Below are 57,671 nucleotides of genomic sequence, written 5' to 3' on the forward strand. Positions count from 1 at the left end.
TCACCATAAAATGTATTGTTGTGGGGAATATTCGCTATTTAATGTAACAAAGAGCCATGAATCTGACCATTCGGCAGTTGCGCTATGTCTGCGAAGTCGCCCGCCTTGGCAGCGTGCTGGCGGCCTCCAGATCGCTCTACATCTCGCAATCCTCCATCCTCGCGGCGATCACTCTGGCCGAGGCCGGGATGGGGGCGCGCATTTTCGACAGGCGGCCGGCGCGCGGCGTCTCCATCACGCCGGCCGGCCAACGCTTCGTCGCCGCCGCCCGCATCATGCTGGCGGCGGAAACGGAGTTCAACCGGTCGATCGGAGACCTCAACGGGCGCGTGCCGAAGGTCCTGCGCATCGGCTGCTTCGAGCCGTTCGGCGCGCTGTTCATGCCGGAGATGCTGCGCAGCTACCTCGACAACGTCGGCGATGTCGAGATCGACCTTGTCGAGGCCGACCAGGTCCAGTTGCAGGAACGGCTTGTCGCCGGCCAGATCGATCTGGCCATTCTCTACGACATCGGTCCAATCGGTATCGACAGCGTCACCCGCATCTGCAAGGTACCGGCGCATGCCGTGCTCAATGCGGACGATCCCCTTGCCGCGCGCGACGGCATCTGGCTGGCGGAACTGGCGGCACGGCCGCTGGTGCTGCTCGACCTGCCGCACACGGCGACCTATCTCCTGACCCTGTTCGACGTACTGGCGAAACGACCGGAGGTGCGCTTTCGCACGCGCTCTTATGAAACGGTGCGCTCGGCCGTCGCATCCGGCTTCGGCATGGCCGTCCTCAACATGCGGCCGATCGGTCGCGCCACCGCCGATGGCGAGGAGATCGTTCGAAGACCAATCCTCGATGAACTGCCGCCACCCACGCTAATCGTCGCCGACATGTACGGGTCGGCAAAGCCACTCTTCGTGCGTGTCTTCATCGACATGTTCCATCGCTTTTTCAGCGCGGTGGGCCCTTCGGGCTTTTCGGTGACGACGCCGGAGCGCGAACCTTTTCTACTGGTCGCCAGGGACGATGGCTGAGCCGCCCCCCTGGCGTTGCGGACATTTACAGGACCGGCGTTGCAACCGCGCCGGAGGCGCGGGTTCCTGATCGAGATGTTCGAGATCGACGGGCGGCTCGGCGACAACTCTTCGGTGCGCGCCCACGTTTCACCAACACCAATGCTCGGTCGCCTGCTCGCAGGTTGGAGCGGAGACGGTACTTTTCGAGACGGCTTGGGCACGCCGTCGAACGCCGCAAAGTGCAAGAAATCGCTCGATTGGTCCCGATAGTTGGTGAACCTTAAAATAGGTGGCTGCCTGCTGAGACGTACAAAGGATCGCCGGTATCGAAGCCTACCGGCGCGACAAATGACGAAACCGGCGCACAGATTGCATGAGCACTGGCCATTGCCGTTAAACTGAAGTTTTGGCGCAACCACTCGGTTGCGGGCGCGTTTGTGAGCAAGGGCATCGATTGGAGGGATAGATTCGTCAACAGTTCCAAGCACAAGCGCCCGGATTACGAAACTCGCTGCGGTGCGCTGGCTCGCGCTGTGGTTATGCTTGGGAACCTGTTCCAGCTGCTCGGGAGCCCAGTCGGCGCTTGATCCGGCCGGAGAGGAAGCGCGCCAGATCGCTGACCTTTTCTGGCTCATGGCCATTGCTGGCGGTCTTATCTGGCTGACGGTCATCGGTCTTCTGGTCCACGCGATACGTCATGAGCGCACTCCCATAGACGAGCATATTGCAAGTCGGCTGATTTTCTGGGGCGGGGCAGCCATTCCTTCGCTACTCCTCTTTCTCTTGCTAGGCTATGCGCTTTGGTTGATGCCTGGACTGAGACCTTTCGCAGGAGCCGTCGAAGCCGATGGTCTCAGGATCGAAGTGACCGGTGAGCAATTCTGGTGGCGGGTCGCCTACCACCCGGCTGACGGCGGAGTTCCTATTCTTTCCGCCAACGAGATCAGGCTGCCGGTTGGCGAGCGCGTCGAGTTCTTGCTGAAAAGCACCGACGTCATCCATTCCTTCTGGATTCCCGCGCTCGGTGGCAAGATGGACATGATCCCGGGTCGCGTGAATCGGCTCTCGTTGCTGGCGACCAAACCTGGCACCTACCGCGGCCCTTGCGCGGAATATTGCGGGACCTCGCACGCGCTGATGACCTTCACGGCCGTCGCCATGCAGCCCGCTGCCTTCCGGGAATGGCTGGCTGTGCGGGCGAACCCTTCGCCCGGCGCATCCTTGCCCGGACGCGACATATTCCTTCGCAACGGCTGCGGCGCGTGCCACCGCGTTGCGGGCACACAAGCTGAGGGTGGTGTCGGCCCGGATCTCTCGCATATGGGTTCGCGGGGAACGATTGGTGCCGGCGTTTTGCCCACCGACGATGAGGCCGTTCGTAGCTTCATCGCCCATTCGCATTTGATCAAGCCGGGTTCGAAGATGCCCGACTTCAACATGCTGCCCCAACAGGACATCGCCGAAATCGCCGCCTGGCTGAAGGGGCTCGAATGACAACCCTCAAAGCCCGCATCAAGCGAAACGCCTTGCCCTCCGCAGAGAAGATCGAGGAAGAACAGCTGCGCCTCGTCTGGAAGACGCCGATCGGCTGGCGTTACTGGACTTCGGTCAACAATACGCAGGTTGGCCTCTGGTACGGGGGTGCGGCCTTTGCCTTCATGCTGTTTGGCGGCGTTCTGGCGCTTCTTGTGCGCACGCAACTCGCGGTTCCGGGAAACAATTTCCTCTCTGCCGACTTCTATAACCAGGCCTTTACGCTGCATGGCACCGTGATGATGTTCCTGTTTGCCGTGCCTATCTTCGAGGCCGTCGCGATCTTTCTGCTGCCGCCGATGCTAGGTGCGCGTGAACTGCCATTTCCCCGTCTCGGCGCCTTCGGCTTCTGGAGCTTTCTGATCGGCGGTGTCTTCGTTTGCGGTTCGATCTTCTTCGACGCCGCTCCCTCTTCAGGCTGGTTCATGTATCCGCCTCTTGCCACTGACAAGGCATATTCCGGCATTGGTGCCGACATCTGGCTGCTGGGCCTCTCCTTTATCGAAGTCGCCTCCATTGCTGCGGCGGTCGAACTGATCGTCGGCATCATGAAGTGCCGTGCGCCGGGCATGCGCATCAACCTAATGCCACTGTTCGCCTGGTACCTGCTGATCGTCGCGGGCATGATCCTATTCGCTTTTCCGCCGCTGATCGCCGGCGACATCCTGTTTGAGATGCAGCGCATGTTCGACTGGCCGTTCTTCGACCCGACGCGGGGCGGCGACCCACTGCTGTGGCAACACCTGTTCTGGATCTTCGGGCACCCCGAGGTCTACATCATCTTCTTGCCCGCCATCGCGCTGATGGCGATGATCGTGCCAACCTTTTCGCAACGTCCGATCGTCGGCTATTCCTGGATCGTGCTTGCCGCTGTCGGCACCGGCTTCCTATCGTTCGGCCTCTGGATCCACCACATGTTCGCGACCGGCCTGCCGCAGATCTCGCTGGCATTCTTCTCGGCCGCCTCGGAAGCGGTCGCGATTCCAACCGGCGTGCAGATCTTCGTCTTCATCGCCACCATGCTGGCCGGACGTGTCATCTTCTCGGTGCCGATGCTGTTCGGCGCCGGCGGGCTCGCTATCTTCGTCATCGGCGGGCTGACCGGCGTGATGGTCGCGCTCGTGCCGTTCGACTGGCAGGCGCACGATACCTATTTTATCGTCGCACATCTGCATTACGTGCTGATCGGTGGAATGCTGTTCCCGCTGGTCGCCGGCGTTTACTATTATTACCCGCTGATCAATGCGCGGATGCTCTCGCCCCGTCTCGGGCGCACCGCCTTCTGGCTGATGTTTGCCGGCTTCAACGTCGCGTTCTTTCCGATGCATCTCAGCGGCCTGCGCGGGATGCCGCGCCGCGTCTTCACCTACCCCGAGGGGATCGGTTGGGACTGGCTGAATCTCATCTCCACGATCGGCGCCTATGTTTTCGCGGCAGGGGTGCTGGTGGTTGTCTTCGATGTTGTACGGCCGAAGCATCGCGAACCCCGCAGCGAGCAGAATCCGTGGAAGGCGGGCACGCTCGAATGGCTGAACGAGCCCGAGGAGAACTGGGGCGTTCGATCCATTCCGATCATCGAGAGCCGGTATCCGCTTTGGGACCAGGCGGATCTGATGCAAAAGGTCAATGAGGGCGCCTATTATCTTCGCAGTGCCAAGGAGAATCGCCGCGAGACGCTCATCACCTCGGTGCTCGACGCCCATCCGCTACAGTGCCAGCGCGTGGCGACATCAACCACGATCACAATAATCTCGGCCGCATTGCTCGGCGGCGTCTTCGTCGCGCTCACCTTCGAACTCTGGATCCTCGCCCTATTGTCGGGCATCGGCACACTCTCTGCCGTTCTGTGGTGGCTCTGGACCGGCACCGGCGAAACCCCGGAAAAGAAGACCAAGGATGTCGGCCTTGGATTGCGCTTGCCGCTCTATGCCTCCGGTCCGGATTCTGTTGGCTGGTGGGCGATGTTCATTACAATGGTTGGCGACGGAACTGCCTTCGCCAGCCTCATCTTCGGCTATTTTTTCTACTGGACCATCCATCCCGACTTCACTCTGGGGCAGCCGGGTCCCGGTATGCGGTGGCCGATGATCGCGCTGTCTCTCTTCGTCGCCGCATGGGCCGCGATGCTTGGTGCGCGCCGACTGAACGCAAGCGGGTGGATCGACGGCGCACGCGTTGCGCTTGTTGCTGCGTTTCTGCTGACGCTTGCTGCCTCTGCAGCCGGTTTTGCCGGACCCTGGCAGCATGACATGCAGCCGACCGCGCATGTCTATCCGGCGATCGTCTGGATTCTCGTCATCTGGGCGCTTGCTCATGCCGCGGTCGGATCCGTCATGCAGCTCTATTGCCTTGCGCGCAGCCTCGCCGGCCGCCTGACGCGGGAGCACGACATGGAACTGCACAACGTCGCGCTCTACTGGCATTTTATGGCGATCACCGCTGTCATCACCTTCGCCGTCATCGGTCTTTTCCCGGAAGCGATGTGAGACGGTGATGCGCATCATTCCCAAAGAGGTCGAAACGCTCTGGACGCTCTTCACCGCGCCCGTGATCTGGGCCGGACATTTCCTCGCCTGTTATGCACTGGCCGCAATCTGGTGTGCCAAGCGCGGTGACCTCGGTTTCGCTGTCGTCCAGGCTGGCATAGTGGCTATGACGCTGGGGGCACTCGCGATGATCGTCTTGTCCGGGTGGCTCGCCTGGAGGCAGTGGGGCTTCGGCACGAACGACCCGCCGCACGACGATCCCACAGCGACGGACCGCAACCTCTTCCAGGGGTTTGCCACGCTACTGCTTTGCGGCCTGAGCTTCGTCGCTGTGCTTTACGTGGCGCTGCCGCTGCTCTTCATCGACGGATGCTCCTCATGAGGACGGCAAGCCTGTTGCTGGGCTTCGTCACCCTCGCGCTGGTCTGGGCGGGACCGCTGCTCGATGCGTGGCGTGGCTCGTTCGCGGCTCACATGCTTGCCCACATGGGCGTCGTCGCGATCGCGGCGCCGCTGATAGCAATCGGTATTGCCAGGACGATACGCTCCGTGGCCACCGCCGCTCCCCTTATCGCCTCTCTCGTCGAACTGATTGTCGTCTGGGGCTGGCATGCGCCGGCTGCGCGCCAGTGGGCCGAGACATCGACCATCGCCACCATGATCGAGCAGGTGTCCTTCCTTGGTGCCGGGCTGTTCCTGTGGCTGACGTGCATGGCGCCGCGCAATGCCGATGCGCCGGCCAGGGACGCTGCCGGCGCCTTCGCGTTGCTCCTGACCTCCATCCACATGACGTTGCTTGGCGCGCTGCTCTCGCTCGCCTCGCGACCGCTCTATGGCCTCGGCGAAGTGACGTGCTTTGGCCTCGTGCTCGGGGCGGGACAGGACCAGGCGCTCGGCGGCATCATCATGTTGATGATCGGCGCTGCCGTTTACCTCGCCGGAGGCGTCTTCCTGCTTGCCAGGCTCCTGAGCGGCAAAACCGAGAGGCTGGCCGGCTGATGCACGTCAACTGGAAACACTTGGCGATAGGCTTGGCGATCTTGCCGGCCGCGGTGCTTTTCGCGACCTGGATCGGCTTCTTCAACGTTGGTGCCTCGACCGGCCACTGGAAGGTGACCGAATGGTTCCTGCACTTCGCGATGCGCTCGGCCGTGCGGACATACGCACTCACGGTCAAGGTGCCGGACGAGCTGCCGCGCTACGCTATTCAGCCGGCTGCCGGCCATTTCGCGCGCGGCTGCGCCATCTGCCACGGTGCGCCCGGCGAACCGCGGTCGCCCGCCGTCCTTGCGATGCTGCCGCAGCCGCCGGACCTTGCCGGCAAGGTCGGCGAATGGACGGACGCCGAACTCTTCCGCATCGTCCAGCACGGCGTGCGCTTCACCGGCATGCCGGCCTGGCCGACGCAGCAGCGCGACGATGAAGTCTGGGCGATGGTCGCCTTCCTGCGCGAACTGCCGACGATGGACGAGGCGCGGTGGCGCGACCTTGCTTATGGCAGTAGCGAACCGTCGACTGGCCAAACACAAGGCCTCGAACGCGCACTCGCCGACTGTACCCGCTGCCACGGCACGGACGGGCTCGGCCGGAGCCCCGCAACGCCCGTCTTGGCCTCTCAGCGCAAAACCTATCTTCTTGAAAGTTTGAGAGCCTACGCTGCCGGCCACCGCCAGAGCGGTGTCATGGGAATTTCTGTCACCGCTGTCGACCCTGCGCTCCTCGCCGATCTCGCGCGGCATTTTTCCGCGCTGCCTGCGCCTGCAACGTCGACGCAACCGGACCGTGCCCGGATCGCGCGTGCCGATGAGATCGCGCGACGCGGCATCCCGGAGCGCGACGTTCCGGCATGCCTGGGTTGCCACGGTCGTCCGGACCGCAACCCCATCTATCCGGAACTGTCCGGACAGCCCGCCAAATACATTGCGACCCAGCTCGAGCTTTTCCGCGAGGAAAAGCGCGGCGGCACGCGCTTCGCCCATCTGATGCGCAACGCTGCTAAAAACCTCTCGGACGAAGATATTGCCGCACTGGCCGCCTATTTCGCGCAAATGTCGCGTGCCGCCGCAACCGGAACGCCCTGATGGCGTTACGTCACTGTCCCAATCCTCGGGAATATCCAATGCGAAAAATTCTGGGCGTCTTACTCGTCATTGTCGCCTTCGTCGTAATCGCGGGGGCAGGCTTGTTCTTCTTCTCGCGCGAACAGGCCACCGTTCCGATCGAGCAGACCTACGGTCCAAACCCGACGCTTGCCGAACCCAATCCGACCTGGATACCCACGGTCCACGTTGCCGAGGCGACCCCTTGGCCCCAAGGCAAGATGCCGGTCGCCGCCAAAGGCTTCGCCGTCAACGAATTCGCTGGCGGCCTCGACCATCCGCGCTGGCTGCACGTGCTGCCCAATGGCGACGTGCTGGTCGCCGAAAGCAATGCGCCGCCAAAACCTGACGAAGGTTTTTCCATACGTGGCTGGTTCATGAAACTGTTCCAGAGCCGGGCTGGCGCCGAGGTGCGGAGCGCCAACCGTATCTCGTTGTTACGCGACGAGAACGGCGATGGCGTGGCTGAGACCAGGACAGTCCTCCTCAGCAGCCTCTTCTCGCCCTTCGGCATGACGCTGCTCGACGGCAAGCTCTATGTCGCCAATGCCGACGCGGTCGTCGCTTTCCCCTATCGCGATGGCGACGCCGAGATCACTGCTCCGTCCGAGAAGATCGTCGACCTTCCGGCCGGCCGCAATCACCATTGGACCAAGGACGTCATTGCCAGTCCGGACGGAACGAAGCTCTATGCCACCGTGGGCTCCAACTCCAATGTCGGCGAAAACGGCATGGAGGAGGAAGAAGGCCGCGCCGCCGTGCATGAAATCGACCTCGCTACGCGGCAGACGCGGCTCTTTGCGTCGGGTCTGCGCAACCCGAACGGCCTCTCCTGGAACCCTGAAAGCGGGGAACTCTGGGCGGTCGTCAACGAGCGGGACGAGATCGGCAGCGACCTCGTTCCCGACTACATGACATCGGTCAGGGATGGCGCCTTCTACGGCTGGCCCTACAGCTATTTCGGCCGACACATCGATGTCAGGGCGGAGCCACCGCGTCCGGACCTCGTCGGCAAGGCGATCGTGCCCGACTACGCACTCGGGGCGCACACCGGGTCGCTTGGGCTCACCTTCAACACCGCCGACCTGTTCGGCCCGCACATGAAGAATGGCGCCTTTGTCGGCCAGCATGGTTCATGGAATCGCATGCCGCGAAGCGGCTACAAGGTGATCTTCGTGCCGTTTGCCGACGGCAAGCCGTCGGGGCCGCCGCAGGACGTGCTTACCGGATTTCTGAGCAACGATGACAAGGCATTCGGCCGTCCGGTTGGCGTTGCCATCGACCGAACTGGCGCATTGCTGATCGCGGATGATGTGGGCAACAAGATTTGGCGGGTTATCCCGGCGGCCGACTAGGCCGGCGCATCGCTTCGGCGCGTGGAAGGGTTGGGCTCATGCCAAAACGACCGAGGAGCCGAGCGGATCGGCGCCATTTTTGGCGGAACAGGGTTTCTCGGCCGCGGGCTCGCGCAAAGTTGCCTGGCGAAGAAGTTTCGGGTGCGCGCTGTGTCCCGCCATCCTCATCGCGCGAAACCAAACACGGCGACGACCGTGCCCAAGGTGCACGAGCCGGTCGAGGCCGATGCATGGTTCCAATTTGGCTTGCGGTTTGCGCGCCCAAGGCTGGTTTGATCAACTGCACACCAGGACCGTGACGATAACTGAAACCGTCGCGAGCTCCGGCCCTTGGGCCAAGCGGCCACATAAGTTTATTCGTTTTTGACCAATACGCGCCGGCGGATTCCTGTAATCTTCAGAAAAACACCGGGCTAACCGGGGCCAACCAGAAAGGTCGGGGAATGAAATACGTCGTCGATACGATCGGCGGTCCCACAGGCGGTGATGCCTGGCAAGCCGCTGTTACCGAAGCCTATTTTCCGCTCGACACCGAGTATCGGAACCGTCGTGAATTTTCGGGCACGCTGGAAACCTTCTCGCTTGGGCTCGTCAGCGTGTCTAAAATGCGCTGCGATGCCGTAAGCTATCGCCGCCATCGCCGCCACTTCCTCAACGAACGTGACGCCAGCCTGCTCATCACCATCCCGGAGATGTCGGAGGTGAATTTCTCGCAAGGGTCGAGGACCGTCAATTGCGGTCCGGGGGGCTTCCTCGTTGAGAGGGGAGACGCGCCTTACGAATTCTGGCACGGCAAGCCAAACGCGCTGTGGGTCCTGAAGGTGCCATCGTCGAGCGTTCGGGCGCGGATCGGGTCTGCCGAACGGCTCAGTGCGCTCAGTTTCGACGCGACCCAGGGCGTCGCCGCGCTCTTCCTCGACACGGTGCGAACCACGATCGGCCATGTCGATGAGATCACTGAAGTCGCTCGTGAGATGATGGGCAGGCACATCCTGGAAATGCTGTGCCTGTCGATCGTGAGCGACGATCGCGTGCTGGACAGCAGCATCTCGTCGATCCGGGCCGGCCATTTGCATCGTGCCGAGCAGTATATTCGCGACAATCTGAAGAATTCCGGCCTCGGCCCGCAGGCGGTGGCCGATGCCTGCGGGATTTCCCTGCGTTACCTGCAGGTTCTTTTTCAGGACAGCAACCAGTCGATCAACGGCTTCATCCGCGACGCCCGGCTTGAACTTTGCGCCGAGGAACTGATGTCGGTGACCAACATCAGCAGCGTTGCCGAGATTGCTTACCGCTGGGGCTTTGCCGACCAGTCTCAATTCTGCAAGCATTACCGGACGCGGTTCGGTTGCGCACCGACCGATACCCGTCGCGAAGCAGCGAACCGGGCAGGCCGCGCTTCGACCTCAAGAGAGCGGCACTAGACCCGGCGAAATCCGGGCCAATTCCATAATCTATTGCGACGCCGCCCCGGCAAGGGCGGCGAAAGCCGGGCCTTGCCCGCAAATATCCCGCGAAGGAACTGTCATGAGCAGAATAAGAGTTGCCGTCGATGTCGGAGGGACTTTCACCGACATCTGCATCATGGACGAAGACAGCGGCGCGATCCGCATCGAGAAGACCGCCTCCACGCCTGACGATCCCATGCAGGCGATCATGAATGGCGTGGAGCAGGGCCGCATCGATCTTTCGGAGGTGACGCTGTTCTCTCATGGTACGACGGTCGCCACCAATGCGCTGATCACCCGCCGCCTGCCACGCACCGCAATGGTCTGCACCGAGGGTTTCCGTGATGTTGTCGAGATCCGCCGCGCCAACAAGGAAGACCTCTGGGACACCTACAAGGATGTCGCCAAGCCGTATATCCCGCGCCGCGACCGGCTGACAGTCCGGGAACGGGTCAGTGCCGAGGGCACGATCCTGGAAGCACTGGACGAAGAGGCCGCTCATCGCGTCGCGGAAATTCTCGTCAAACGGCAGGTCAAGTCCATCGCCGTCTGCTTCATGAACTCCTATGTCAACGGCGCCAATGAGCGCCGCATGCGTGAGATTCTGAAGGAGGCCATGCCGGATCTGCCGGTCTCGATCTCCTCGGAGGTGATGCCGGAAATCTTCGAGCACGAACGTTTTTCCACCACCATGGCCAACGCCGTCTGCGCCCCGGTCGTCGTCGATTACGTGTCGCGTCTCGGAGAAAAGCTCGCGGCCGCCGGATACAAACGAGATCTCCTGTTGCTGCACAGCGGTGGCGGGGTCATGACGCCCGCGAGCGTCAGGGATTTCTCGGCCCGGCTCGCGGGATCCGGCATCGCTGCCGGCGCGATCGCAAGCCGCTTCATCGGAAATCTCTGTGGCTTCCCGAACTCGATCGGCTTCGACATGGGCGGCACCAGCACCGACGTCTCGCTCGCATGGAACGGGGAGTCGCGCATCACAAAAGACTGGTACATCGAATTCGGATACCCCATCCGCTTCCCCTCCATCGAGGTGCTGACCATCGGCGCGGGCGGCGGGTCGTTGGCATGGCAGGACGAGGGCGGCAGCTTGCGCAACGGACCGCAGTCCGCCGGCGCCTTTCCGGGCCCGGCCTGCTACAAGAATGGCAACCGCACCGCCACCAACACCGATGCCAATGTCGTGCTCGGCCGTCTCGGCACCAGCCTTGCGGGCGGCAAGATCACGCTCGACCCCGCCCTGGCCGCCCAGGCGGTGCAGGAGACTGTGGCGACACCCTTCAGCATGGAACTCCACCAGGCGGCCGAGGCGATCATCGCCGTCGCCAACGCCAACATGGGCAATGCCGTGCGGCTTCTCTCCATCAGCCGGGGCTATGACCCACGCGACTTTGCGCTCGTCGCATTCGGCGGTGCAGGCGCTTTGCACGGAGCGGCCGTGGCGAAGGAGCTTTCGATTCCAACCGTGATCGTGCCACCCAATCCCGGCGTCACCTCCGCGCTCGGTTGCCTTCTCGTCGACGTGCAGCATGATTTCTCCGAAAGCTTCATGGCCGATGCTTCGACGGTCTCGCCCGCCGAGATGCAGGCGGCCTTTGTTCTGATGGAAGAACAGGCCGTTGAGCGCCTGACCCATGAGGGCGTGGCGCGCGAAGACATGGCGCTGCAGCGTACGGTCGAGATGATGTACCAGGGCCAGTGGCGCTCGCTCGCGGTGTCAGCCCCGGCACGGATCGAGAGCATCTGCTCGCTGATAGAGGCATTCCACAACGAGCACGAACGCGAGTTCAACTACCGCCGCGAAGAGGCGCCGGTGTCGATCTTCCGCATCGCGGTCAAGGCGATCGGCATCGTACCGAAAGCCGAGATGCCGCGGCATGAAGTCTTGCCTCATGTGCCCGAGCCGCTCGGCCGCCGCGGCGTCTGGTTCGACGGCGTATCTCATGATGCGGCTGTCTATGAACGCGACCAACTCAGGGCCGGCGCTGCCTTTGCGGGACCCGCCATCGTCGAACAGTTCGATTCCACCACCGTGGTTCCGCCGGGAATGAGCGCGACCGTCGACGGCTTCCTGAACATTCTCATCGTGACGAAAGGCTGAGACATGACAAAGCTGATTGAAACGAGCCCTGGCCTCGATCCGGTAACGTTCGAGGTGCTGAAGAACTCCTTCATCACCACCGTCGACCAGATGGCCGAACAGATGCTTCGCACCTGCTATTCCTTCGTCATCTACAACCGAGACTTTTCGAATGCCCTGCACGACGCCGATGGCAACTCCGTCGCCCAGGGCAACTACGACATCGCGGTCCATGTCGGCACACTGCACAACACGTGCAAGGAGGTGATCCGGGTCTTCGAAGGCGATATGGCACCCGGTGACGTCTACGCAATCAACGATCCCTATGCCGGCGGTACGCATTTCAGCGATGTTAGGCTCGTCCGGCCGATCTTCGATGAAGACAAACTGATCGGCTTCTCCCAGTCGAACGGCCACTGGTCGGATCTCGGCGGCTCGGTGCCGGGTTCCTTCGACGTCACCGCCCGCGACATGTTCCGCGAAGGCCTGCGGATCACGCCGTTGCGCCTTTTCCAGCGCGGCCGCTTCTGCTCCGACGTCGCCAACATGATCGCGGCCAACACGCGCGATCCCGCATCGATCATTGGCGACATACATTCCCAGGCGCAGGCGACGCAGGCCGCCGAGCGCGAACTGTTGCGGCTGGTCAAGAAGTACGGACGCGGCCAGGTCATGCGCGGGATGGAGGAGGTTCAGGACTACGTCGAACGTGCGGTGCGAAAGCGTCTCGCGGAGCTGCCCGACGGCACTTGGGAGACGGTCGACTACATCGACCGGGATCTCGGTGCCGGCGAAGGCATGATCCCGATCCGCATCAAGATGACGATCAAGGGCGACACGATCCACTACGATTTTACGGGAAGCCATTCGACCATTGCCTCGATGTACAATTCCGCCCCGGGCGCGACCTTCTCTGCCGTGGTCGCCGGCATGAAGACCTTCTTTCCGGACCTTCCACTCAACAGCGGGTTTTACCGGATGATCGAGGTGACCGCGCCAAAGAACAGCATCGTCAGCGCGGAATGGCCGGTGGCGGTGACCGGGTTCCTGATGCCGTTCGAAAAGATCATGAACGCGATCTTCGAGATGTGGTCGAAGATCATGCCCGAACGCGCTATCGCCTGCGCCTTCAACCTCGAATATCTGCTGGCCGGGGGACGGGACGCGCGCAAACCCGAAAAGCCGATCTTCATGTTCTACGAATGGCTGCCCGGCGGTTGGGGCGGGCGCAACGGCAAGGATGGTGCCGATGTCACCACCGCCTGCTTCGGAACCGGGCTGATGTCGCAGCCGAACGAAGGCAACGAGCGGGTGAATCCCACTCGGACACTCGAGTTCCAGATCAAGCAGGATTCAGCCGGGCCCGGCAAATGGCGGGGCGGCGTCGGCGTGCAGAAGACTTCGTTGCTGCTTGAGGCTGAAAATGCCGTCATGTCCTATATTTGCGACCGTGAGCGCGCTGTCGTCTGGGGTGTCGAAGGAGGCCTGCCGTCGATGCCCCACGGCTTGACCATGAAGCGCGCCGGAGAAGAGACCGAGATTTGGCTCGGCTCCGTATTCTCCGATTACTCCGTCCACACAGGCGACCAGTTCGCTCGTCCGACGGCCGGCGGCGGCGGTTTCGGCGATCCATTGGAGCGCGAGCCCCGCAAGGTGATGGAGGACGTGATCGACGACTACGTTTCCCTGGAGCGCGCCAGGACTGACTACGGCGTGGTGATCCGCGAAATCGACCGCGACCTGTGCCAGTACGAAATCGACGGGACGGCAACCGAAGCCTGCCGTGCCGACATCCGGGCGAAACGGAAGGACTGGGCACGCATGGATCCCGAGGAGGTCGCGCGCAAATACCGCTCCGGCGAGATCGATACGCTCGATGCGGTTCGGCACTATGCCGTGATCCTCGACTGGGAGACTGGCGAACTGCTCCCCAAAACCACCGCCCAGTTCCGGGAAAGTTTTGAGAAACGGACCGTCGCCCACTGGGTCTGAGCACTAACGAGCGCGCCGCAATCTTGCGGGCGCTCGCGGGATGCCCGAGTTATCTGTTTTTTCGATACGATATTCAAAGAATTACTATTTCACAGGAGCCTAAAGCTGGAGCAACAATGCTGCAGCGCCGCGAAAGTTGGCTGCTTCCGAGGGGTATGACAGATGGCACCAAGCGTGGAACGATCGTTCACCGCAGCCAGCACGATTGAAGAGGCAATGGCCGCACGCCGGCAAGGCGCGGCGGTGCTTGCCGGCGGCACCTGGATGATGCGTGATCCACGGCGCGGGGTCGATCTTCCCGAGGCGGTGGTCGCACTCCACCGAATACCCGCCTTGTCCAAGGTCGAAATCGAACCGGACCATGTCGTGATCGGCGCAGCCGTTACCCATGCAGTCCTTGGCCGTGCGTTGCACGGGGCAGTGGGCTTCGAAGGTCTGGTTGCCGCGGCGGAGAATGCGGCCAATCCTGGCATCCGAAAGGTCGCCACCGTGGGCGGCAACCTTTGTGCCCTCGACTTTGCCGCCGCCGATCTCGCTCCCGCGCTTCTCGCCTGTGAGGCGACGGTGGAGTTGGAGACGTTCGAAGGCCCAAAACTCATCGGTATTTCGGATTTCCTCAAAGACAGGCATGCGCTGCTGGCCGAAGCGATTGTGACGAGAATTCATCTGCGCCGCGACCTTGTCGCCAGCGCTCATATCCGCCTGCCGCTTCGAAAAGCCGGCGACTATCCGGTCGCCATCGTCTCGCTTGCGGTAGACAAGGACAAACGATGTCGCATCGCCGTCGGGTCGGTGGAGCCGGTAGCGCGGCGCTGGACGGCGCTCGAACAGGCCATGGCGGCGGACTCGGCCTCTGCGTTCGATCCGGAACGCGCCGCCGGGCTTGCGCTGGAGCACAATGATTTTCAGGGCCGCGACGGCAAGGAAGCGGAGGGTTGGTACCGGCGCCAGGTTCTTGCGCCACTGGTCAAGCGCGGTGTTGCCGCACTTCTCAAGACCGGGGGCCTGGCATGACCGTGATATTCCAGCTGAATGGCGAGGACTGCCGCTTTGATGGCGATCCGATGACGCCGCTCGTCGACATCCTGCGGCAGGAACGATTCCTGACGGGGACCAAAGCCGTGTGCCGCGAAGGCTTCTGCGGCGCGTGCACCGTGCATGTCGACGATGAAGCGGTGCCGTCCTGCCTGAAGCCGATTGGCCTCGTCCAGGGATGCGCGGTGACGACCATCGAGGGATTGAGTTCCGGAAACCAGGCGCTGCACCCGCTCCAGGCCAATTTCGAGGCGGCCGATGCCGTGCAATGCGGCATGTGTTTCCCGGGAATGGTCATGAGCCTTTCGGCGTTCGTGCGCGACAATCCGCATGCGAGCCGTCCCGAAATCAAGGCCGCGATGGTCGGCAACATCTGCCGCTGCACGGGATATGAGCGGATCGTCGACGCCGTGGCCGACTGGCTCGACCAAGCGCGGATGGCTGGCCAGGTGGTAAGAGGCATCCATGTCTGAGCTGTCCGCCACGGTGATGAACCTTCCCCGCCGCGATGCGCAGGACAAGCTGCGCGGGCGCACGAAATACACCAACGACCGGGTTCGCCCCGACATGTTGCATGCCGTGCTGCTGCGCTCGACCGTTGCCGCTGGGCGGATCCGCAAGCTCGACGTTTCGGCAGCACTTCGCTTTCCTGGTGTGCGCGCGGTGGCGACCGGCGCCGATGCGCCAGGGCTGTACGGCATCGGCATTGCCGACCATCCGCTCCTGGCCATCGACACGATCCGCTATCACGGCGAACCAATCGCCGTCATCGCCGCCGAAACGGAGAAGCAGGCGCGGGCGGCGCTTGCAGTCGTCGTGCTTGAGGTCGAACCGCTGGCACCGGTGTCCACCATGGCCGAAGCGCTCCAGCCCGCCGCCCGTCTCGTTCACGAGGGCTGGCGCGGCTATGAGGTGATCACCGAGGGCGGTGCACGTGCCGGCAACATCGCCTGGGAGGCAAAATCCAGTCGCGGCGACGTCGATGCGGCCTTCTCCCGTCCCGACATTCGCATTGTCGAGAGCAGCTTCACCGTCGGCCGGCAGAACCATGTGCCCTTCGAACCGCGCGTTGCCATCGGCTCCTGGGAGGACGGCCGTGCTCACATCCAGACCTCGACGCAGGTGCCTTGGACCGTGCGCAACGTCACCGGAAGGGTCATGCAGCTTCCGCCCGGGCGTGTGCGGGTCACTGTACCCCCTGTCGGCGGCGGGTTCGGCCTGAAATTCGATGCATCCATCGAGCCTATCACGGCACTTCTGGCGCGAATGACCGGGCGCACGGTGGTCCTGGAAAATACCCGGCAGGAAGAGATGGCAACCTGCCTCTGCCGCGAGAATGCGGAAATCCGCATCCGGTCCGCTGTCACTGCCGAAGGATACATTGCCGGGCGCGAGGCGGTCGTGCTGATGGACTGCGGCGCGTATGGAGGCGAACAGGTTTTTCTGACGACGATGACGGCGCACACGCTGGGCGGCAATTACAGGGTTGGCGCAACGCGGCTCGTCAGCCGCGCCGTATACACCAACACACCACCCAACGGTGCTTTCCGAGCTTGCAACGGCGTCTACAACACATTCGCTTTGGAGCGACATACCGACGAAATCTGCGATGCGCTAGGCTTCGACCCTATGGAGTTCCGGAAGAAAAATGTCCTGGGAGATGGCGATCTCGGTGCCACGGGCCAGGTTTTCGAGGCCGATGTGCTGGGTCCGATGCTCGATCGCATGGAGGCGTTACGCGCCAGTACCGGTACATCAGAGGCCAAGGCCGACGGCAGGCTCTATGGAATTGCAACCACGGTCGGCACATGGTTTGTTTTCGTAGGGCCTTCGGCGGCGACGGTGAATTTGAACGCCGACGGTAGCGCAACGCTAGTCACCTCGGGTGTGGAGATCGGATCCGGCACGATGGTGCAATCCCTGCCGCAGATCGTGGCTGGGCAGCTCGGCCTCGCTCCCGACCAGGTGATCGTGCGCGAAGCCGATACGGATGCCGCCGGTCTCGATGTCGGCGTTGGCGGTGGGCGCACCACCGTCTCCATCGGTGCGGCAAGTGTGGCTGCCTGCGCGGAAGTGCGGGAGAAGCTGCTGCGGACCGCCGGTGAGATGCTCCAGACCCGACCGGAAGACTTGGTGGTGCGGGATGGTCGTGTCGAGATCACGGGACGTCCCGGTTCCGGCATGTCGATCCCCGCTGTCGTCGCCCATGCGCAGGCAACCACCGGCCCGGTCGCCGGAAGCGGAGCCTTTACCGCCAGGAACACTCCGGCAATGTCCGGCTGCGCGATGGGGCACTTCATCGATGCGCTCGACATCCCCGTCTTCGTCGTTCACGAGGCCGAGGTGGCGGTTGATCCGGACACCGGTCATGTCGAGGTGCTGGCCTATCGCGTGGTGCAGGATGTCGGCCGCGCACTCAACCCGCGCGCGGTCATGGGCCAGATACAGGGTGGTGTCGTGCAGGGTCTCGGCTACGCCCTGCATGAGGAGGTGACGATCACCGCTGACGGACGCATCGCGCAGGACGATTTCGAGACCTATCGCCTGCCGCTGGCGCAGGACGTGGTTCCGGTCGCCGCCGACCTCTACGAGGGCGCACCGTCGATGGGGCCTCTAGGCACCAAGGGCGCGGGCGAGGTCCCGATCCTGGCCGTGGGCGCCGCGATCGGCTGCGCTGTGGCACGCGCTATCGGCAAACCGGTGCGGCAGCTGCCACTGACGCCGCCGCGCGTGCTTCGACTGCTGCATGAGCGCGAACCACCGCCGGAATTCCCGCACATCGCCCCCGGCTGGGCGTCGAACACTCTGGGCTGAGGCAAGCAAACCATGGTCACCCTGAACTGCGACATGGGGGAAAGTTACGGCAACTGGCGTTTCGGCGACGATGCCGGCATCATGCCTCACATCGATTGCGCCAACATCGCATGCGGCTTCCACGCCTCCGATCCATGGACGATGCTGAAGACCGTGCGGCTCGCGCTTTCGCACGGAAAGAAGGTTGGCGCGCATCCGTCCCTTCCCGATCGCGAGGGATTCGGCCGGCGCGAGATGAAACTTCAACCGGAGGAACTGACAGCCGCCTTCCTCTACCAAATCGGTGCTCTGACGGGGATGCTGGCCGCCGAGGGCGGGCAGCTCAGCCATGTCAAGCCGCATGGCATCATCTACGGCATGGCCGCGCACGACATAGACACTGCCCGGGCAATTGCCGCGGCGGTCAAGCCGTTCGGCGTCCCGCTCTTCGGCCTGGCGGGAACCCGTCACGAGACGGCGGCAGCCGAGCTCGGCGTTGCCTTCGTGGGCGAGTTCTTTCCCGATCTTGCCTACGCTCCCGGCGGCAGCCTGATCATCCCGCGCGTCCAGTCGGCCATCGACCTGACACTTGCCGAGCATCGCATGGTGGGGGCGCTTACCCGACGCGAACTCGTCACGACAGACGGTACGATCCGCCCGGTCGACTTCGACACCGTCTGCATCCACTCCGATCCTCCGAATGCGCGCGACGTCGCCGCGCTGATGCGGCGGATCATCGACACCCATTCCAACAGCCTGCCATGATTCGTTTCCCGAATCGTGAAAGCTCCACGCATGGGATCGAGGACTATCTCGAACTCACCGCCCGAACCATTTCCCCAAGCCGCTGAGGACTTCCATGGATGCGCTTTCCAACTCTCTCGCCGCCGCCGACATCGCCACCACCATGCACCCCTACACAAACCTGCGTCAGCACGAACAAACCGGGCCGCTGATCATCAGCCGCGGCGACGGCATCCGTGTGTATGACGAACGCGGCAAGGAATACATCGAAGGGCTCGCCGGGCTGTGGTCGGTGGGCGTCGGCTTTTCGGAAAAGCGGTTGGCCGATGCTGCCTATCAGCAAATGCTGAAGCTGCCCTACTATCACACCTTCTCCTCCAAGGCGCATGAACCGTCCATCCGGCTCGCGGAGAAACTCGTGGAGATGACGCCGGAAAACCTGACGCGTGTCTTCTTCACGTCGTCGGGCTCGGAAGCCAACGACACCATCGTCAAGATGATGTGGTTCATGAACAACGCGCTGGGCCGGCCAAAAAAGAAGAAATTCCTGGCACGGACCAAGGGCTACCACGGCATCACCGTCGCCTCCGGCAGCCTGACAGGCCTGCCGGTCAACCATCGCGACTTCGATCTTCCGGCGATTCCCGTTCGCCACCTGACCTGCCCGCACTTCTATCGCTTCGGCATGGAAGGCGAAGACGAAGCCGCCTTCACGGCGCGTCTGCTCGCCGAGCTGGAAGCGGTGATCGCGGAAGAAGGGGCTGACACTATCGCGGCCTTCATAGGCGAGCCGCTCATGGCAGCCGGCGGCGTTCTGCCGCCGCCGGTCGGGTACTGGGAAGGCGTGGAGAAAATCTGCCGGGCAAATGATATCATCCTGGTAGCAGACGAGGTGATCTGTGGTTTCGGGCGGCTTGGTACGCCCTTCGGCGCTCAGAAATACGGCTTCACGCCTGATATCATGACGGTCTCCAAGCAAATCACGTCGTCTTATATGCCGCTTGCCGCCGTCATTTTCTCCGATGCGATCTATCAGGCGATCGCCGACAACACCGCCACGATCGGCAATTTCGGCCACGGCTTCACCGCGTCAGGACATCCGGTCGCCACGGCGGTGGGTCTCGAAAACCTCGCCATCTTCGAGGAGCGGGACTTGATCGGAAACGCGGCCCGCCTTGAGACGTCGTTCCAGGCCGGCATCCGCTCATTCGCCGATCACCCGCTTGTCGGCGAAGCGAGGGGCACCGGTCTTATCGGCGCCGTTGAACTGGTGGCAGACAAGGCGACGAAACGCCCCTTCGCCAAAGTTGGGCGTGTAGGGGCTATCGCAGCAGGAATCGGCCACGAGGAAGGCCTCATCTTCCGCGCCATCGGCGACCAGCTCGCGCTCTGTCCGCCGATGATCTCGACAGAAGACGATGTGAAGGAAATCATGACGCGCATGGGCCGGACGCTTGAGCGCCTGACCGGTGCGGTCGCCAAGGAGGGACTTGAATGACCCGCATGAAAGCCGAACCGGTCGTCCATATCGACGACGAACGCTTCCGGGTCACCGAATGGCGCTTTGCCACCGGGGCCGAGACCGGCTGGCACATCCATGGCCATGACTACGTCATCGTGCCGCTTACGGACGGCAAACTCGGTCTCGAAGGCCCGGACGGCGCGCAGTCGCAAGCCGCTCTCACCCAAGGGGTGCCCTATTCGCGGCGGACGGGTGTGGCTCACAACGTCATCAATGCCGGCGATGCACCGCTCGCCTTCCTGGAGGTCGAGGTCGTTGAAGCCGGCGATCTCGCAGCCAGGCGGCTGGCCGTGCTCGACCGGTTCCTCGCGGCCTGGAACGCCCGCGACGTGGGCGCGCTGATGGACTGCATGGCTGAGAATTGCGCTTTCCACGGCTCGGCTGGACCCGATGCCGAAGGGCGCAAGCATATGGGGCGTGACGCCGTGCGCGCCGCCTATGCAGCGCTGTTCGATGCCTTCCCGAAAGCCGAGTGGACCAGGGGACGGCACGTCGTGACGGGCGACACCGGGCTTTCATCATGGCGCTTCGTCGGCACCACGGCAGCGGGGCAGAAAATCGAAGTCGACGGCTGCGATATCTTCGCTTTCTCGGGGGAGCTCATAGCGCTCAAGGATTCCTACCGCAAAGCGCGAGGGTAGCGAAAATCTGAATTCATCGGGCGACAAGGGCGGCCCAAGCGGGCCGCCCTCGTTTTTTGTCCAAAAGCAAGATCCTCAAAGGACGAAAGGGCCGGGCTTACCCGGCCCATCTTCTCCTACTTGAGCAAGGCTTCCATCGGTACCGGCTCGGAAATCGTCCAGTTGCCTACAACACCCGGCTTGCCGGCCTTGGTCTCGACGATCAGGTACCGTGTCTGGTTCTGGTGATGTAGTTCCGGCGAGAAGGTACGAGGCCCGAACAGCGTCGGCTCATTCTTCATCTTTTCCAGCTCCGCGACGACCGCGTCGGCATCGGCCGTGCCTGCACGCTCCACCGCCTTGGCCCAGACGTCGACCATGACGTAACCCGGAAAGACATACTGGCTCGAGGGATCGGCGCCTGTCTTCTGCTTGTAGGTGGCATTGAACTTCAGCACGGCCGGATTGGGATCGTCGCCATAGATCGATCCCTGAACGGGGACGTAGAAGTTCGTCAGATCGGGCACAGCCGAGAGCCAATAGCTACCGTCGACGCCCGATCCATTCAGGATCATGGAGTTGATACCCGCGGCGCGAAGCTGCTTGATGGCCGAGACAGCGCCCGGCATCATCGTGCAAAGCATGATCGCATCCGGCTCCTTCGGCAGAGACTTGATGCGGGTGATCTGCGCGGCGATGGAGGCGTCCTCGTTCTTGAAGGTGTCTTCACCGACAAGCTTCGCGCCCTGGGCTTCGAGCTTCGGCATCATCCAGTCGAAGCCGTCGCAGATGCCCTTGTTGTAGGCCGTCCAAGTATCGAGCAGACGGTAGAAGTCCTTTGCGCCCTTTTCCTTGAATGCCCACTCGGCCATGGTTGCGCCCTGCACGGCCGCCAGCACCGACGCGGAGAAGCTGTGCGGGCCGACACCCTGGATACCGGCCTTGACCGATTCCGCGCACAGGAAGAAGGAGATACGGCCCGCGTCCTCGGCCGCGAGCGCAGCCGGCGATCCGAAGTCGTAGTCGCAGGACACGACCACGAGATCCGCACCCTGGTCGAGCACGGAGAGGCCCGCCTTGGCGCCTTCGGCCCGGTCGGACTTGGTGTCGGCCTTGACAACCTTGATCTGCTTTCCAAGCAGGCCGCCAGCCGCATTGATCTCGTCGATGCGGATCAAGGCCGCCTCCTGCGCAGGCTTGTCATAAGCTTCCATGAAGCCCGACTCCGCAGTGGCGAAGCCGATGACGATAGTCTTGTCATCGGCCAGCGCCGGATATGCGATGGACATCGAGGCCAGAGCGGTTGCGACAATTCTCATTTTGTATGTCATGCACGTCTCCTTTTTTGTTTTCCGGTCGGGCTTGTGCCGCCGGTCACTTGTTGCGACTGCTGCGAGGTAAGGTGAGCTCGCGGTTGCCCATGAGTCCGGATGGGCGAAGCGCGAGGATCACGATCATGATGACGCCGAGGGCTATTTCCTGGACCCCTTTCGGGAGGGCGAAAGTGGACTCGCCGAGCGATACGCCTGCCTCCAGCCAGCGCAGCGCCTGGATCAGGGCGGACAGCAGGACGACACCCACCACACCCCCCGACAGGCTGCCCATGCCGCCGACGACGAGCATGGAAAGGGTGATGAAGGTGAGACCGAGATAGAATGTATCGGGTGTGACCACGCCGATGGAATGAGCCATAAGCGCACCGCCCAGCCCCATCACCGCGCCCGATACGACGAACGCCACGAGTCTTTCCCTGGGAATGTCGATACCGGAAGCCGCGGCGGCGGTGGGTTCGTCGCGGGCAGCACGAAGGGCCAGGCCGGACCGGGAGATCGCGTGCGCCCAGGCGATGAAGATTGCGACCACGGCGCCGATGAGATACGGCCAGATCATGCGAACGATCGGAATGCCGACGACCGATGAGGTCGCTCCGGTCACGCTCTCCCAATTGGAATAGATGGTGTTGATCATGGCGAGCATCGCGAAGGTCGCGATCGAAGCCGCGATGCCCGATAGCCGCATCAGCACCCGCCCGAAAATGAGAGCGGCGAGGGCGGCGAACAATGCCGCCAGCACAGCCGATTGCCAGTACGGCAAACGGGTCGCCAGCAGCCATTCGGGCAATCCCGGCAGCGAACCGCGTTTCATCATCGGATTGATGGTTAGCCATGCGGCCGCGTAGGCGCCAAGGCAGGTGAAGCCGATATGCCCGAAGCTGAGAACGCCCGAATTTCCGATAAAGATGTATAGGCCCACGACGAGGATGACACGGACGAACACGTCGATCACCGTCTGGTTGAAGGGCCGCGATCCGGTCATCACCGTGATCAGCGCGATGGCCAGCAGCAGCAGAGAAAGCAGGACCGGCGTCAGGATTGTGCGGCGGGCAAGCGCGAAGCGGGCGGGCTTTCGCTCGGCAGCCGCGGCACCGGCAGCGGTAGAGTTGGTGAGGGAGGCGGCGACACCCATGAAATCAGACCCTTTCCTTGGTGCCGCGCGCGGCAATAAGCCCTTGCGGGCGGAAGAGGAGAACGAGGATGACCGCTCCATAGACAAAGGCATCGCGGAACGGCCGGGCGTCGATGGGCAGCATGACCTGCATGATCACCGAGGCGGCACCCAGCAAGAAGCCGGCGAGCACGGCTCCCCCGAGGCTGCCGAGGCCGCCAATGACGGTGGCGATGAAGGCCATCAACATGATCGAGGCGCCCATCTGGATGTCCAGCGTGCCTGTCTGGGCGCCAAAGATCAGTGCAATGGCGGCGGCCAACGCGCCGGAGAGCGCGAACGCGCCCATGATAACCCGGTTCGCACGCACACCCAGCATGCGGGCCATCGAGAAGTTCTCGGCCGCCGCCCGCATCTCCAGGCCGAAGCGGGTTTGACGCAGGAACAGTGTCAGGCCGATCAGGATGACCATCGTGGCGACGATTGTTATGAGCTGGAGGAGGGGAAGCCTGGCACCCAGGATCTCCACCGGCTGGGACAGTTCGGGCAGCAGCGAGATTGATTTCGGCCGACTGGAGAAAAGCATGAGCAGGAAGTAGCGAATGACGAAACCGAGCGCGAAGGAGGCGATCATCATGGTTGCCGGATTTGCCTGGCGGAACCGCCTGAAGACGACGACTTCGCACAGCACCGACAGCCCGGCCCCGCAGAGGAGAACGAAGGGCACCAGCAGGTACCACGGCAATTGGCCGGCGAAGACGATGGCCATGGCGTCGGTTGACGGCCACAGCAGCGCGAAGACGCAGAAGGCGATGACGTCGCCATGCGCGAAGTTCACCAGCCGCATCACACCGAAGATGAGGGCGATGCCAAGCGCGCCCAGCGCGTAGAGCGAGCCAAGCGAGAGTGCGTCGAACAGGATCTGGAGCATCTCAGTGGTCCTCGTAACCGAAATAGGCAGCCTGGATCGCCTCGCCATTGCCGAGCGTCCGCGCGTCGCCATCGAGCACGATCTGTCCGCCACGCATCAGGATCATCCGCCCGCCCACCATCATCGCCCGGGCCGAGCTCTGCTCAACGATCAGGAGCGTGAGCTGGCGCTGCGCACGCAGCGCGATCAGCCGCTCATAGACCTGGTCGTTGATGTTGGGGGCGAGGCCCAGCGAAGGCTCGTCGATGGCTACAAGCCGCGGATTGGTCATCAACGCGCGTCCGATGACCAGCATTTGCTGCTGCCCGCCGGACAGCAATCCCGCCTGCCCATGCCGCCTCTCTTTCAGCATCGGGAAGGTTGCGTAGACGGCTTCGAGTTCGTCGGCCGCTCGGCTGCGCCAGCCGCGTTCGCGGGCGTGCATGCCGGTTCCGACCAGAAGGTTCTCTTCGGTCGTCAGCGAGCCGAAGACATCGCGCCCCTCCGGCACCATGGAGAATCCGAGCCGGGCGATGTTCTCCGGCGCCTGGCCGGTGATCTCATGACCTGCAAGGTCGATCCGGCCGCCCGCCACTGGCGTAACACCGGCGATCGCGCGCAGCAGCGAAGACTTCCCGGCTCCGTTCGGGCCGGTGATGAACAGGATTTCTCCCTCGTCCATGGAGAAGGAGACATTTCGGACCGCCGTGAGACGGCTGTAGCGGATAGTGATATCGGAAAGGGCGAGCAGGCTCATTCCATCGCCTCCAGCACAGGCAGGTCGGTGTTCGCGGCCGTGCCCATATAGGCGTGGCGCACCTTCTCGCTGTCGCGGATCGCGGCAGGCGGGCCTTCCTCGATGATCGCTCCGGAATCGAGCACGACGATATGCTGGCAAAGGCCGAGCACCAGCCCGACATTGTGCTCGATGAGCAGGACACCACAGCCGAGATCGCTGGCGATATGTCTTATCAGGGCCGAAAGCTCCCGCGCCTCCAGCGCGCTCATGCCAGCCGCGGGCTCGTCGAGCAGGATGTACGCGGGCCGTCCCATCAGGGCGCGGCCAATGGCGACGCGGCGCTCGTCCGTATATGGCAACGTTCCGGCGATGCGGGTGCCCAGCGCACCGATGCCTATCCAGTCGAGCATCGCTTCCGCTTCGGCGATGGCAGCGCGCCGGCTCATTCCCAGACCAACGCCGGTCACCTCCAAATTGTCCAGCACAGGCAGGTCGCGGAAGAGCCGCCCACCCTGGAAGGTGCGGGCAATGCCGCGCCGCCGGACCTGATGCGGCTTGAGACCTGTGAGTGCTGCCCCGTCGAGCTTGATGGTGCCTTCCGTCGGTGCCTGGAAGCCGGTCAGCACGTTGACGAGCGTGGTCTTGCCAGCGCCATTCGGGCCGATGAGGCCACTGATGCGGCCGGGCGTAATTTGGAGGTCTACCGATGACAGGGCCTTCAGCCCCGCAAACGATACCGAGACGTTCTCCGCGCTCAGATGACTCATGACCCTTTCCTTCTTTCTACCGACGGAAAGGCGCGAAGCATCCGGCCTTGCGGCCAGTCACGTTGCAAATGTCTTCCCCTGTCGGTTCCGGCGGTCTCTAGCGGACTGCTCGGGTGCCAAATTCACGCCGTTGCCCGGCGTCGTCTTGTCGTTTCGCGCACCGGATTTTGTCTTCCGCCACGCACGGTCGGTTTTGGCCGGCCGATCTCCTCGCCACCGGCTCCTCCGCCGGCATTTTCCCGGCTGACGTCAGCCGGCCAGATGCCCTTCAGCACGCGCCAGCGCGGCGCGCTGTTCGGTTCGCGCGGCAAGCGCGTCTTCCAGCGTCACCGGAACGAAGCGTGCCGGGGTGTGCGGCTGGAGCTGGGCGATAAGGTCCATGTCGGCCGATATCACCACGCCCAGCATCATGTACCCGCCACCCGAAACCGCGTCCCGGTGAAGAACGATCGGCTCCGTGCCACTCGGCACCTGGACGGATCCGTAGGGATAGCAGGCATCGACGATGTTCGAGGGGTCGGAGCCCGCACCGAAAGGCTGCTCGCGCTCGACGAATTCCAGCGGCGTCCCACCCCGGAAGCGATAGCCGATGCGGTCGGCTTCGGGTGCGACCTTCCAGGTTTCCTCAAAGAACCGAGTGCCGGCAGCTTCAGTGATCCGATGCCAGTACATGCCGGGAAGCATTCTGAGTTCCGCCGGACTATTGCCCGCGCGGCGCAGATTTGCAGGCAGTGAAAGACCGGCTTTGCCGGAACCTTCGCCGAGGGGAAGCTCATCACCCGTCTTCAGCGTGCGGCCCTGATGGCCGCCGAGTGCGCCCAGAATGTAAGTCGAGCGCGAACCGAGAACCACGGGTACGTCGATACCGCCGGAGACGGCCAGATAAGCGCGCGCGCCGCCCTTGAGGAAGCCGAAGGAAAGCCGGTCACCGGCCTTCACCGGAAAACTTTCCCAGGTCGGCCGTTCCTCGCCATTGAGTTTGGGGGGGAGTTCTCCTCCCGTGACGGCGACGACCGCGGATTGGGTGAATTCGAGTTCGGGGCCCATGAAGGTGGCTTCGAGCACCGCGGCACCCGGATCGTTGCCGACAAGCAGGTTTGCGATGCGTGTGGCAAAGCGGTCCATGCCGCCGCCTTCGGGAATGCCGACATGGTAGTGGCCTGGTCGGCCAAGGTCCTGCACGGAAGTGGAGAGGCCGGGAGAGATTACCTTAACGGCCATTGATAAGCTCCATCAGCTTTGCATTGGTGCCGTAAATATCGCTGTTGAAGTCCTTCAGGCTGAAGGTGCACTCGCGAACCGTCGGCTGCCACCGATTGGCTTCGATTTCCTCCAGCGTGGCGTCGTAGTCATCGCGGCCAATGGCCTTGAACTTGACGATGTCGCCTGGCTTGAACAGGCACATATCATCGGAGAGGTAGCGCACCTTCCTGGTCGGGTCGTAGATCGGAGCCGGGGTTATGCCATACATCTGGTAGCCGCCAGCGCCGCGCACCGAATAGATCGCTGCAAAGCAGCCGCCATGGCCAATGGTGAGCTTGGGAGTGTCGGTGCGTGGACGCAAGTATTTCGGCGCCTGAATCTGTTTCTTGCGCTCAACCATCTGGTACAGGAAGGGGAGTCCGGCGACGAAGCCGACCATGGACACGAACCAGGGCTGGCCGGAATAGGCCGTGATAAACTCTTCCACCGTGGCGTAGCCGTTGATGCGTGCCGAATATTCAAGATCGGTGGAGGAGGGGTCCTGATGGCGCTCGCGGAAGCGCAGGCAGGTTTCACGCGTCCATGGATCCTGGAAATAAACCGGCAGTTCGATGATCCGGGTCTTCAGCACCGGGTCCGCCTTCGAGGCCGCCTCTTCCATCGACTTCAGTTCGCTGAGCAAATCCTGCGGCTTGACGATGTCGGGGTTGAAGCGAATCTGGAAGCTGGCGTTGGCTGGGCAGATCTCGGTGACACCTCGGATGCCTGCCGTACGCACCGCGTTCGTCATCGAAAGGCCGGTAAAGAAGGAGGTGAGCGACATTTCTTCGGACACCTCGCCGAAGATATGTTCGTCACCGCCGAAGTTGAATCGTATCGACATCGGTCCTCCTTAACCCGCCAATGCTGCGGCGTTTTCGATGAGCCAGCCTTCCAGCCAGCGGGTATGCACGTCTCCCGCCCGTACCGCCGGATCGGCGGCCAGCGCAAGAAACAGCGGCTTGGTGGTCTTGAGCCCGCCGATCTTCAACTCGTTGAGCGCGCGGATCAGGCGCACTATCGCCGCCTCGCGCGTCTCTGCATGCACGATCAGCTTGGCAAGCAGCGAGTCATAAAAGGGCGGTACCTGATAGCCTTGGTAGAGCATCGAATCGAAGCGTACGCCCGGACCGCCGGGAATGCGAAGCTCGGCCACCTGCCCGGGGAATGGAGCGAACTCCTTCGCCGGGTCTTCGGCATTGAGCCGGACTTCGATCGCATGCCCCTTGACGGAGACATCGCCCTGCCTGAACCTCAGCTTCTCGCCGCCGGCGATGCGAAGCATCTCCGCAACGAGGTCGATGCCGGTGATCGCCTCGGTGACCGGGTGCTCGACCTGAATGCGGGTGTTCATCTCGATGAAGTAAAAGCGATCTGCTTCATCGTCATAAAGATACTCTACCGTGCCGGCACCAGAGTATTTGACCGCCTTGGCCAATGCGACCGCCGAAGCGCAGAGCTCTTCGCGCAGCCTGTCTGAAAGTGCGCGCGACGGCGCCTCCTCCCAAACCTTCTGGCGTCGCCGCTGCAGCGAGCACTCCCGCTCGTAGCAGTGAATGGCATCGCTTCCGTCTGCCAGCACCTGCACCTCGATATGGCGGGCCTTGCCGATCACTTTTTCCATGTAGAGGCCACCGTCGCCAAAGGCGGCGAGGGCTTCTGCTTCGGCCTGAGGAAAGGCTTGTTCGAACTCGGCGAGCGAGTTGGCGATGCGGATGCCCCGCCCGCCGCCGCCTGCCGCCGCCTTGATCATCACCGGAAAACCGGTTGCGGTCAGCACCTCGTGGCCAGCCTTGAGGCCCTCGACCCGGCCAGCCGAGCCAGGCACCACAGGGACACCTGCAGCGGCAGCGGCCGATCGCGCCGAGACCTTGTCTCCCATCATCCGGATCGCATCTCCCGACGGGCCGACGAAGACCAATCCAGCGCCTGTGACCGCGTCGGAAAACGCGGCATTCTCGGCAAGGAACCCATAGCCTGGATGAACGCTGTCGCAACCGGTATCGCTGGCAGCCTTCAGAATTGCTTCGACATTGAGATAGGACTTCTTTGCCGCTGGTGGGCCGATGTTGACCGCTTCGTCCGCAAGCTGGACGTGGAGCGACTCGGCGTCTGCGGCCGAATACACCGCCACGGTGGCGATCCCCAAATCTTGCGCGGCCCGGATGATCCTGACCGCTATCTCGCCCCGGTTGGCAACCAGAAGCTTTTTCAGCATCAGTCGAGATCCGCAATAGGTGCGCCGGCCATGATAGGGTCTTCATTGTCGGCAAGGAAGCGGATGTTCGTACCGGCCGTCTCGGCCCTCACTTCGTGGAACGACTTCATCACTTCGATGAGACCGATTACATCTCCGGCGGATACCGCGTCGCCATCCGCCTTGTAGGGCGGCTGGTCTGGCGAAGCGCTGCGATAGAAAGTGCCGGGAAGAGGTGAAAGAATCTGGGCCATAAAAAGCTCCGGAAAACTGCGGACAGACTAATTTGGAACCGCCCGCGCGGGCGGGTTCGGTCGAGTTCAGTGCCAGGGGGCGATTGCGGTGCGCACGGCCCTGGCTATATCGATGGCGTTCGGCGTATCGGAATGCACGCAGATGGTTTCGCAGCGTACGGGGAAGAAACTGCCGTCCTCTGCCGTGCCCTCGCCCTCCCTGATGGCGCGTACGCACCGCTCGGCCATCTCTGCGGGGTCCTTGGCGTCATGAACGCGTGTCAAGATCAGCTTGCCGGAGGCATCGTAGTCGAGATCGGCATAGAACTCGGCGACGAATGGGATACCGCGCTCTTGATAGATCTTCTCATGCAGGGTGCCCGTCATGCCGAAGAGGGGTACGCCGAAAATCTCTGCCGCGTCGCACACGCCATGGGCGATTGCTTCCTGCTGCATGGCCATGAAGTAAAGGCTGCCATGCGGCTTGATGTGGTGGAGTTCCACACCCTCGGCCTTGAGGAAGCCGGCAAGCGCTCCCACTTGGTAAATGATGGTGTTCCTGACTTCTTCGCGGGTCATCCGCATCTCGCGCCGGCCGAAACCCTGAATGTCGGGCAAGCCTGGATGGGCACCGATCTTTACGCCACTCGCCTTGGCGCTGCGGACGGCGGCGTGCATGTGATCCGGATCGGAGGCATGAAAACCACAGGCGACATTGGCAACGTCGATGATGGGCATCATGCCCATATCATCGCCAACCTTGTAGAGGCCAAAGCTTTCGCCCATGTCGCAGTTTAGCGTCACCGCCATCGTATTGTTACCCCTCGAAGCTGCCGTCTTTGCGGCGTTGCAGCATTTTTTGCGCATGCGAGGGCGTTTGTGAAATAGTAGTTTATTGATTGTCATATCAAAAAAACAGATAATGGTGCCGGGCCGGAGCGCACCATGACCATCACCTTGAAACAGCTTGATTATTTTATCGCGACCGCCGAGAGCGGACAGGTCAGTCATGCCGCGGTCGAACTCAACATCTCGCAATCGGCCGTCACCGCGGCGATAAAGACGCTTGAGGCTGACCTGGGCGTACGGCTTTTGGAGCGTAACCACGCTGGCGTAAGACTGACTATGGAGGGCGCGCGGTTTCTTGAACATGCGCGTGTTATCACCGGGGCCGTCGCTGCCGCCGTCCGAAGCCCGTTGCGCGATAGGAAAGGCCTGGCGGGCAAGCTGCGGCTGGGCATGACCTACACGGTCGTCGGCTACTACATGTCGCGCCACTACGCGCGGTTTCGAAAGACCTATCCCGAGATCGAGGTCGAGGTGCTGGAACTGCCCCGAGACGCTCTCGAAAGCGGGTTGATGTGCGGGGACATCGACATGGCCGTGATGCTGGTGTCCAACCTGGAGCACACCAAGGAGTTGGCGCAGGAGGTCTTGATGCGGTCGAACCGCCGGCTCTGGCTTTCGGCTGATCATCATCTGCTCGCGCGGCGGGAAATCAGCCTCGCCGATGTGGCGGCGGAAGACTATGTCATGCTGACGGTGGACGAGGCACGCACGACAGCCGCCCGTTACTGGGATGCCGCGGGCCTTTCGCTCCGCGCCGTCCTTACCACCAGTTCGGTCGAGGCCGTGCGGTCGCTCGTGGCTGCCGGCATGGGGGTCACTGTCCTGTCCGACATGGTTTACCGCCCCTGGTCCTTGGAGGGGCAGCGCATCGAAGTGCGCGGGCTTGTCGAGCCCATCCCCACTATGGATGTCGGCCTGGCCTGGTCGCGTGACAGATCAATCGAACCGGCAGCGGCGGCCTTCCGGGCCTTCATGTCCGTGACCATGGGCGGCGGCGGCTAACCGCCTGCCGTCAGGCAGGCGCTATGGCTCAGGCTCGCTGGATGAGCAGCGGAGCTTGGGAGTTGACGCCTCGCATCATCAAGGGGGATTTCACCTTTGTCGCAAATAACGCCAAGGGCTTCACAAAACTCTAAAGAGCCGGTTCACGCCGGCCTCGTCATCGTCGCTGGCAGGTTGTTCCCGACAAACAGAAGGAACTCTTGGAGAGTTTTCTTGGTCACCACCTCGGGCCGGAACCGGAAAAGTCTCTCATCGGAGGGCGGTGACTTCACGGTTGCGGGCTACGATCTGCTCGTGGCGGAGGGGGGGCGTCGCCTCCATGAAGCCCTTGATCAGTGCGTCGCGAGCTCCGGGTGCGCGCGCCTTTTCCGCCGTGGACAGCGCATGCTGAAGATCAGGCAACGTCAGTTCCGTGCAGTAGGCTGGCGTGCCCGGTTGCTGGCGCCAGGAACTCGCGAGATCGCCGGCATCAAGTGCGTCGAAACCGGTCTCGTTCACCAGTTCGCGTGCGATCGCTTTGGCATGCGCATCATCGCCTGCGACGGGGATCGCGATCCGTCCAGCCGTTCCGGCCGCTGCGCCACCTTCGGCGAGCGTTTGGGCGAGGACCGCATTGAACGCCTTGACCACCAGCCGGCCGAGTTGTTCGCTGGACCAGACGCTTTCCGGCTTGCCATCGTCAACCTCCGCGATGTTCCCGTCGCGCATAGGATAATAATTGGAGGTGTCGATCACGACCACGTCGGCTGGTACATCGGCAAAGATGTTGGCGACATCGGGAATCTTCGCAAACGGGATCGATAGAACGATCGCCTCGACATCCCTGGCTGCTTCGTGCGCGGCAACCGGGAGCGCACCAACCTTCATCGCCTTCTCGCGGATATCATCAGGCCCCTTCGAGCCGGCCAGCTTCACCGCGTGCCCGGCCGCTGCCAGCTTTCGTGCAAGGGTGGTGCCGATATTTCCCGCCCCGATAATGCCGATGTTCATGTCGATTTCCTTCCAGATATTGTGATTATGAGCTCAGCGCACGATGCTCGGATCGATCCCGTATTGAGCGGGACATCCAGATGGTCGCGCAGGATGGTGCTCCCAATGGAACAGCCCGCCTCGAAACTCGTATAGCCCGCGGCATCTACTGACTGCGCGCGCCAGGCCCCAGGCAGGTTGTCGTACCGTTGCGCAGACGCATGCTGGTATCATCTGCCTGATCATCGTGTCCTCGTTTTGCCGGCTAATGCCGACTTGTTAGAATAATCGACCTCGCGCTATATGGAGACTATCTCCGATTCGTTCTAAATACGGAGAGTGTCTCCGATGTGCAAGGGTTAAGGTCAGTCATGTCTCAATCGTCGACCGCATCAGCCCTCCGCAGGGACGCGCAACACAATCGGGCGCACATCCTCGAAGTAGCGCGACAAGCGTTCGGCAACGACAGTGTTGACGTTTCGATGGATGCTATCGCGAAGCTGGCGGGCGTGGGGGCAGGGACGCTCTACCGCCATTTTCCAAACAAAGACGCCCTGTTGGCTGCGCTGCTAGTTCTTCACTATGAAAGCCTCGACCATCGTCGCGTTGAAATCGAAGCCGGGGAGAGCGATGCAGGCCGCGCACTCGAACTCTGGGTTGAAGCTCTCGGCGACTGGATGCTGGCTTATGAGGGCTTGCCTGAACCGTTACGGGCGGCTTGCCGAGTAGAATCCCCGCTGACGCCGACCTGCCATGCTGTCATCACGACGACGGAGCGAATCCTGAAGGCTGCACAGGACGAAGGGCTCGCACGACGGACGATGGCTGGGCGCGACATTTTTTTCGGAGCACTGGCGATCGCTTGGGCGAGCGGCGCAACGGCAGCGGGCGAAGACACACGGAACGTGCTTCGCGACGTCTTGAAGAACGGGTGGATAGAACCGAAACCAGCACCGGGCGGCCGAGTTTAGTCCGCCTATCCGACTGCGCAGCCTTTCGAATTCATAACGACTGCCGCCAGCCCGTGTGCATCAAACAAACGCTTTCTGAATAGGCTGCCGTCGTCTGGATGGACGGCGGCTTTTGGGCCTGGGAAGAGCGGCGTGCGAGGGCGGCAATTGGTGCTGAAACTTTGCGACCAAGCGTGAGCACACGTCTTGGCGCTATGCTATGATTTCTGATCCCGCTTCCTGAAAACGGGGGATCCCGCAGAGCCTGAGGCAAGTCACCACTTCGTCCAGGAGGATATCGAGTGCTTTGGCCACACCGGCCTCGCCAGCCACGGCGCCGAACAGTGCGGCCCGGCCGATCGCCGCGACGGTGGCGCCGCGTGCCTTGGCCTTGATGATGTCCGTGCCCGTGCGGATACCGGAATCGATGAGGATCGGGGCTTGGGCGCCAAGTGCCTGACGGATGGCGGGCAGGGCATCGATGCTCGATACAGCACCGTCGAGCTGACGGCCTCCATGGTTGGACACCCAGATGCCACCGGCACCAGCCGCCACCAGTCGCGACGCGTCGCCCGGGTGCAGGACGCCCTTGACCAGCAGCCGGCCTTTCCACCAGTCGCGGATCTGGCGGAAATCGTCCCAGTCGAAACCTGCATGGAGGCTGCCGCCAACACGCGCGGCGATCGTCAGGCCGGCGCTGTTGTCACCGAGATAGCCGCGGACGTTCTCGAACTGGGGCAGACGACCGCGCAGCAGGCGCAGCGACCAGCCAGGATGAAGCATGCCTTCCCAGAGATGCCGGGCCGAAGGCCGCAGTGGGATGGATATGCCGTTCCTAAGATCCTTTTCGCGCTTGCCCCCGGCTTGCAGATCAACGGTCACCACCAGCGTCGAATAGCCAAATTCTTCCGCTCGCCTCACCAGTTGGCGATTGAAGTCGAAATCCTTGAGCACATAAAGCTGGAACCACAGCGGCCCCTGTACGGCTCGCGCCATGCCTTCGATGCTGGCCGTGGCCATGGTGGAGAGTGTGTAGGGGATGCCGCGAGCGGTTGCCGCCCTCGCGATGGCAATGTCGGCTCCGGGCCTGACCAGCGCGCAGGAACCCATCGGGCTGATCACGAGCGGTGTCGGCAAGGTCTCGGACCAGAGCGTCGTGGAAACGTTCGGATGCGAAACATCGGTAAGCACGCGCGGCAAAAGTCTGATCTTTTCGAAATCGCTTCGGTTGGCGTTAAGGGTGAGTTCCTGCCCCGCCCCGCCATCGATGAATTCGAAGATGGATTTCGGCAGGCGACGACGGGCAAGCCTGCGAAAATCCTCGACCGAAACCTGGCGATCGAGAGCGCCCATCTCAAGCCTCGCCCTCGTGCCGGTCGGCAATGAATATCCGGCGCATGAGCGTCTGGCCGATCTTGCGAGGTCCAACAAGATCTATCTTCACCTTGATCATCAGTCACGCCGCTGCCGCGAGCCGGCCGCAGATCGAGCGGGTTATCTCGCTGGTCGACGCCCTGCCTTTCAGGTCGGCGCTCAGAAGCCCGTTGGCCAGGCAGTCCTCGGTCACGCGACGGATGCGCGCCGCGGCCTGGTTGAGCCTCTCGTCGCCATGTTTGTGGCCGAGCCAGTCGAGCATCGAGGCTGCCGACAGGATCGTCCCATACGGATTGGCGATACCTTGGCCGGCAATGTCGGGCGCCGAGCCGTGCGCGGCCTGGAAGAAGCCGTTGGCCGCGCCGATCTCGGCTGAAGGCGCCATGCCCATCCCGCCCACCGTCGCGGCGGCGAGGTCGGACAGGATGTCGCCGAACATGTTCTCGCTGACGATGACGTTGAAATGGCCCGGTTTCAGCACGAGATGCATCGCCATGGCGTCGACCAGCGCGTGCTCGGTCGCGATATCGGGATAGTCCTTCGCCACTTCGTCGAAGACGGAGCGGAAGAAGGCATAGCTGCGCAGCACGTTGGCCTTGTCGCAGCAGGTGACCCGGCGCACGCCGTCACGAGGCGCGCCGCCCGACTGGCGCGCCAGTTCGAAGGCCTTGCGCACGATGCGCACGATGCCGGAGCGGGTCTGCACCAGCGTGTCGACCGCCACTTCGCCGCGCAACAGGGCGCCCGATCCCCGCGCGGCGTAAAGCCCTTCGCTGTTCTCGCGCAAGATGATGTAGTCGATATCGCCGGCCTTCACTCCGCTCAACGGGCTAGGCACGCCCTCGAAGAGCCTGATGGGGCGGACGTTGGCATAGAGATCGAGTTCGAAGCGCAGTCTCAGCGTGAAATCCAGGCCTGCTTCGGTTCCATCGGGATGGACGACGCCCGGCAAGCCGCCCGCACCATGCAGGATGGCGTCCGCCGCGCGGCAGGCCTGGAAGGTCGGCTCGGGAAAGCTCTGGCCGGTCTTCAGGAAATGCTCGGCTCCGGCCGGGTATTCGCTGAAGTGCAAGGGGTTGCCGGGACCAAGCGCTGCTTTCACCACTTGAACCGCTGCGGCGCAGACTTCCGGGCCGATGCCGTCGCCATGCACCGCGGCGATTTCGTAGACAGGCTTCATCGCCAACTCCCAAATGGTCTAACGCTCAGATGCACTTGCCGCCGTCGACATTGAGGTCGACGCCGGTGATCATGCTGGCCTCGTCGGAGCACAGGAATGCCGCGGCGTTGCCCATGTCCGCCGGCGTAGACAGCCTGCCGATCGGAATGGTGGCGACGACGCGGGCGCGGTTTTCCTCGCCGGAGCCGATGAAGGTGGACAGAAGCGGCGTGTCGCCGGCAACCGGGTTGATGGCGTTGACGCGGATGCCGAAGGGGGCGAGTTCCACGGCCATGGCCCGGGTGGCGGCAATCGCCCAGCCTTTGGAAGCATTGTACCAAGTCAAATTCGGGCGCGGCGAGACGCCGCCAGTGGAGGCGACGTTGAGGATGGCGCCCGATTTGATGGATTTGAAATGCGCAACGACCGCACGGGCGCCATTGTAGATGGATCGCATGTTGACGTTGGCGATCCGGTCGAACATCTCTTCGTCCATCGTCTCGAGCGCCAGGGGCGGCTGGGCCACGCCGGCATTGTTGACCAGTATGTCGAGACCGCCAAAGGCCGAGCGGGCCAGGTCTGCCGCCGCTTCGAAGCTTGCGAGTGTCGAGACGTCGCCAGTGATTGGCCGCACATTTTTGCCGACTTTGGCAGCAACGCGGGCCGCGGCGGCCTCATCACGGTCCATCAACACGACCCGCGCACCTTCGGTGACGAATTTCCTGACGATGCCTTCGCCAAATCCCGAACCGCCGCCAGTGACGATGGCGACCTTGCCAGCAAGTCTCATATCTGTTCCTCCATTGCCGGCACCATCGGGGAAGTCGCGTACATTGCACAGTCCGATTATCTGAACGCCCTTTTAGCTTTCCTTGTTTGAGGTCGACCGGCGTCGGAGGCATAGTCGCCACGGAATTGTGAGGAGGAAGGGATGACGCTGAATTTCGACCCGCGGGCGAAGGCCACGGCGCTCTACCACGGCGAATTCCGGCCGATGTTCGTCGGCGGCAAGTGGGTTCCGGCACAATCCGGCCAGGAGATGCAGGCGCTCAACCCGGCGACTGGCGAAGTGCTGGCCACCGTCCCGCGCGGCTCGGCCGCCGACGTCGATGCGGCGGTGGCCGCTGCGCGCACGGCCTTCGAAGGGCCGTGGTCAAAATTCTCGCCCTATGAGCGGCAGTGCGTGCTTCTGCGCATCGCCGATCTCTTCGAGACCCATTGGGAAGAGCTCAGCGTTTCCGACACTCTCGACATGGGACTGCCGATCACGCGCACGCTCGCCAACCGGCGGCGCGTCATCGGCATGCTGCGCTTCTATGCGGGCATGGCGACCGCGCTGCATGGCGAATCCATAGACAATTCGATCCCCGGCGAGATCGTCAGCTTCACAAGGCGCGAACCGGTGGGCGTTGTCGGCGCGATCATCCCCTGGAACGCTCCGACCGCCGCGTCGATCTGGAAGATCGCACCGGCGCTCGCCACCGGCTGCACCATCGTGCTGAAGCCCTCGGAGGATGCCTCGTTGACGCCGCTGCTGATCGCCAGGCTGATGCAGGAGGCCGGCGTTCCCGACGGCGTCGTCAACGTCGTCACCGGCACCGGGACGGAGGCCGGTGCGCGGCTCGCTGAACATCCCGACGTCAACAAGATCGTCTTCACCGGCTCGACGCTGACCGGCCAGGCCATCGCGCGGGCGAGCGTGACCAACCTCAAGCGCGTTTCCCTGGAACTCGGCGGCAAATCGCCGATCATCGTCTGCCGCGATGCCGACATCGACAAGGCGGTTCCTGTCGCCGCGATGGCGGTGTTCGTGCATTCGGGCCAGATCTGCATCGCCGGATCGCGGCTGTTCGTGGCGCGCGAAATCCATGACGAATTCGTGCGCCGGGTCGCCGAGTTTGCCGGCAGGCTTCGCATCGGCCATGGCATCGAGGCGGAAACCGAAATCGGCCCGCTCATCAATGCCAGGCAGGCCGGCAAGGTGGTGGGCTATATCAAGGCCGGCCGCGACGAAGGGGCGGAACTGATAGCGGGCGGATCTCGACTGACGGGCGAGCCCTACGATGGCGGCAATTTCATCGCGCCGACCGTCTTCGGCGCGGTGTCGGACAAGATGACCATCGCGCGTGAAGAAATCTTCGGTCCGGTGATTTCGGCGATGCCGTTCGACACGCTCGACGAAGCCGTGGCGCGGGCCAATGCGACGCCCTATGGCTTGGCAGCCGGCATTTTCACCACCCATCTGGGCACCGCGCACAAGCTCGCCCGCCGCATCAAGGCCGGCTCGGTGTGGGTCAACATGTACCACGCCATCGACCCGGCGGTGCCGTTCGGCGGCATGAAGATGTCCGGCTACGGCCGCGAGGGCGGCATCGAACATCTGCATGAATATCTGGAGACCAAATCGGTCTGGATCCAGACCGACTGAGGGTGCGCTGATATTCAGGTGAGGCCGGCTGCGAATGACGGCGTTCCCGCACTATTCTCGGCGCTCGTGCAAGGTGCCTGTCCGAAGGCGCGATGCTCAGTTTGCCAGTTCGCGCAAATTGGTGCGGATGAGGTTCATCAGCTGTTCGGAGAAGGAGTGGTGCACATAGCCCCGCGCGGTGATGATGCCGACGGAGCGGTGGGCGTCGCGATGGTCGATCGGTACCACTCGCATGCGCTCGTCATTGCGCGAAATGGCGATGCCGGGCACCACGCAGACGCCAAGTCCCGAACACACCAGCGCTACCGCCGTCTGTGCGCTTTCGACCTCGTATTGCGGCTTGAGTTCGATGCCTTCCGCCGCCGTCAGCCGATCGACAAGGCCGCGCACGGCGGTCTTGCGGTTGAGCAGGATGAGCGGATAGCGCAGCAGGTCGGAGAGCAGCAGCTTCTTTTCGCCGCCGTATATTTCCGTGGGAATGCAGGCCATCAGCGGATCGTCGAGGATAGACTCGAACTGGAAGTCCGTCAGGTTTGGCAGTTCCGGGCCGATGTAGAACTCGACCTCCTGCTGTTGCAAAAGGCCAAGCGCGGCCTGCGGCGGGCTCTCGATGACCTCGACAATGCTGCGGGGATAGCGCAACTTGAATGTCGCCAGGATATCGCCCAGCCGGCTTGCCGCGAGCGTCGGGGCGCAGGCGATCTGCACCTTGCCCTTGCGCCGAGCGGCGACCTCCGTCAGCCGGTCGAGGCTGGTCTGCACCTGTGACATCACGTTGGCGATCTCCTCGAACAGGATCTGGCCTTCCGGCGTCAGGCTTGCACGCTGTGCGGTGCGGATAAACAGCGAGATGCCGATCTGCTCCTCAAGGTCGCGAATCTGCATCGAGACCGCCGATGGCGAACGATTGCTCTCCTCGGCAGCACGACGGAAGCTGCCGTTTTCGGCGGCAAGCAGGAACGTCTGCAGAAGTTTGAGGTTAATGCTGGGCATATCCGCTCGGGCAGGGTGATCTGACCCCTGACCTATTCAGACGCGGAACCGATTGCAAGGCAATAGGACCGGCCAGACATTGGTCCTGGCTTGACCGGCAAAAGTGTCTCTCTTGTCGGGCCGCTCAATGAACCGCGGCGAACATGACGCGCTCCTCGGTGGCCTCCGACAGCATCATCTCCTCGACCACGCGGCCGCGCTTGACCACCAGAATGCGATCCGAAACAGCGAGAATTTCAGGCAGATAGGACGAGATGACAACGACGGCCATGCCTTGCTCGGCGAGATCGCTGATGAGCTGGTGGATCTCGACGATGGCGCCGACGTCGACACCGCGTGTCGGCTCGTCGAAGATCACCAGCCTAGGCTTCTGGATCAGCGATTTGGCGATCACGACCTTTTGCTGGTTACCGCCGGAGAGCTCGATCATCCGGGCTCGGTCGCTGGTCTGCCGCAGGCTCAGACGTTCGCCCCATTCGCGGGCAAGTTGCCTGGCCCGCGCCAGCGACACCATGGAGACGGGATTGGCGCCCTCGGTCAGTTCACCCACTTGAAGGTTCTCGCCCGCAGTCATGGTTTCGAAGAAGCCGTCGACCTTGCGATCCTCTGTGACATAGACGATGCCGTCGCGCACCGCAGGCCTGGGCACCCGGTAACGCACCGACTTGCCGAGCAGGCGGATCTCGCCGCCGTGGAAGATGTTGCGCTTCAACAGTCCGGCGACGACCTTGGCCATTTCGGTGCGGCCGGCGCCGACAAGGCCGAACATGCCGGTGACCTGGCCCGAAAACACCGAGAAGGAAGAGTTGCGCACCAGGCCGGCGCAGGACAGGTTCTCGACCGAAAGCACCTTGTCGCCATAGGGCCGCGCCGTGCGCTTGACCTCGCCATGCAGCGTTTCGGTCAGCGTACGGCCGACCATGGCCTGCACGATCGAAGCGCGGGTGAAGCCCTTGGCTTCGCCGGACGCGACGATCTCACCATCGCGCATGACCGTGATGCGGTTGGCGACGGCAAGCGCCTCTTCCAGCGCATGGGTGATGAAGATGACGGCGATGCCCTCCTTCACCAGCCGCTGCAAAAGTTTGAAGAAGTGGCTTTTCTCTTCGGGCGTCAGCGTCGCGGTCGGCTCGTCGAAGATGATGACGCGGGCCTTGTGGTGGACGGCGCGCGCGATCTCCACCATCTGCTTGTGCGCCGCGCCCAGCGTGCTGACCTGCGCGGACGGGTCGACCTGGAAGCCCATGCCGGCGAGGAACTGCCGCGCCTGAATGTAGAGGCCGCGCAACCGGTTGAACATCTTCTCTTCGCCGAGATAGAGATTCTGCGCCACCGTCATGGCCGGCACCAGGTTGGTTTCCTGGAACACCATGGCGATGCCAGCGCGCAGCGCTTCGGCGGGCGTGGCGAAGGACACATCCTTGCCGTCGAAGGTCATCTTGCCCTCGGTCAGCTTGAAGACACCGGCCATGACCTTGGTCAGCGTCGACTTGCCGGCGCCGTTTTCCCCGAGCAGCGCATGGATTTCGCCCTTGCGCAGGTCGAAATTGACATTCTTGAAGGCCGGAATGCGCGCGAACGCCTTGGCGGCGTCCCTGAGTTCAATGATGTTGGCGTCCGACATCGCTTAGCCTCGCTTGCCACTGGCGGCGCTCGCCACGCGCACGATCCGCGATCCGCCGCGCGAGGCGACCAGAAGGTCATCGCCCAGCTCGCAGGCGCTCAGCGTCCCGTGCACCTTGCCGTCGGCGCGCGAATGGAAACTCGACAGCGGCTTCATGTTCTGGTCGCAAAGGACCACCAGCCCGTAGGACCTTGTCACCGCGTATGGCTTCAGCACGTTCATCTGCTTCAACTGGCTGCCTTGCATGGGCTCGCGATAGTCGCGCCATGACCCGAGCGACGGCGCCATCCAGTAGGCCTCGGGGACTTCCGCCAGCATGCGGGTGCGGTAGGTGTCCTCGCGCAGGATGAACTCCACCAGCTGGTTGCGCACGGAATAGAAGGTCAGCCAGTAGCCGGCGTTGAAGGCCGGAGCGATACGCGCGGGGTAGGCCGGCAGATGCTCCAGCACGGGCAGCGTCGCCTTGGTGGCAAGGTCGATCGCCAGCACGCGGTGGCGCCAGGCCTCCGAGACGTAGATGCGGTTGGAGCCGGTGGTGGCGATGCCGGCCGGCCAGGCCAAGCCATCCCTGATCAGCTCCAGCCGGCCGTTTTTCAGATCGAGCCGCCAGACCGAACCGGATACGCTCTTCTGCATCAGGTCGCGACGCCAACCGCTCGCCTGCACTGAGGCCGAGCCGTTGGCCACCAGTAAGGTGTTGCTGTCGAGGAAGGTGAGAGCGGTGATGCAGGAGAGGCGCCGAGCCTCCTCGCCCGTCGCCTCGCGCCCGTCATGCAGGCCGCCGCGGATGACGACGCCCTTGCCGTCGATGGCCATCGCGGTCATGCCGCGGGCATGGGCGAGTGCTGTGATCTCGCCCGGAAATTCCTGCAAGGTTTCGGCATGGCCGTCGGCGCTAAAGCGCATCAGCCGGTTGGCGCTGCTTGCCAGGAGGCCCTTTTCGGTGCGCACGAGATTGTCGGCCTCGGCGAGGCCGGCGAATTGGCCGGCTTCCTCCAGTCCTTGGTTGGGCAGCAACGGCCCGTCGAGCGTCGGCACGGTCACGGCCCACTCGCCACGGCCGAGAAAGCGGTCAAGAAGCTGGTTCAAACCGCTCATGACTTTTTGCCCCAGTAGGAATCCGAGCTGAACCAGTCGGGATCGACGCCTTTCAGGGGCAAAGTGCCCATGCGGTTGTTGAAGATGCCGCAGAGATAGAGGATGCCCTTGTGCTCGCGCATAGAGGTGATCATCGGATGCTTCTCGCCGGCCTGGTCCCACAGGCTTTCGAGGATCTGGCCGTTTTCGTCGAAGCGCAGCACGCAGCCGGTGTTGAGATTGGGCATCAGCCACGCATCTTCCGATACGCGCCGCGCCATGCGGCGGCGGAAGCCCGGCATTTCAAGCGAGAGATCCAATGCCGGCGTGCGCATGCCCATCAGGGCCAGCCAGTAGGTGCCGTCGGAGGCGCGGTTGATGTTGTCGGGATAGCCGGGCAAGCCCTCGATGACGCGCTCGACCTGGCCCTTCTTCGGGCCATCGAAATAGTAGCGGCTGATGCGGCAGGCCCAGCTTTCGGCGAACAGCACCGACTGGCCGTCGAAGGCCGTGCAGATGCCATTGGGGAAGACGAGGTTTGACAGCAGTGTGCGTGTCGAACCGGATTTGGGATCATGGACGATGATGCGTCCGTTGCCGCGGCTTTCCAGCGCGTCGGCATACCAGTCGTGCATCTCGAAGCGCACTGTCGCTTCCGAGAAGACGATGCGGCCGTCCGGCAGGATGTCGCAGTCATCGGCGAGCTTCATGGTGGAGTCGTCGACCACCGAGGTCAGTGAGCGGTTGGTCTCGGCGGTCAGCAGTTTTACATCCCCGACCGGCGAGACCTGGTAGAGGCCCATGCCGGCGACGCAGATGACGAGATTGTCGTCGCGGTCGAAAGCCATGCCGAGCGGCGAGCCGCCAATATGTGCGAACACTTCGCTGTCGGTGTAGTACGGCGGCTGGAAGCGCAGGATATCGCCTTGGCGGCTGCCGGTGTAGAGGCGGTCCTGCCGGTCGAAGATCACATCTTCCGCGCCGTCGAGAAAGCCGAGGCCGATGACGCCGACGTCCTTCAACCGGTCGTTCACCGCCATCGGCGCGCCGGGCGCGGTCGAGATCGCCTGCGGCATCTTGGCGAAGGTCGGCGAGATGTAGACGCTGCGCAGGATCTTGTGGCGGTTCTTCACCCAGCGTACGTCGAGAAGCACCGACAAGAGCAGCACGATGCCGAGGATCAGGAAATTGACCGGGCCGGGCACGGCCAGCGCAAGCAGGCTGTTCGACAGAACAAGCACGAAAACGGTGCCCATCAGCGCCTTGGCGACCGAGCCGCGCCCGCCGCCGAGCGAGATGCCGCCGAGCACGGTCGCGGTCAACACCTGCAGTTCGAGCCCGGTGCCGATGTCGGAAGCAGCACTGCCGATGCGGGCCGAGAAGAAGAAGCCGGAGAGCGCCACCAGCACCGAGCACAAGACATAGGCGCTGAACAAGATGAAGCGCACATTGATGCCGGCATTGTAGGCAGAGCGCCGCGCGCCGCCGACCGCGAACAGCCGCCAGCCATAGCGGGCGCGCGACAGCACGAGATGGATGATCAGCGCGATGACGACGAAGACCACAAAGGATGTCGGCACGCCCCAGATCGTGCCGAAACCAAGGAAATCATAGGCCGGCGAATCCGAACCGCTGGTGACGATCCGCGTCGAGACCTGCGGGAAGACGATGTCGAAGGTCGAGCGGTAGATGATGAGCGTCACCAGCGTGGTGAGAAAGGCCCGCATGCGCAGGAAGCCAACCAGGAAGCCGTTGATGGCGCCGCAGACGACGCCGAGGCCCAGGCACGCCAACAGGCCGGTACCAAAGCTCCACTGCTCGACATTCATGCCATAGAGCGTGACCAGCACGGCGAGCGCGAAGGTCGACCCGACAGACAGATCGATGCCGCCCGATACCATGACGATGGTCATGCCGAGCACCACCAGGCCAAGCTCGGCGGTCTGGCCGCTGAGATTGGTCAGCGTCGCCAGATCGAAGAAGCCCGGCACGATCGAGCCGAAGATCGCGCACAAAATGACCAGCGCCGTGAAGGGGATGACGCTGTCGATCCACTTCTTGGTCAGGATCTCCCCGACCACGTGGTCGGGGAGCAGGCGGTAGCGCCAGCGCACAAGGCTTTCGGCCATGCTCATCAAGGAAGTCCGTTACTTGAGCTCGTCCAGCTTCCAGCAATTCCTGCCGGTCGCATTGGCCTTGTCGACGCGGGTGATCGGGCCGAAGAAGATGGTCTTCTCGCTGCCCGCTTGCCGCTCGGGCTGCTGCAGCAGCTCGGAAATCTGCTGTGCGGCGATCTCGGCCTGGATCGGGGCATTAAAGTTGAAGATCACGTCGAGCAGCCCGTTCTTGATGCTCTCGCAGCCCGTGGCGCTGCCGGCGCCATTGGTAACGATCGTCACCTGGTCCTGTTTGCCGGCGGCCGCGACGGCGGCGCCTGCGCCGACCTCGGCATTGTCCCAGATGCCCATGATGCCGCACAGGTCCGGATGCTGCTGGAGGACCGTCTCGGTGATCTGGCGGGCCTTTTCGCTCATGTAATCGGCCGGCTGGTCGGAGACGAGCTGCAGCTCGGGATTGGCCTTCAGCACCTCGTCGATGCCGGTGCGCATGTAGATGTTGGCGGCGCCCGTCTGGACACCGGCGAGCCAGACCACCTTGTGCGAGACGGCATTGGGGCCGGTGCAGTGTTTGGCCAGTTCGCCCATTTCGAGACGGCCCATTTCGATCCAGTCGTTGCCTACATAACTGTCGGTCTGGGTGGCCGACTGCATGTTGACTTGCAGCACCTTGATGCCGGCCGCCTGCGCCTGTTTCAACAGGCGTGCGTAGGTCTGGACATCGGGGTTCTGCACGATGATCAGGTCCGGCTTCTCGGCGATGGCGCCCTGCATGGCGCGGATGCCGGCATTGGTGTCGCCGGAGGGATCACGCACTTCAAGGCTGAAGCCGTAGCGTGCCGCGTGACGCTGCCACACCACCACCCATGCCTGGTTGAGGTCCATGCCCTGTGAGATCGGCACGAAGATGACCTTCTTGCCCTTGAGCGCCTCGAGATACGTGGAGCGGCCGACCTGATCGGTTTCCTGCGCCGTGGTGATTTTCGCCGCGCCCAGCAGCGCGAGCGCTGTCATGCCCGCGAACAGGCAGTTCTTGAACAACTTCATGTTTCTCCTCCCAGATTTATGTCTCGGTTCTTGTTTCAGATGTCGCCGCTTTGCGAGGTCTGCTCGTCGCGCGGATTGATGATGGCGTCGATCGCCAGCGCGCCCAGCAGGATCACGCTCTTGATCAGATTCTGGCTGGTGTAGCTGAAGTTCAGGATCGTCATCCCGTTGGTCAGGATGCCGACCAGAATGGTGCCGACGATGACGTTGCGTACGCCGCCCTGGCCACCGGAGAGGCCGATGCCGCCCAACACGACCACCAGCAGCACGTCGTAGATCAGGCTGGAATTGTAGAGGCGGGTGTCGATGCCGGTGACCAGCCCCAGCATGATGATGCCGGCGGTATAGGCAATGAGGGCGCTGATGACATATTGCGTCACGATGATCGGGCGCGTCGGCAGCCCTGTGGTGCGGGCCGCGTTCGGGTTGTCGCCAGTGGCATAGACCAGCCGGCCGAAGCGGGTCTTCCTCAGGAAGAAGCCCATGAGCGCGGCCACCGCCGCGAAGATGATCACCGACATCGGGATGCCGAGGATGGTTCCGTTGCCGACGAATTTCAGCCAGCCAATATCGGAGGGGGCATAGAGCACGTCGGACGCAAAGACGATGCGGCCAGAGCCGTAGACCGAGGATGCGATGGCAAGGGTGGCGAAGATCGGCGGAATTTCGGCCACTGCCACCATGACGCCGGTGAACAGGCCGATGACCGCGACCAGGATGGCGCCGCACATGATGGCCAGCGTGAAGTCGACGCCCCAGGTGGAGATCCAAATGCTGAAGGCGACGCCGACCACCATCACCGCCACCATGGTCAGGTCGATGCCGCGCCCGACGACGATGAACCCCATGCCGACGGCCAGCGTGCCGAGGATCGAGACATTCTTGAGAATGGCAAGGATGTTGCCTTGGCTCAGGAAATTGTTGAGCGTCGCCGAGAACACCAGGAACAGGACGGCCGAGATCGCGCCGACGACGAGTTCCTGGGACATTTTGATGCCCAAGCGCGCGGTGTCGGATTTGCCCGAACCAGCCAAGTCAGTTCCTCCCTCGCTGCCGGTTTGAACCAGCGGCGTGCCAAAGCGGCCTTGCCCCAGGGGCTTTGCCGCGACGACGTTTCCTCCACAGCCCTAAGCCGGCTGCTTGCGTTAAGACCATCGCGACTCAGGGCGGCAGGGGCAATTTCGATTTTCTGATGCGCTGTGCAGTTCGTCAGTGTGGAGAAAGAGGATGAGGAATCGTCGCTTGTGTCCTCTGCCGGATTTCACCTGCCGCTAAGCTCAGTCCGATGCCGGTAGCGTGCCGCGATCCCGTGACGGTACTTTCTTGAGTGACGGGAGTGTCTGGCCCGGCAGTCAAGCGGCTCTGCTTCCCCAGGTTCCGTCCTATAGGCAGTTTCCCTCGATCATCGCCATCAGGCAATCGCCAGATTGTGTGCCGCTGATGCCCAGATCACGCACGCTGTTCATGTGGTTTCGGTCATTCAGGCGGAGGTCGCAGACAAGGTGCCCCTGCGCGCGCAAGCGCTTTACGAAGTCGGCGGCCTGCTGGTGAAAAGGTGACGTTTCCTGATCTCCCACGAGAATGGTCGCTGCCGTCTCCGGGTCATGCCACCGCGTCATTGGGGTGAAGGCAGCTGCCTCCTCATCGGTGATTCCGATTAGCGGCTGGAGGAAGGACGTCTGAAGGGGCTTGAGGTCGTAAAGGCCGCCTAGCAGCAGCGCCGCACGTATGCGCGATGGCATTGGCGTCTTTTCGAACAGGAATGTTGCCAGGTGTGCGCCCGCCGAATGACCACTTACGCTTAGCCGGGCCGGGTCACCGCCATGAGCGGCTATATTGTCCAGCACCCATTGTTTGGCGCGCCGGACCTGGGCGACGATTGCCGCCATCCTGAATTCGGGCATCAGCGCATAGTCGACGATGACCGCGATCGCCCCAGCTTTGGTGACTGTGTTCGCTACATAAGAATAGTCGCTCCTGGAGAACATGCGCCAGTAGCCGCCATGGATGAAGATGTGCACGGGAAGATCCCTGCGCGCGCCGGGCGGAAAGAAGAGGTCCAACCTTTCGGCCTTGCCCTCGCCATAGGCGATATCAGCCGACATTGGCAGGGTCGCCCGGGTTTCGGCGCTGCGGCTTACTATGTCGGCCACGATATCGTCAAAGTCGGCCACATGGTCGCGCGTGCGAAAAGCATCCTTTGACATGACTGCCGGTTCAGAAGGTGACGGCAATATATTTAGCCTCCATGAACTCGGCGATGCCGTGGTGCTGGCCGCCTTCGCGGCCAAGGCCACTCTGCTTGACGCCTCCGAATGGTGCGGCCGGATCCGACATCAGTCCCCGGTTGAGACCGATCATGCCGGCCTCGATCCCGGACGCCACCCGCATGCCGCGTCCAATATCGCGTGTGTATATGTAAGCGGCCAGGCCATATTCCGTGTTGTTAGCATGTGCGATCGCCTCGGCCTCGGTGTCGAAGCGTGTGATGGGTGCTACCGGGCCGAAAATCTCCTCGTGCGCCATCTCCGCGTCGGGCGGCACATCGGACAGCACTGTGGGCGGATAGAAGAATCCTTCTTCCTCCGAAATCGACCCGCCGCAAAGCACCTTGGCTCCCCGGCCCACCGCGTCCTTGACCAGGCGGTCGATCTTGTCGACAGCCTTTCTGGTGATCATCGGCCCGCATTCGGTGTCGGCATTCGGACCCGCTCCCACCTTAAGTGCCGCCATGCGCTTGCGGAGCCCGTCGGCAAAAGCATCATAGATTCCCGATTGCACATAGAGGCGATTGGCAGCGGTGCAGGCTTCGCCGGCGTTGCGCATCTTGGCGATCATCGCGCCGTGGAGGGCGGCGTCGAGATCGGCATCGTCGAAAACGACAAACGGGGCATTGCCGCCGAGTTCCATCGAACAGGAAATGACATGCTTTGAAGCCTCGCCGAGCAAGGTTCGGCCGACACCCGTCGACCCCGTGAAGGACAGTTTCCTGACGCGTGGATCGGCGAGCATGGCCGAAGTCAGCGGCCCGGGACTGGTCGTGGTCAGCACGTTGACGACGCCGGCAGGCACGCCGGCTTCGCTGTAGAGTGCCGCCAGCGCATAGGCCGTCAGCGGTGTTTCACTGGCCGGCTTCAGGACGACAGTGCAGCCTGCCGCCAGCGCCGGCGCGATCTTGCGGGTCGCCATCGCGGCCGGAAAATTCCACGGTGTGATCAGCACGCAGATTCCGATCGGCTCATAATCGACCACGATCCGGTTGGTGCCGGATGGCGCAGTGCCGAATTCACCGGTGATCCGGACCGCTTCCTCAGCATTCCAGCGGAAGAACTCGGCGGCGTACGCCACTTCGCCGCGCGCGTCGCGCAGCGCCTTGCCATTCTCCAGCGAGATCAGCATGGCAAGCGTTTCCGAGCGTTCGACCATCAGTTCGAAACAACGCCGAAGGATTTCCGAGCGTTTGCGCGGCGCAGTTTCCCGCCATCCCTTAGCTGCTTTGGCCGCCGCCTCGACGGCGGCGGTGGCGTCCTCGACCGTCGCATCGGGAACCGCCGCGATCACCGCCCCGGAGGAGGGATCGACGACATCGATGAGCCGACCGTCGGAGGACGGTCGCCAGGTGCCGTCGATGTAAAGTCCGTGCGAAAAACCGCGCACGTCATAGCCATCCTGGTCGAGTTGCTGAGCCTTCAAATTCATCGCTTTGTTCCGTTTTTCACATAACGCAGGCGGCGAGGTCGCCGTCATGGGCAGCCTGGACGAGGCGTCGCATCGTGCCGAGATCGAAGGCACGCGGATTGTTCTTGATCAGGCGGTCGATGCCGAGCGCTTGCTCGGCGGTCCAGTCAAGCTTATCGGCGGGGAGGCCTAAATCCGCCAGTGTCGGCGTAATACCGATCGCCGCGAACAATCGCCTGATCTCCTCGATTGTGGCGGCTGCCATCTCGGCGGCGGTTCTGGCCTTGGTCTCCAAGCCAAGTGCCGCGCCGATCTCTGCCATCTCGTGAGCGGCGACGCGGCTGTTATAGGTCATCACGTAAGGCATCATTGTCGCCACGCCCAAACCATGGGCGGTGTGGGTGAGGGCGCCTGCCGGGTATTGCACGGCATGCGCCGCCGCCGTGCCGGCGGTGCCGAATGCGCAGCCCGCCGCCAGCGCGCCCATCATGACATCGGCGCGCGCGTCGGCATCGGTGCCGTCGCTGCAGGCTTTCTCCAGGCTCCGGCCAAGCAGTTTTATCGCGAGCAACGCGAAATGGTCGGTCAGCGCAGTCTTGCCGATGAAGACATGCTGTTGCGGCAGATTGGGGTCTTCACCGCGCCGCATGGCGGTGAAGGCCTCGATCGCATGGGTCAGCGCGTCAGCGCCGGCGATCGCGGTCAGGCCAGGCGGACAGGTCATTGTCAACTCGGGATCGCACAGAGCGACGGCGGCGATAAGGTGAGGGCTCGATATGCCCACCTTGAGCGTCCGGTCCGGGTCGGAAATCACCGCGACCGGCGTCACCTCGGAGCCGGTGCCGGCCGTGGTGGGCACGGCGATCAGCGGCAGTGTCGGACCCGGCACCTTGAACTCCCCGTAATAGTCCTGGAGCTTGCCGCCATGGCTGAGAAGCAGGGTGGTGCATTTGGCGAAATCGAGACAGCTGCCGCCGCCGATGCCGATCACCATGTCCGGTCTGAACCCCTTCGCTTCCTCGACACAGATGCCGACCGTGTCGCGTGGCACGTCGGGCAGAACGCGGTCATGCACAAGGACTTCGATCGAAGCCGACTGAAGGGACTTGATGATGTCGGCGAATACCGCTGTGCCCGCGAAGCGCTCATCGGTGCAGACCAGCGCACGTCGGCCGAACCGGGCGGCGACCGTCGGCAGCACATGGCGCTGCCCTTTCCCGAACAGGATTTCACGCGGCAACCGCAGGGCGGCGAAGAGGGTCATGATCGGTCCTTTGACGGCGGCTGACTGGAAACGGAGGCATTGAACTGGGCTTGGATCGGACGGTCTAAGAGCGTGTCTCTCGCCCCTACAAAATATCCGCTTTAAAATCGTATAGGATATAGGATTGCATCGACGGAACCATCGTGTTAGCAGTCCTCACTGTCAAGAGGCAAAATATGCAGACCGCAAACTTACCCGACCCAAGCGACGCCACCATTGGAGCTGGTCGCATCCAGCGCGCCAACAGTCTCGTCGAAGATGTCTATGAAGCCATCTTCGCGCAGTTGATGGCGCTGAAAATCCCGCCAGGCTCACGCATTACAGTCGATAGCCTGGTCAAGGAATTCAACGTCTCGCACACGCCGATCCGCGAAGCCCTTGGCCGGCTCGAAGGCGAAGGCCTCGTGCTCAAGACGCATTTGATCGGTTATCGTGCCGCACCCCAGATCACCCGGCGCCGTTTCGACGAATTATACGAGATGCGTCTGCTGCTCGAACCGCATGGCGCCGCAAAGGCCGCCGCAATGATGGACGAGGCCAAGTTCAATCTGTTGCTCGAAGCCGCCGGCGTGATGTCTCGCCGCGAAGGCAAGGATGATCGCGTACGCTATTCGAACTTCGCCAGGCAGGATGCGATCTTCCACGACAAGATCTTGGAGTTTTCTCAAAACGAACTCATCCGCGAGACGTTGAGCCACCAGCACACGCACTTCCACATCTTCCGCCTGATGTTTCATGCACGTGTGACCGAAGAGGCACTTGACGAACACGAGGCGATTCTTGCCGCGTTCGGCTCTGCCGATCCCGATGCCGCCGCAAAGGCGATGCGCATCCATATAGAGCACTCGCGCGATCGCCTGCTCCCGGCATTCGATTGAGGTCGGAACGGATGTCCATTGCCGCGAATATCGCCGGGGAGGGCGGGAGCACGTTGTCCAGCAATGCGCATGGTTCGCTCGAACCGGTGCTGCGCGCCCAGCAATTGTCCAAGCAATACGGCCCGGTGACGGTGTTGTCGGACATCACCCTAGACGTCCTGCCCGGTGAGATCCACGCCATCATTGGCGAGAACGGTGCCGGCAAGTCGACGTTGATGCGGCTGCTGTCCGGCTATGTCGAGCCAAGCCACGGCATATTGTCGATGAACGGACATGCGGTGAAATTTGCCAAGCCCAGCCAGGCACAGGATGCCGGTATCGCCTTGGTTCACCAGGAGATCCTGCTCGCCGAGGGGCTCACGGTCACCGACAATCTGTTTCTCGGGCGAGAGCTTTCGCGTGGCCTTGTCGTGGATGACCGCACCATGCGCCGGCTGGCGGCCGAGAAACTGGCGCAGATCGGCTGCGCGGTCTCGCCAAGGGCACTGGTGCGCGACGTCTCGCTGGCAGACCGGCAGATGGTGCAGATCGCTCGCGCTCTGCTTGACGACTATAAATTGGTTATCTTCGACGAGCCGACCGCCGTTCTGACCGGTGGCGAGGTCGAGCGCCTGCTGGAGATCGTCCTGCGACTGAAGGCTCACGGCATCGCCGTGCTGTATATCAGCCACCGGTTGGACGAGGTGCAACGGGTGGCCGACAAGGTGACCGTTCTGCGCGACGGCAAGATGGTCGGCACCTATCCCGGCAAGACGCTGAGCCAGATGGATATGGCGCGGCTGATGGTCGGTCGCGAACTAGCCGCACTCTATCCTGAAAGGACCGCAGCGCCTTCGGATGTACCGATGCTGAGCGTGAGGAACGCCTCCGTTCCCGGCTATGCGGAGGACGTGTCGTTCACGGTTCACAAAGGCGAGATCCTCGGGTTCGCCGGCATGGTCGGCGCTGGCCGAACCGAACTCTTCGAGGGCATTATCGGCCTGCGCCCGGCGGCCGCCAAGGTCGAACTTGAGGGCAAGTCGATCCATTTCCAATCGCCGCGCGCGGCGATCGACGCCAGCGTCGGTTACCTGACCGAGGATCGCAAGGGCAAGGGACTGCTGCTGCAGGAGCGCCTGGCGCCTAACCTGACGCTGTCGGCGCTCGGTGTGTTCCATCCCGGCCTCTCGATGGGGCGGCGCCGCGAAGCGGAGGCCCTGGAACAGGCCGTGGAGGCATATGACATCAGGCTGAAGAGCCTCGGCGCCAAAGCGGGCCAGCTTTCCGGGGGCAATCAGCAGAAGCTGCTGCTGGCGAAGGTGCTGCTGACTGATCCTTCGGTGGTCATTATCGACGAGCCCACGCGCGGCATCGACATCGCCAACAAGGCGCAGATCTATGCCTTCATCCAGGAGCTTGTGGCGAAGGGCAAGGCCTGCATCGTCATCTCTTCGGAGATGCAGGAATTGATCGGCATCTGCGATCGCATCCTGGTGATGCGCGAAGGCCGCATCACCGGCGAGGTCAGCGGCGCCGAAATGACCGAAAGCAACGTGGCGGTACTGGCGACCAGTGGCCCCAAGCCAGGGCCAAAAGCCAAGGGAGGCACAGAATGGCTGTCATGACCGAATCCGCACCCGGGCGTCGCGCCCTGGATCTCAATGTCAGTTGGACCGACATCGGACCCTTCCTTGCGCTGGCGGCCCTCCTGGTCGTGGGTTACCTCATCAACCCCGATTTCCTGTCCGCCACCAATCTCGCCAACGTCATCACTCGCAGCGCCTTCATCGCCATTATCGCGGTCGGCGCGACATTTGTGATCTCGTCCGGCGGGCTCGATCTTTCCGTCGGCTCGATGGCCGCCTTCATCACCGGCATCACCATCATGTTCATGAACACGGTGGCGCCGCATGCCGGTATCTGGGCTATTCCCGCCGGCATGGCGGTGGCGATCCTGGTCGGCCTGCTGTGCGGGCTTGCCAACGGCCTCATCGTCACGGTCGGCAGGATCGAACCGTTTATCGCCACGCTGGGCACGATGGGGATTTTCCGGGCGCTGATAACCTATCTGACCGACGGCGGCACGATACCGATCGACCGATCGCTGCGCGAGGCCTACCGGCCTGTCTATTTCGGCACGGTTGCCGGCATCCCGGTTCCAATCCTCATATCCATCGCCGTCGCCGCGGTCGCATCCTTCATCCTGTACAAGATGAAATACGGCCGCAAATGCGCGGCGGTCGGCGCCAATGAGGATGTCGCCCGTTATTCCGGCATCTCGGTGATCAGGACACGGACCGTCGCCTATATCGTCCAGGGTGTCTGCGTGGCCATTGCCGCGATCTGCTACGTGCCGCGCCTGGGCGCCGCAACGCCGACGACCGGACAGCTTTGGGAACTGCAGGTCATCACCGCAGTGGTGATCGGCGGCACCGCGCTGCGCGGCGGCAAGGGCCATGTGTGGGGAACAGTCGCCGGCGCCGTCATCCTGGAGCTCATCGCCAACCTCATGGTGCTGTCGGACTTCGTCTCCGAATACCTCGTCGCCGCTGTTCAGGGCGTCATCATCATCATCGCCATGCTCATCCAGCGGTTTTCGAATTCGAAATAGCGCCGCGTCCGGACCACGCGGATCAACGTTCTTGTAGGTCCAAGGGAGAAGACAATGTTCAGTAGAAAATGGATTGCGGCGGCGACACTTGGCGCGCTGCTGCTGGCCGGCCAGGCCATGGCGCAAGACAAGAAGGTCATCGCGGTGTCGATACCGGCAGCCGACCACGGTTGGACGGCGGGCATCGTCTATCACGCACAAGCGGCGGCCAAGGAAATCAATGCCGCGTTCCCGAACGTCGAAGTGGTCGTGAAGACGTCGCCGTCGGCGGCGGAGCAGGTCAGCGCGCTTGAGGACCTGTCGGCCAGCCGCAAGCTGGACGCTTTGGTGATCCTGCCTTACAGCTCGGAAGAGTTGACTCAGCCGGTCAAGGCTATCAAGGACATGGGCACGTTCATCACCGTCGTCGATCGCGGTCTGACTGACGCCTCCGTCCAGGATCTTTACCTCGCCGGCGACAATATCGCGGTTGGCACCAACACAGCCAAGTTCATGATCGACAAGCTCGGCGGCAAGGGCGACGTCGTTGTGCTGCGCGGCATTCCGACCGTCATCGACGACGAGCGCATCAAGGGCTTCCAGGACACGATCAAGGGTACGAACCTGAAAGTCCTCGACATCCAGTACGCGCATTGGAACAGCGACGAGGCCTTCAAGCTGATGCAGGACTATTTGGCCAAGTACCCCCATATCGATGCGGTCTGGGCCAATGACGACGACATGCTGCTTGGCGTGCTCGAAGCGGTCAAGCAATCGGGCCGGACCGATATCAAGCTGGCGCTCGGTGGCAACGGCATGAAGGACATCGTCAAGAAGGTGATCGACGGCGACGCCATGACGCCGGTCGAGACGCCATATCCGCCGTCGATGATCAAGACCGCGATCTACATGACCGTCGCCAACCTGATCGGCCAGGCACCCGTCCGTGGCACCGTCAAGCTCGACGCGCCGTTGATCACCCAAGCCAACGCCAAGGAATACTATTTCCCTGACTCGCCATTCTAACCCTGTCCGATTTCACCGAAAGGCAGGGCGCGGTCTGCGCCTTGCCTAGCTCAAACACTGAGAGGAAGAGCCATGCCAGGCAAAAAGATACTGATGCTGACCGGTGAGTTCACCGAAGAATACGAAATCTTTGTCTATCAGCAAGCCATGGAAGCCGTCGGTCACACCATCCACGTGGTATGCCCGGACAAGAACGCCGGAGATCTGATCAAGACCTCGCTGCACGACTTCGAGGGCGACCAGACCTACACCGAAAAGCTCGGCCACTATGCGCTGATCAACAAGACTTTCTCGGAAGCTGAGAGGCAGCTCGATCAATATCATGCCGTCTACTGCGCGGGCGGCCGCGGCCCGGAATACATCCGCACCGACAAGCGCGTGCAGGCGATCGTGCGCCATTTCCACGAGGCCAAGAAGCCGATCTTCACCATCTGCCACGGTGTGCAGATCCTGATCGCTGTCGACGGCGTGGTGCGTGGCAAGAAGGTCGCAGCACTCGGCGCCTGCGAGCCTGAAGTGACACTGGCGGGTGGCACCTATATCGACCTGTCGCCGACCGAGGCCTATGTGGACGGGACAATGGTTTCTGCCAAAGGCTGGACGGCGCTTGCTGCGTTCATCCGCGAATGTTTGAAGGTGCTGGGAACGGAAATCCGCCACGCGTAAGCTTCTGGAACCGACGCATTCCCCAAGGGATGCGTCGGTTCTCTTCAATAGCGCCTCCATATCCATATCAATTCGGTCGGGATCGCGGCTGTCGAGCGCACCGGTATAGGCGAGATGCTCAAGGAGTGCCGCCTGGTTGCGCTGCTTTCGTCCTTCTTGTGCTGGCGCGCGGCGCTGTTTCGGCGTCCGGATTAGAGGTCGTGTCGTCGACCGTGCGGCCCGTCGTCGCCCCAAGCGATCACGCTCGGTGCCGAGGTCCGGTGAACAAGTTCCCACAAAACCTTCTGACGACCGTTCGATCGGCGCTCAGGCGCGACGTCACCATGAAAGCGGGATGCGCCTGAGTTCAGGCCTGCGTCAGTCAAGCTGGCATCGCGGGCAAATGGTCTCCCGGCGTCCGGGTTGGTCATCGGCCTGACGAAAAGAACGGCGTCTAGGAACGATTCCGGCCGGCTGCCGTTGCCTAACATTAGATATCTCTTATGGAAGTTGCGAAATGCCGCTGTGTCAGAATCTATGCCCTCTTGAAATGACGTTCAAATGCCCGCGTTGCGGATTGGCTTTGCTGAAACCCGGGCGCTGGTTTCAGGTTGCATCGAAATATCGCTGCGAGGGATGTCACAGCGAAATCCGGATTACTTATCCCGACAAGATTGCACTGTTCCAGAAGTATGCGGCGCAGCGCGAGGCTCCACCTCCGCCAAAGCATAGCTCAGTCCTGACCAAGTCATTCAGCGGCTAGGCCATGGTCCTGCCAGGGGCGGCGGGGCGACTGAACGCTGACTGCCGGCGGCAGGGTTGCCTGTCGCATGGAACGAAATCCGTTCCCTGCGGTTGGAAGGTCATGCCTCCAGCTACACGCAATTGAACCGGCCATGCCCTGCAGTCAGGAGCAGTGATGCAAACATACCTGGTAGAGCAAATGGAAGGGGACGACGTGGTTGCGGCGAGTAATGTCAATGCGTCCAGCCCGTTCACGGCGGCGACTATATCAACAGGACGCCAGGTTACCCTGAGGACATGGGAAAACAACTGGGTTCGTGTCACGGATGAGCTTGGAGGGGAAGTATTCGCATACTGCTTCATTTCAGGCACTGGCGAAGCGGACCGCAGCGCACAGCCCGACACTTCGGTAAGGTAGCACAGCCGAGCGAGCGCAGGCTGGCATGCTCAACTTCGAACGATTTAAGCGATCAAGACCGCCTCGCGCATCATCCGAATGATTGATGAAAAGATCATGCCACGGGGCGATAAGCGGCAACAATCCTAGCGTGGGGCCCTTATGTCTCTGGCGCATTTAGAATCTTCGAGGGCGATTCAAACGGTGCAGGCTGACTACCAAGCGGTGGTCTCTTGTCGATGGTCAAAAGTTCCCGATCATGCTCTTGACGAGGGCGGGCCCGTTCTACGTCTGCATCAACGGATGGGAACTGGCTTCGTCGATATTCCGGTCTTTGATCACCTGAGGGAAATCGCCGGGCATTATTCCGAAAAATTAGCCGCCAGCGACGGCACCAACCGACTGACCTATTCCGAGCTTTTTCGGGCGGTCGAGGCCTTGGCCAGCCGGATTGAAGCCGTCGTTCCCGACGGAAATGCGGTTGGAATACTTCAGGCCAACTCGGTCTGGTACACCGTTGCGATGCTGGCCAGCATGGCATCCGGTCGACCGTCAGTGCCGCTTAACGTGCGAGATCCGGACTCGCGCATCAACGAAATCGTCGCCGACGCGAGGCTCTCCGCCATAATTGGCGACAAAGGCCTCCACGGCCTTGATCTGCCCCAGCACGTTGCCCGGATCGATATAGCGCAATCGTTGCAGGCAACGCTTCGTCCAGCTGGACACCGTACCGTTTCTGTCGATGCACCGGCAATCGTGCTTTATACCTCCGGCAGCACGGGCCGCCCCAAGGGGATTGTCAACAGCCAGCGGAGCTTGCTGTGCCGGGTGCAGCAATATGTCGACGCGTGCCACATCAATGCGCAGGATGTTTTCTTGCCCCTGACCGGCCCGGCAACCATCGCCGGTTGTCGGGAAATACTTGCCGCTCTTCTTACGGGTGCTACGTTGCAGCTTGTGGAGGTCGAAGCCGTCGGCCTGCGCGCGGTTCGCGGCCGCATGCAATCGGAAGGCGTGACGATCACCTATCTGGTGCCGGCATTGCTTCGCGCTCTCCTGGCGGATGAGCCCGCGGACGCCTTTGGTTCACTCAGGGTTGCCCGAATTGGAGGCGAGAAGGTGTCCTCGGCCGACATCCGCCTGGTGCGCAAGGCTGTCCCGCCAACTTGCCTGGTGCAGATCGGCTATTCATCGACGGAAACGACTGGATCGCAGTGGTTCTTGCCGCACGATTGGCCGGAATTCGATTCCTCAGCTCCCGTCGGTTGGCTGCTTCCGGGTATCAGCTTCGCAGTGGTCGATGAAGAAGGTTACCCGGTTCAGCCCGGCAAAATCGGAGAACTGTTGATCAGAAGTCCGTATGTCGCCCTCGGATATTGGGAAAACGGGGCAGTCGTTCCGTTTGAAATAGATCCCGACGACCAGACGCTTCGCATCTTTGCGACGGGCGATCTTGTGCAAATTGGGAGTGATGGCCTGTTGCGGATCATCGGTCGCAAAGGGCGCCAGATAAAGGTCAATGGGCGGCGCGTTGAGCCGGCCGAACTCGAACGGGTTCTGCGTGGCGCGCCGTCGGTGAAGGATGCCGTGGTTATCGTCACCCCGGCGAATGAACTGGTTGCGTTCGC

The 57,671-nt window shown here is 62.6% G+C and carries 48 protein-coding genes (1 of these 48 only partly in view); 25 read left to right on the forward strand and 23 right to left on the reverse strand.

The window, feature by feature from the left end; translation table 11 throughout:
* Positions 1 to 56 precede the first annotated feature (56 nt).
* From AC0L3E_RS15545 to AC0L3E_RS15620, 16 genes are all read left to right on the forward strand, one after another.
* Entirely contained in the window at positions 57 to 1,025 is a 969-nt protein-coding gene (locus AC0L3E_RS15545; protein ID WP_127317779.1) for a LysR family transcriptional regulator, read from the forward strand.
* Positions 1,026 to 1,523: 498 nt separating this feature from the next.
* Positions 1,524 to 2,501 (forward strand): cytochrome c oxidase subunit II, encoded by a 978-nt coding sequence (gene coxB, locus AC0L3E_RS15550; RefSeq protein ID WP_245469838.1) that lies wholly within the window; start codon positions 1,524 to 1,526, stop codon positions 2,499 to 2,501.
* Positions 2,498 to 5,026, forward strand: a complete 2,529-nt coding sequence (gene ctaD / locus AC0L3E_RS15555; RefSeq protein WP_473605112.1) for a cytochrome c oxidase subunit I — start codon at positions 2,498 to 2,500, stop codon at positions 5,024 to 5,026. The genes coxB and ctaD overlap by 4 nt, the downstream gene beginning before the upstream one ends.
* 7 nt (positions 5,027 to 5,033) lie before the next feature.
* The gene (locus tag AC0L3E_RS15560; protein ID WP_236383169.1) at positions 5,034 to 5,408 is read left to right on the forward strand and encodes a hypothetical protein; all 375 of its coding nucleotides are present in this window, start codon (positions 5,034 to 5,036) and stop codon (positions 5,406 to 5,408) included.
* Positions 5,405 to 6,025, forward strand: a complete 621-nt coding sequence (locus AC0L3E_RS15565; protein ID WP_236383168.1) for a cytochrome c oxidase assembly protein — start codon at positions 5,405 to 5,407, stop codon at positions 6,023 to 6,025. The genes AC0L3E_RS15560 and AC0L3E_RS15565 overlap by 4 nt, the downstream gene beginning before the upstream one ends.
* Before the next feature lie 41 nt (positions 6,026 to 6,066).
* Complete coding sequence (locus tag AC0L3E_RS15570; RefSeq protein WP_473605113.1) at positions 6,067 to 7,107, forward strand: c-type cytochrome; 1,041 nt, start codon at positions 6,067 to 6,069, stop codon at positions 7,105 to 7,107.
* Positions 7,108 to 7,145: 38 nt separating this feature from the next.
* Positions 7,146 to 8,480 (forward strand): PQQ-dependent sugar dehydrogenase, encoded by a 1,335-nt coding sequence (locus AC0L3E_RS15575; protein WP_473605114.1) that lies wholly within the window; start codon positions 7,146 to 7,148, stop codon positions 8,478 to 8,480.
* Between the two features lie 443 nt (positions 8,481 to 8,923).
* Entirely contained in the window at positions 8,924 to 9,904 is a 981-nt protein-coding gene (locus AC0L3E_RS15580) for an AraC-like ligand-binding domain-containing protein (RefSeq protein WP_127317809.1), read from the forward strand.
* Between the two features lie 103 nt (positions 9,905 to 10,007).
* Positions 10,008 to 12,035, forward strand: a complete 2,028-nt coding sequence (locus tag AC0L3E_RS15585; protein ID WP_128309244.1) for a hydantoinase/oxoprolinase family protein — start codon at positions 10,008 to 10,010, stop codon at positions 12,033 to 12,035.
* A gap of 3 nt (positions 12,036 to 12,038) precedes the next feature.
* Complete coding sequence (locus AC0L3E_RS15590) at positions 12,039 to 14,006, forward strand: hydantoinase B/oxoprolinase family protein (RefSeq protein ID WP_127380462.1); 1,968 nt, start codon at positions 12,039 to 12,041, stop codon at positions 14,004 to 14,006.
* 162 nt (positions 14,007 to 14,168) lie between these two features.
* The gene (locus AC0L3E_RS15595) at positions 14,169 to 15,020 is read left to right on the forward strand and encodes an FAD binding domain-containing protein (protein ID WP_292335656.1); all 852 of its coding nucleotides are present in this window, start codon (positions 14,169 to 14,171) and stop codon (positions 15,018 to 15,020) included.
* Positions 15,017 to 15,514 (forward strand): (2Fe-2S)-binding protein, encoded by a 498-nt coding sequence (locus AC0L3E_RS15600; RefSeq protein WP_127396160.1) that lies wholly within the window; start codon positions 15,017 to 15,019, stop codon positions 15,512 to 15,514. The genes AC0L3E_RS15595 and AC0L3E_RS15600 overlap by 4 nt, the downstream gene beginning before the upstream one ends.
* Positions 15,507 to 17,855, forward strand: coding sequence for a xanthine dehydrogenase family protein molybdopterin-binding subunit (locus AC0L3E_RS15605; RefSeq protein ID WP_473605115.1), 2,349 nt, complete (start codon positions 15,507 to 15,509; stop codon positions 17,853 to 17,855). Before AC0L3E_RS15600 ends, AC0L3E_RS15605 begins: the two co-directional genes overlap by 8 nt.
* Positions 17,856 to 17,867: 12 nt before the next feature.
* On the forward strand, positions 17,868 to 18,599 hold the full coding sequence (locus AC0L3E_RS15610; RefSeq protein ID WP_127317797.1) for a LamB/YcsF family protein: 732 nt from the start codon (positions 17,868 to 17,870) through the stop codon (positions 18,597 to 18,599).
* Positions 18,600 to 18,693: 94 nt separating this feature from the next.
* Complete coding sequence (locus AC0L3E_RS15615) at positions 18,694 to 20,076, forward strand: aspartate aminotransferase family protein (protein ID WP_473605116.1); 1,383 nt, start codon at positions 18,694 to 18,696, stop codon at positions 20,074 to 20,076.
* Positions 20,073 to 20,741, forward strand: a complete 669-nt coding sequence (locus AC0L3E_RS15620; RefSeq protein WP_127380456.1) for a nuclear transport factor 2 family protein — start codon at positions 20,073 to 20,075, stop codon at positions 20,739 to 20,741. The genes AC0L3E_RS15615 and AC0L3E_RS15620 overlap by 4 nt, the downstream gene beginning before the upstream one ends.
* A 116-nt stretch (positions 20,742 to 20,857) precedes the next feature.
* On the opposite strand, the gene AC0L3E_RS15625 is transcribed toward AC0L3E_RS15620, so the two are convergent.
* The 10 genes from AC0L3E_RS15625 to pxpA form a co-directional block, all read right to left on the reverse strand.
* Positions 20,858 to 22,051 carry an ABC transporter substrate-binding protein gene (locus AC0L3E_RS15625; RefSeq protein ID WP_127326908.1) on the reverse strand — a complete coding sequence of 398 codons (1,194 nt, stop codon included), beginning with the start codon at positions 22,049 to 22,051 and terminating at the stop codon, positions 20,858 to 20,860.
* Between the two features lie 43 nt (positions 22,052 to 22,094).
* Complete coding sequence (locus AC0L3E_RS15630) at positions 22,095 to 23,186, reverse strand: branched-chain amino acid ABC transporter permease (protein WP_127326909.1); 1,092 nt, start codon at positions 23,184 to 23,186, stop codon at positions 22,095 to 22,097.
* Between the two features lie 4 nt (positions 23,187 to 23,190).
* Positions 23,191 to 24,096, reverse strand: coding sequence for a branched-chain amino acid ABC transporter permease (locus AC0L3E_RS15635; protein WP_127319977.1), 906 nt, complete (start codon positions 24,094 to 24,096; stop codon positions 23,191 to 23,193).
* Position 24,097: 1 nt separating this feature from the next.
* Entirely contained in the window at positions 24,098 to 24,832 is a 735-nt protein-coding gene (locus tag AC0L3E_RS15640) for an ABC transporter ATP-binding protein (RefSeq protein WP_027036290.1), read from the reverse strand.
* The gene (locus tag AC0L3E_RS15645) at positions 24,829 to 25,581 is read right to left on the reverse strand and encodes an ABC transporter ATP-binding protein (protein WP_027163992.1); all 753 of its coding nucleotides are present in this window, start codon (positions 25,579 to 25,581) and stop codon (positions 24,829 to 24,831) included. The genes AC0L3E_RS15640 and AC0L3E_RS15645 overlap by 4 nt, the downstream gene beginning before the upstream one ends.
* A gap of 249 nt (positions 25,582 to 25,830) precedes the next feature.
* Complete coding sequence (locus tag AC0L3E_RS15650) at positions 25,831 to 26,802, reverse strand: 5-oxoprolinase subunit C family protein (protein WP_127326912.1); 972 nt, start codon at positions 26,800 to 26,802, stop codon at positions 25,831 to 25,833.
* Complete coding sequence (locus AC0L3E_RS15655) at positions 26,792 to 27,667, reverse strand: 5-oxoprolinase subunit B family protein (RefSeq protein WP_127326913.1); 876 nt, start codon at positions 27,665 to 27,667, stop codon at positions 26,792 to 26,794. Before AC0L3E_RS15655 ends, AC0L3E_RS15650 begins: the two co-directional genes overlap by 11 nt.
* A 9-nt stretch (positions 27,668 to 27,676) precedes the next feature.
* Complete coding sequence (locus tag AC0L3E_RS15660) at positions 27,677 to 29,041, reverse strand: acetyl-CoA carboxylase biotin carboxylase subunit (protein ID WP_473605117.1); 1,365 nt, start codon at positions 29,039 to 29,041, stop codon at positions 27,677 to 27,679.
* Positions 29,041 to 29,274: an acetyl-CoA carboxylase gene (locus AC0L3E_RS15665; protein ID WP_027036285.1), complete on the reverse strand. Its 234-nt coding sequence runs from the start codon at positions 29,272 to 29,274 to the stop codon at positions 29,041 to 29,043. The genes AC0L3E_RS15660 and AC0L3E_RS15665 overlap by 1 nt, the downstream gene beginning before the upstream one ends.
* Positions 29,275 to 29,340: 66 nt before the next feature.
* Positions 29,341 to 30,063, reverse strand: coding sequence for a 5-oxoprolinase subunit PxpA (gene pxpA / locus AC0L3E_RS15670; RefSeq protein ID WP_473605219.1), 723 nt, complete (start codon positions 30,061 to 30,063; stop codon positions 29,341 to 29,343).
* Positions 30,064 to 30,198: 135 nt separating this feature from the next.
* On the opposite strand from pxpA, the gene AC0L3E_RS15675 reads away from it, so the two are divergent.
* Positions 30,199 to 31,104 (forward strand): LysR family transcriptional regulator, encoded by a 906-nt coding sequence (locus tag AC0L3E_RS15675; RefSeq protein ID WP_023808975.1) that lies wholly within the window; start codon positions 30,199 to 30,201, stop codon positions 31,102 to 31,104.
* Between the two features lie 249 nt (positions 31,105 to 31,353).
* Here the strand turns inward: AC0L3E_RS15675 and AC0L3E_RS15680 are convergent, their stop codons facing one another.
* A complete protein-coding gene (locus AC0L3E_RS15680) occupies positions 31,354 to 32,094 on the reverse strand; it encodes an NADPH-dependent F420 reductase (RefSeq protein WP_473605118.1) in 741 nt (246 codons plus the stop codon).
* Between the two features lie 350 nt (positions 32,095 to 32,444).
* On the opposite strand from AC0L3E_RS15680, the gene AC0L3E_RS15685 reads away from it, so the two are divergent.
* Complete coding sequence (locus AC0L3E_RS15685) at positions 32,445 to 33,044, forward strand: TetR/AcrR family transcriptional regulator (protein ID WP_128309865.1); 600 nt, start codon at positions 32,445 to 32,447, stop codon at positions 33,042 to 33,044.
* Between the two features lie 192 nt (positions 33,045 to 33,236).
* Here the strand turns inward: AC0L3E_RS15685 and AC0L3E_RS15690 are convergent, their stop codons facing one another.
* From AC0L3E_RS15690 to AC0L3E_RS15700, 3 genes are all read right to left on the reverse strand, one after another.
* A complete protein-coding gene (locus AC0L3E_RS15690; protein WP_473605119.1) occupies positions 33,237 to 34,376 on the reverse strand; it encodes an alpha-hydroxy acid oxidase in 1,140 nt (379 codons plus the stop codon).
* A 103-nt stretch (positions 34,377 to 34,479) separates the two neighbouring features.
* On the reverse strand, positions 34,480 to 35,577 hold the full coding sequence (locus AC0L3E_RS15695; RefSeq protein ID WP_473605120.1) for an isocitrate/isopropylmalate dehydrogenase family protein: 1,098 nt from the start codon (positions 35,575 to 35,577) through the stop codon (positions 34,480 to 34,482).
* Positions 35,578 to 35,602: 25 nt separating this feature from the next.
* Entirely contained in the window at positions 35,603 to 36,346 is a 744-nt protein-coding gene (locus tag AC0L3E_RS15700) for a glucose 1-dehydrogenase (RefSeq protein WP_473605121.1), read from the reverse strand.
* A 141-nt stretch (positions 36,347 to 36,487) separates the two neighbouring features.
* Here AC0L3E_RS15700 and AC0L3E_RS15705 point away from each other — a divergent pair, with 141 nt between their 5' ends.
* Positions 36,488 to 37,984 (forward strand): aldehyde dehydrogenase family protein, encoded by a 1,497-nt coding sequence (locus AC0L3E_RS15705; RefSeq protein ID WP_128309234.1) that lies wholly within the window; start codon positions 36,488 to 36,490, stop codon positions 37,982 to 37,984.
* Positions 37,985 to 38,080: 96 nt separating this feature from the next.
* On the opposite strand, the gene AC0L3E_RS15710 is transcribed toward AC0L3E_RS15705, so the two are convergent.
* The 9 genes from AC0L3E_RS15710 to AC0L3E_RS15750 all read right to left on the reverse strand — a co-directional run bounded on the left by AC0L3E_RS15710 (position 38,081) and on the right by AC0L3E_RS15750 (position 49,784).
* Positions 38,081 to 38,977 carry a LysR family transcriptional regulator gene (locus AC0L3E_RS15710; RefSeq protein WP_027036279.1) on the reverse strand — a complete coding sequence of 299 codons (897 nt, stop codon included), beginning with the start codon at positions 38,975 to 38,977 and terminating at the stop codon, positions 38,081 to 38,083.
* A 124-nt stretch (positions 38,978 to 39,101) separates the two neighbouring features.
* The gene (locus AC0L3E_RS15715) at positions 39,102 to 40,601 is read right to left on the reverse strand and encodes a sugar ABC transporter ATP-binding protein (protein ID WP_127811201.1); all 1,500 of its coding nucleotides are present in this window, start codon (positions 40,599 to 40,601) and stop codon (positions 39,102 to 39,104) included.
* A 3-nt stretch (positions 40,602 to 40,604) separates the two neighbouring features.
* Positions 40,605 to 41,699: an NHL repeat-containing protein gene (locus AC0L3E_RS15720; protein WP_127326921.1), complete on the reverse strand. Its 1,095-nt coding sequence runs from the start codon at positions 41,697 to 41,699 to the stop codon at positions 40,605 to 40,607.
* Positions 41,696 to 43,813 carry an ABC transporter permease gene (locus tag AC0L3E_RS15725; protein ID WP_473605122.1) on the reverse strand — a complete coding sequence of 706 codons (2,118 nt, stop codon included), beginning with the start codon at positions 43,811 to 43,813 and terminating at the stop codon, positions 41,696 to 41,698. Before AC0L3E_RS15725 ends, AC0L3E_RS15720 begins: the two co-directional genes overlap by 4 nt.
* A gap of 12 nt (positions 43,814 to 43,825) precedes the next feature.
* Complete coding sequence (locus AC0L3E_RS15730; RefSeq protein ID WP_127320431.1) at positions 43,826 to 44,842, reverse strand: sugar ABC transporter substrate-binding protein; 1,017 nt, start codon at positions 44,840 to 44,842, stop codon at positions 43,826 to 43,828.
* Positions 44,843 to 44,877: 35 nt separating this feature from the next.
* A complete protein-coding gene (locus AC0L3E_RS15735) occupies positions 44,878 to 45,831 on the reverse strand; it encodes an ABC transporter permease (RefSeq protein ID WP_236383139.1) in 954 nt (317 codons plus the stop codon).
* 393 nt (positions 45,832 to 46,224) lie between these two features.
* Positions 46,225 to 47,049, reverse strand: a complete 825-nt coding sequence (locus AC0L3E_RS15740) for an alpha/beta hydrolase (protein ID WP_164898866.1) — start codon at positions 47,047 to 47,049, stop codon at positions 46,225 to 46,227.
* 10 nt (positions 47,050 to 47,059) lie between these two features.
* Positions 47,060 to 48,541 carry an NAD-dependent succinate-semialdehyde dehydrogenase gene (locus AC0L3E_RS15745; protein WP_128309739.1) on the reverse strand — a complete coding sequence of 494 codons (1,482 nt, stop codon included), beginning with the start codon at positions 48,539 to 48,541 and terminating at the stop codon, positions 47,060 to 47,062.
* Between the two features lie 16 nt (positions 48,542 to 48,557).
* The gene (locus tag AC0L3E_RS15750; protein ID WP_127811197.1) at positions 48,558 to 49,784 is read right to left on the reverse strand and encodes an iron-containing alcohol dehydrogenase; all 1,227 of its coding nucleotides are present in this window, start codon (positions 49,782 to 49,784) and stop codon (positions 48,558 to 48,560) included.
* 176 nt (positions 49,785 to 49,960) lie between these two features.
* Here AC0L3E_RS15750 and AC0L3E_RS15755 point away from each other — a divergent pair, with 176 nt between their 5' ends.
* The 6 genes from AC0L3E_RS15755 to AC0L3E_RS15780 all read left to right on the forward strand — a co-directional run.
* Positions 49,961 to 50,662, forward strand: coding sequence for a GntR family transcriptional regulator (locus AC0L3E_RS15755; protein ID WP_473605123.1), 702 nt, complete (start codon positions 49,961 to 49,963; stop codon positions 50,660 to 50,662).
* Positions 50,663 to 50,673: 11 nt separating this feature from the next.
* Positions 50,674 to 52,266: a sugar ABC transporter ATP-binding protein gene (locus tag AC0L3E_RS15760; RefSeq protein ID WP_473605124.1), complete on the forward strand. Its 1,593-nt coding sequence runs from the start codon at positions 50,674 to 50,676 to the stop codon at positions 52,264 to 52,266.
* Positions 52,263 to 53,252: an ABC transporter permease gene (locus AC0L3E_RS15765; protein WP_245469691.1), complete on the forward strand. Its 990-nt coding sequence runs from the start codon at positions 52,263 to 52,265 to the stop codon at positions 53,250 to 53,252. Before AC0L3E_RS15760 ends, AC0L3E_RS15765 begins: the two co-directional genes overlap by 4 nt.
* Positions 53,253 to 53,306: 54 nt before the next feature.
* Positions 53,307 to 54,257 carry a substrate-binding domain-containing protein gene (locus AC0L3E_RS15770; RefSeq protein WP_023808960.1) on the forward strand — a complete coding sequence of 317 codons (951 nt, stop codon included), beginning with the start codon at positions 53,307 to 53,309 and terminating at the stop codon, positions 54,255 to 54,257.
* Positions 54,258 to 54,329: 72 nt separating this feature from the next.
* Positions 54,330 to 54,923 (forward strand): DJ-1/PfpI family protein, encoded by a 594-nt coding sequence (locus tag AC0L3E_RS15775; RefSeq protein WP_013533129.1) that lies wholly within the window; start codon positions 54,330 to 54,332, stop codon positions 54,921 to 54,923.
* 1,423 nt (positions 54,924 to 56,346) lie between these two features.
* Positions 56,347 to 57,671: the 5' portion of an AMP-binding protein gene (locus AC0L3E_RS15780; RefSeq protein WP_473605125.1), read on the forward strand. Its footprint extends 1,270 nt past the window's final position; 1,325 of the gene's 2,595 nt are visible here — the first part of the coding sequence; the start codon lies at positions 56,347 to 56,349; the stop codon falls past the right edge of the window.

It is taken from the genome of Mesorhizobium sp. WSM4822, assembly GCF_055811155.1.

Bases quoted from the DNA above. Each gene is read 5' to 3' on its own strand.
- AC0L3E_RS15675 (WP_023808975.1), top strand. From the start codon at position 30,199: ATGACCATCACCTTGAAACAGCTTGATTATTTTATCGCGACCGCCGAG.
- AC0L3E_RS15560 (WP_236383169.1), top strand. From the start codon at position 5,034: ATGCGCATCATTCCCAAAGAGGTCGAAACGCTCTGGACGCTCTTCACC.
- AC0L3E_RS15660 (WP_473605117.1), bottom strand. From the start codon at position 29,041: ATGCTGAAAAAGCTTCTGGTTGCCAACCGGGGCGAGATAGCGGTCAGG.
- AC0L3E_RS15705 (WP_128309234.1), top strand. From the start codon at position 36,488: ATGACGCTGAATTTCGACCCGCGGGCGAAGGCCACGGCGCTCTACCAC.
- AC0L3E_RS15625 (WP_127326908.1), bottom strand. From the start codon at position 22,051: ATGACATACAAAATGAGAATTGTCGCAACCGCTCTGGCCTCGATGTCC.
- AC0L3E_RS15545 (WP_127317779.1), top strand. From the start codon at position 57: ATGAATCTGACCATTCGGCAGTTGCGCTATGTCTGCGAAGTCGCCCGC.
- AC0L3E_RS15765 (WP_245469691.1), top strand. From the start codon at position 52,263: ATGACCGAATCCGCACCCGGGCGTCGCGCCCTGGATCTCAATGTCAGT.
- AC0L3E_RS15740 (WP_164898866.1), bottom strand. From the start codon at position 47,049: ATGTCAAAGGATGCTTTTCGCACGCGCGACCATGTGGCCGACTTTGAC.
- AC0L3E_RS15700 (WP_473605121.1), bottom strand. From the start codon at position 36,346: ATGAGACTTGCTGGCAAGGTCGCCATCGTCACTGGCGGCGGTTCGGGA.
- AC0L3E_RS15750 (WP_127811197.1), bottom strand. From the start codon at position 49,784: ATGACCCTCTTCGCCGCCCTGCGGTTGCCGCGTGAAATCCTGTTCGGG.
- AC0L3E_RS15715 (WP_127811201.1), bottom strand. From the start codon at position 40,601: ATGTCGGACGCCAACATCATTGAACTCAGGGACGCCGCCAAGGCGTTC.
- pxpA (WP_473605219.1), bottom strand. From the start codon at position 30,063: ATGGCGGTGACGCTAAACTGCGACATGGGCGAAAGCTTTGGCCTCTAC.
- AC0L3E_RS15605 (WP_473605115.1), top strand. From the start codon at position 15,507: ATGTCTGAGCTGTCCGCCACGGTGATGAACCTTCCCCGCCGCGATGCG.
- AC0L3E_RS15590 (WP_127380462.1), top strand. From the start codon at position 12,039: ATGACAAAGCTGATTGAAACGAGCCCTGGCCTCGATCCGGTAACGTTC.
- AC0L3E_RS15655 (WP_127326913.1), bottom strand. From the start codon at position 27,667: ATGTCGATACGATTCAACTTCGGCGGTGACGAACATATCTTCGGCGAG.
- AC0L3E_RS15730 (WP_127320431.1), bottom strand. From the start codon at position 44,842: ATGAAGTTGTTCAAGAACTGCCTGTTCGCGGGCATGACAGCGCTCGCG.
- AC0L3E_RS15695 (WP_473605120.1), bottom strand. From the start codon at position 35,577: ATGAAGCCTGTCTACGAAATCGCCGCGGTGCATGGCGACGGCATCGGC.
- AC0L3E_RS15770 (WP_023808960.1), top strand. From the start codon at position 53,307: ATGTTCAGTAGAAAATGGATTGCGGCGGCGACACTTGGCGCGCTGCTG.
- AC0L3E_RS15745 (WP_128309739.1), bottom strand. From the start codon at position 48,541: ATGAATTTGAAGGCTCAGCAACTCGACCAGGATGGCTATGACGTGCGC.
- AC0L3E_RS15595 (WP_292335656.1), top strand. From the start codon at position 14,169: ATGGCACCAAGCGTGGAACGATCGTTCACCGCAGCCAGCACGATTGAA.
- AC0L3E_RS15685 (WP_128309865.1), top strand. From the start codon at position 32,445: ATGTCTCAATCGTCGACCGCATCAGCCCTCCGCAGGGACGCGCAACAC.
- AC0L3E_RS15585 (WP_128309244.1), top strand. From the start codon at position 10,008: ATGAGCAGAATAAGAGTTGCCGTCGATGTCGGAGGGACTTTCACCGAC.
- AC0L3E_RS15690 (WP_473605119.1), bottom strand. From the start codon at position 34,376: ATGGGCGCTCTCGATCGCCAGGTTTCGGTCGAGGATTTTCGCAGGCTT.
- AC0L3E_RS15635 (WP_127319977.1), bottom strand. From the start codon at position 24,096: ATGCTCCAGATCCTGTTCGACGCACTCTCGCTTGGCTCGCTCTACGCG.
- ctaD (WP_473605112.1), top strand. From the start codon at position 2,498: ATGACAACCCTCAAAGCCCGCATCAAGCGAAACGCCTTGCCCTCCGCA.
- AC0L3E_RS15735 (WP_236383139.1), bottom strand. From the start codon at position 45,831: ATGTCCCAGGAACTCGTCGTCGGCGCGATCTCGGCCGTCCTGTTCCTG.
- AC0L3E_RS15600 (WP_127396160.1), top strand. From the start codon at position 15,017: ATGACCGTGATATTCCAGCTGAATGGCGAGGACTGCCGCTTTGATGGC.
- AC0L3E_RS15760 (WP_473605124.1), top strand. From the start codon at position 50,674: ATGTCCATTGCCGCGAATATCGCCGGGGAGGGCGGGAGCACGTTGTCC.
- AC0L3E_RS15620 (WP_127380456.1), top strand. From the start codon at position 20,073: ATGACCCGCATGAAAGCCGAACCGGTCGTCCATATCGACGACGAACGC.
- AC0L3E_RS15650 (WP_127326912.1), bottom strand. From the start codon at position 26,802: ATGGCCGTTAAGGTAATCTCTCCCGGCCTCTCCACTTCCGTGCAGGAC.
- AC0L3E_RS15580 (WP_127317809.1), top strand. From the start codon at position 8,924: ATGAAATACGTCGTCGATACGATCGGCGGTCCCACAGGCGGTGATGCC.
- AC0L3E_RS15645 (WP_027163992.1), bottom strand. From the start codon at position 25,581: ATGAGTCATCTGAGCGCGGAGAACGTCTCGGTATCGTTTGCGGGGCTG.
- AC0L3E_RS15630 (WP_127326909.1), bottom strand. From the start codon at position 23,186: ATGGGTGTCGCCGCCTCCCTCACCAACTCTACCGCTGCCGGTGCCGCG.
- AC0L3E_RS15710 (WP_027036279.1), bottom strand. From the start codon at position 38,977: ATGCCCAGCATTAACCTCAAACTTCTGCAGACGTTCCTGCTTGCCGCC.
- AC0L3E_RS15665 (WP_027036285.1), bottom strand. From the start codon at position 29,274: ATGGCCCAGATTCTTTCACCTCTTCCCGGCACTTTCTATCGCAGCGCT.
- AC0L3E_RS15565 (WP_236383168.1), top strand. From the start codon at position 5,405: ATGAGGACGGCAAGCCTGTTGCTGGGCTTCGTCACCCTCGCGCTGGTC.
- AC0L3E_RS15720 (WP_127326921.1), bottom strand. From the start codon at position 41,699: ATGAGCGGTTTGAACCAGCTTCTTGACCGCTTTCTCGGCCGTGGCGAG.
- AC0L3E_RS15575 (WP_473605114.1), top strand. From the start codon at position 7,146: ATGCGAAAAATTCTGGGCGTCTTACTCGTCATTGTCGCCTTCGTCGTA.
- AC0L3E_RS15615 (WP_473605116.1), top strand. From the start codon at position 18,694: ATGGATGCGCTTTCCAACTCTCTCGCCGCCGCCGACATCGCCACCACC.
- AC0L3E_RS15755 (WP_473605123.1), top strand. From the start codon at position 49,961: ATGCAGACCGCAAACTTACCCGACCCAAGCGACGCCACCATTGGAGCT.
- AC0L3E_RS15725 (WP_473605122.1), bottom strand. From the start codon at position 43,813: ATGAGCATGGCCGAAAGCCTTGTGCGCTGGCGCTACCGCCTGCTCCCC.
- AC0L3E_RS15680 (WP_473605118.1), bottom strand. From the start codon at position 32,094: ATGAACATCGGCATTATCGGGGCGGGAAATATCGGCACCACCCTTGCA.
- AC0L3E_RS15640 (WP_027036290.1), bottom strand. From the start codon at position 24,832: ATGAGCCTGCTCGCCCTTTCCGATATCACTATCCGCTACAGCCGTCTC.
- AC0L3E_RS15610 (WP_127317797.1), top strand. From the start codon at position 17,868: ATGGTCACCCTGAACTGCGACATGGGGGAAAGTTACGGCAACTGGCGT.
- AC0L3E_RS15775 (WP_013533129.1), top strand. From the start codon at position 54,330: ATGCCAGGCAAAAAGATACTGATGCTGACCGGTGAGTTCACCGAAGAA.